The sequence below is a fragment of the Bacteroidota bacterium genome, assembly GCA_017303905.1.
In the GTDB taxonomy this organism is placed as follows: domain Bacteria; phylum Bacteroidota; class Bacteroidia; order B-17B0; family Aurantibacillaceae; genus JAHEYG01.
Genome location: JAFLBH010000004.1, coordinates 115343 through 171338, shown reverse-complemented (window position 1 = coordinate 171338; position 55996 = coordinate 115343). Strand labels below are relative to the sequence as shown.

Sequence of the window (55996 nt, the reverse complement as noted above, 5' to 3'; positions counted from 1 at the left end):
GGGTTTGTCCAGTTACCGTTGGTAATACTTGTAGCGGTTTGCGATTTAAAAGATGCTGATAAAAAAATCAGAACGAAGGATAGAGAAAAGTAAAGCTGTTTCATGTTTTGAATTTTGTTAAACAAATATAAGATAATAAGTGTTAATCCCAAATGTGATATAAATCAAATGATTAGTATTCATATTTAATCCACTGTTAAGAAAGATATAATCCATAAATTTGTCCTATGATTAATATAGAACCACCAAAGGAGATCATTCATCATTCGTCGGTATCGCCTGCTTTAAAAAGCATTGCCGATAAAGTATTTAATGGCGAGCGCATTACTTTTGATGAAGGCGTTACATTGTACAAAGAAGGCAGCTTAAGTTTTTTAGGAACTCTAGCCAATTTTGTGAGGGAGAAAAAAAGCGGCGATAAGGTTTTTTTTAATCGCAACTTTCACGTAGAGCCAACCAATATTTGTGTGTATTCCTGTGCGTTTTGTTCTTACTCACGTTTAATTAAGCAGCGCGAGCAAGGTTGGGAACTAAGCGTTGATCAAATTTTGGATATCATAAAAAAATACGACGGACAACCGGTAACCGAAGTGCATATTACTGGAGGTGTTGTTCCTAAGCAGGATTTCGCTTATTACACTGAGTTATTCAGAAGAATAAAACAACATCGTCCGGATTTACACATTAAAGCTTTAACACCGGTAGAGTATCATTACATTTTCAAAAAGGCGAAAATGACGTATGAAGAGGGAATGAAAGCTATGATGGAAGCAGGGTTAGATAGTATGCCGGGTGGTGGTGCCGAAATATTTGATAAAGACATTCGCGATAAAATTGCCGGAGGAAAATGTAGCGCCGAAGAATGGTTAGAAATTCATGAAGTGTGGCATAAATTAGGAAGACATTCTAATGCAACGATGTTGTATGGTCATATCGAAACTTTTGAGCACAGAATTGATCATATGGAACGTTTACGTCAATTACAGGATAAAACCAATGGCTTTAATGCATTTATTCCGCTTAAATTTCGTAATAAGGAAAATCAAATGAGCGATGTTCCTGAAGTTTCTGTTATAGAAGATTTGCGTAATTACGCGGTAGCAAGAATTTATTTGGATAATTTTCCGCATATCAAAGCTTATTGGGCCATGATTGGAAGAAATACAGCGCAACTCGCATTAAACTTTGGTGCGGATGATTTGGATGGTACAATTGATGACACCACTAAAATTTATAGCATGGCCGGTGCTGAGGAGCAATCTCCAAAACTTACGACACAACAATTAGTAGAATTAATCAAAGGAGTGGGGAAGCGTCCGGTTGAACGTGATACTCTTTACGGAATTGTTAAAGATTATTCTGAAACAACTTTCACAAACAATTAAATATTACTTTTGTCGACTTTATAAATTACTATGAAAAAATTAGCCGTATTATTTTTATTTGTGAGCTTTGGAATGCAAGCTCAAACAGAAGCAAAAAAGGATACTTCGTATTGGAAGAAAAGCGGATTCTTTGGATTGAATTTGGCGCAAACATCAGTGAGTAACTGGACCGGTGGCGGAGAAAACAATATTGCATTTTCAGGTTTGTTGAACTTAGAAGCTAATTATAAAAAGGATAAGCACGAATGGGTAAACCGATTCGATGGTCAGTATGGTATTGTAAAAATGGGTAATGCAAAAATTTGGCAGAAGAACGTTGACCAAATGTTCGCGATGAGCAAGTATAGCTTGTATGCGTTTAAAAAATATTGGTTTTATACTTTAATGGCCGATTTCCGTTCACAATTTTCGGATGGGTATAAATATTTTGATGATACGTTAAAAGTAGCTGTATCGCGTTTTGCATCGCCTGCATATATTCAGTTAGCATTAGGTTTAGACTTTAAACCGGCTGATTACTTTGTAGCAACGATTTCACCGGTAGCGGGTAAGGTTACAATGGTAACTGACCAGAATTTAGCAAATGCAGGTGAATTTGGTGTAGAGAAGGCTAAATACGATACTGCAGGCGTATTAGTAACACCGGGCCATAAATTCCGCTATGAGTTTGGGGGAAGACTTACTTTAAAGTTTAAGAAGGATCTTACTAAGCAATTGAGCTTAGATACTTACGCCGATTTTTTCTCTAATTACATGAAAGATCCACAAAACATAGATGTGGTATGGAATACTTTAGTAACATTGAAAATTACCAAGTTTTTTACAGCGACATTATCAACCAAGTTTTTATATGATCACGACGTAACCATTAAATACGATTGGAATAACGACGGAAAATTCGATCACAAAAACGATATTTTTGGTCCGCGTGCGCAAGTAATGAGTGTATACGGAATCGGATTTGGATACAAGTTTTAATTAAGTATAAAAAATTAAGTAAACGGATTTTCAGCAATGGAAATCCGTTTTTTTTTTAATCAATACCCTCCAGCCATCGGCTCAAGAAGCAATCTTGCACCTGATAATAACGGCCTTTTTCATCACGGGAAGCGATTACCATTTCTTTTTGTATAAGTGCATCAAGCGCGCGTTGAACGTTAGCAGGTGTTCCAATTTTATGTTCGCTTAGAAACTGTTTGGCTGTGGGGTGATAGACTTTTTCTTCTTTTGCGATAGCCTTCAATAAAATCCATTGCACCGGCGACAGAAGATTACGGTAGATATAGAAGGAGCTTTCATTTTCTGAAAGAATTTGTCCGCATTCATCGTGTACGTTTTCCAATTCAATTTCTTTATGTGCATTAAAAAAAATGCGTTTGCATAAAAATTGTGTATAATGCGTGTGGCAACGTGTCCAATCCAAAATAAAATCAATAGCCTCTTCGCTGATGGATTGTCCGTTGTTGTTAAACAACCAACCAATAAACATATTGTAATTCGTAGGTTTGATTGGGTTAAGCTGGATAAGGTCGGAGTTCGCGAAAAAAGTTTGGGTTTCGTTACCGGCAAGTTCGTTGAGAGCAAACTCATTGCTGCAGCAAAAAATGAAATTGATGCGTTTGAGTTTCTGAATGCTGTTTTGAAATAGTTGTAAAAAATCTTTATCGGGGTAATTAATGATTTGTTGAAAATCATCAATCACAATAAGTATTTTTTTATTGAGTTTATCGAGTGATTCGAGAACGGTGAGGAGTAATTGAGGACTTGAGCGATTAATGAGTAAATCAATGTTGTTGGATTTAATTTCTCTGAATTCTTTAACGATTTCCTGTAAAAGCAATTCGCTAAACTCGTCTATAGTAGAAGAAGCGTTTATATTAGCATATATACAATGGCGGTTGTTTTCGTTTTCGATGTGGCGTATAAACTGTTTAACCAAAGTGGTTTTACCAATTTGCCGCATGCCCAGTAAAATTGTATTCAGGTCCATTTGGGTGTTATTAAGGAGTTGTTTAAACTCTTCATCCCTCGGACAGAATTCGGCAGCGGGATTAAAATCGCCGGTATGGAAAGGATTTGGCATTACGTTGTGTTAAGAACCGCAAATATAAACATATTATATTATACATGATGTATAAATATATCGCTAAAACGTTTTAATTAAAAGTTCTTATTTCAAGCAATTACAAATCCTGCTTGCATTTTTTATAACTGTAAATCAAGTACATATAAAATAAAAGCCGATTTCTAAAATTATTTCAGATTTTTAGGTAAAATATTCTTGAAATTCTATTGTCACATTCAATTAATTATCTATCTTTGCCGTCCCTAATTTTAGGGAGGGGTATTTTCCCCAATGAAATTAAGAAGTAATTAAAGGTTTTAAAATGCCAACAATACAACAATTAGTAAGAAAAGGTCGCCATAAGGCACCTAACAAGAGCAAGTCGGCTGCATTGGATTCTTGTCCGCAGCGTCGTGGAGTTTGTACTCGTGTGTACACAACTACTCCTAAGAAGCCAAACTCAGCTATGCGTAAGGTAGCTAAGGTTCGTTTAACCAATAAGCAAGAGGTAATTGCTTACATTCCGGGAGAAGGTCACAATTTACAAGAGCACAGTATCGTATTAGTACGTGGTGGTCGTGTGAAGGATTTACCGGGTGTACGTTACCATATTGTACGTGGTACTTTAGATACTGCAGGTGTAGAAGGTCGTAAACAACAACGTTCTAAATACGGAACTAAGCGTCCTAAAGCGGGTGCTGCTGCTCCGGCTGCAAAAGGAAAAAAATAATATTTAAGTAAAAGACTATAATAAAATGAGAAAGTCAAAAGCTAAAAAAAGAGTATTGTTACCGGATCCAATTTTTAATGATGTAATGGTAACCCGCTTTTTAAATAACTTAATGTACGATGGTAAAAAGAATACCGCTTCTAAAATTTTCCACGAAGCTATAGGTATCGTTGCTAAACGTACAAGCGAAGATGGTTTAGAGGTTTGGAAAAAGGCAATCGCTAACGTAACGCCTCAAGTTGAAGTTCGTTCACGTCGTGTGGGTGGTGCAACTTTCCAGATTCCTTCTGAAATCCGTCCTGACCGCAAAATTTCTATGGCTATGAAATGGTTAATCTCTTACTCTCGTAAGCGTAACGAAAAATCAATGGCTCAGAAATTAGCTGGTGAAATCGTTGCAGCTTCTAAAGAAGAAGGTGCAGCTTTCAAAAAGAAAGAAGATACTCACAAAATGGCGGAAGCCAATAAAGCATTCTCACACTTCAGATTCTAATATAAAATGAGCGATTTAAAATATACAAGAAATATTGGTATTGCAGCCCACATTGATGCGGGTAAAACTACAACTACCGAGCGTATCCTTTACTATACTGGTGTAAACCATAAAATAGGTGAGGTACACGATGGTGCTGCTACTATGGACTGGATGGTTCAGGAGCAAGAGCGCGGTATTACTATTACTTCTGCTGCTACAACTTGTTTCTGGAATTACAGAGACAATAAATACAAAATTAACATTATCGATACTCCGGGTCACGTTGACTTTACCGTTGAGGTGAACCGTTCTTTACGTATCCTAGACGGATTAGTTTTCTTATTCTCTGCTGTTGATGGTGTAGAACCTCAATCAGAAACTAACTGGCGTTTAGCTGACGGTTACAATGTAACTCGTATCGGTTTCGTAAATAAAATGGACCGCCAGGGTGCTGACTTCTTAAACGTTGTTAAGCAAACAAAAGAAATTTTAGGTGGTAACGCAGTTCCTTTACAATTACCAATCGGTTCTGAAGATAACTTCAAAGGTGTAGTTGACTTAATCAACAACCGTGGAATGGTGTGGAATGAGCATGATAAAGGTATGACTTATGAAGTTGTTCCAATTCCTGCTGACATGGTGGATGAAGTAAATCATTGGAGAGAGAAAATGCTTGAAGCAGTTTCTGAATTCGATGATAAAATCATGGAGAAGTTTTTCGATGCTCCGGATACTATCACTGAGCGTGAAGTACTAGATGCATTACGTAAAGCTTGCGTAGCTAACAAAATCGTTCCAATGGTTTGTGGTTCATCTTTCAAAAACAAAGGTGTTCAAACCATGTTAGACTTAGTAATGGAATTAATGCCTTCTCCATTAGATAAGGAAAATATTAAAGGTACAAATCCTGATACAGGTGAAGAGGTAGTACGTAAACCAGACGCAAAAGATCCTTTCACTGCTTTAGCATTTAAAATTGCAACTGACCCATTCGTAGGTCGTCTTTGTTTCTTCCGTGCTTATTCCGGACGCTTAGATGCAGGTTCTTATGTGTTAAATACTCGTTCAGGTAATAAAGAGCGTATTTCTCGTATCTTCCAAATGCATGCTAACAAACAAAACCCAATCGAGTTTATCGAGGCTGGTGATATTGGTGCAGCAGTTGGTTTCAAGGATATTAAAACAGGTGATACTTTATGCGATGAGAAGAATCCAATCGTGTTAGAAGCGATGAACTTCCCAGAGCCGGTAATCGGTGTTGCTATTGAGCCAAAAACTCAAGGTGACTTAGACCGTTTAGGTGTTGCATTAAATAAATTAGCTGAAGAGGATCCAACTTTCCGTGTTAAAACGGATGAAGATTCAGGACAAACTATCATCAGCGGTATGGGTGAGCTTCACTTAGAAATTATCGTTGACCGTTTACGTCGTGAGTTTAAAGTGGAAGTTAACCAAGGTGCTCCTCAGGTAGCATACAAAGAGGCAGTAACAGGTACAGTTGAACACCGTGAGGTTTATAAGAAACAAACCGGTGGTCGTGGTAAATTCGCTGATATTAAAGTTGAATTAGGTCCTGTTGATGCAGACTTCGATAACTCTAAATCTGATTTACAATTCGTAAATGAAATTACAGGTGGTAACATTCCTCGCGAATTTATTCCTGCAGTTGAAAAAGGATTTAAAGCTTCATTAAACAATGGTGTATTAGCAGGATATCCGTTAGTAGGATTGAAAGTTGTGTTAACTGACGGTTCTTACCACGCGGTTGACTCTGATGCATTATCGTTTGAGATTTGTGCTCGTAACGCTTTCCGTGAAGCGTTAGGAAAATGTAAGCCGGTGTTATTAGAGCCAATCATGAAGATTGAAGTAATTACTCCTGAGCAAAACATGGGTGATGTGGTAGGTGACTTAAACCGTCGTCGTGGCCAAATCGAAGGTATGGATAGCAAAGGAACTTCACAGGTAGTAAAAGCAAAAGTTCCATTATCTGAAATGTTTGGTTACGTTACTCAATTACGTACGTTAACTTCAGGTCGTGCATCTTCAACAATGGAGTTTTCTCACTACTCAGAAACACCAAACAATATCGCAGCTGATGTAATTGCAAAAGCTAAAGGAAAAGCAGAAAAAGTTTAATAATTAGGATTTTGATATAAAATGAGCCAAAGAATCAGAATAAAACTAAAATCATACGATTTCAACTTAGTTGATAAGTCAGCAGAGAAAATCGTTAAGACTGTAAAATCTACAGGTGCTGTAGTAAATGGTCCAATTCCATTGCCTACTCACAAGCGTATTTTCACAGTATTAAAATCGCCACACGTTAACAAGAAAGCACGTGATCAGTTCGAATTATGCTCTTACAAGCGTTTATTAGACATCTACAGCTCTTCTTCTAAAACTGTTGATGCGTTAATGAAACTTGAATTACCTAGCGGTGTTGAGGTTGAAATTAAGGTTTAACAGAGGTAGGCGAATAAAGATTATATAATAATTAAGAATAATAAATAAAAACAAAATAAAATGTCTGGAATAATTGGTAAAAAAATCGGAATGACCAGTTTCTTCGATGCCAATGGTAAGTATGTACCATGCACAGTAATTGAAGCGGGTCCTTGCGTTGTGACGCAAGTAAAAACCAATGAGAAAGACGGATATTCAGCTTTACAACTATCATTCGACGAGAAGAAAGAAAAAAACACATCGTCAGCAATGAAGGGGCACTTTGCATTAGCAAAAACAACTCCAAAGCGTAAAGTAGTTGAGTTCCGTTCTTTTGAGGAAGCAAAAAATTTAGGTGATGTTATCACTGTTGACTTATTCGTAGAAGGCGATTTCGTTGATGTGGTTGGTACATCAAAAGGTAAAGGTTTTCAAGGTGTAGTAAAGCGTCATGGCTTTAGCGGTGTTGGTGGAAGTTCACACGGTCAGCACGATCGTCAAAGAGCTCCTGGTTCATTAGGTGCATCATCAGATCCTTCACGCGTATTACCTGGTAAACGCATGGGTGGTAGAACAGGTGGTAACCGTAAGAAAGTTCAAAACCTTGAAGTAGTAAAAATAATGGCAGACAAGAATGTAATCCTGATAAAAGGTTCTGTTCCTGGTGCTAAGGGGTCTTACGTTTTAATTGAGAAGTAATCATGCAAGTAGAAGTATTAAACATAAGCGGCAAAAAGACAGCTAAGAAAGTTGAATTAACTGATTCAATCTTCGGTGCTGAGCCAAATGATCATAGTATTTATCTTGATGTTAAGCATTATTTAGCTAACCAACGTCAGGGTACACATAAATCAAAAGAACGTGCTGAAATCGCTCGTACAACTAAAAAGTTGAAGCGTCAAAAAGGTACCGGTGGTGCTCGTGCAGGTTCTATGAAATCGCCATTATTTATTGGTGGTGGCCGCGCATTTGGTCCACGTCCTCGCGATTACTCTTTCAAATTAAATAAAAAGGTAAAAGCTTTAGCACGTATCTCTGCTTTAACTTATAAAGCAAAAGATAATGCTATCACAGTGTTAGAAGATTTCTCTTTCGAGGCTCCAAAAACTAAGAGCTACATCGATTTGATGAAAAACTTAAACATGACTGATAAGAAGACTTTATTAGTATTAGGTACTGCAAATAGTAACGTGTATTTATCATCTCGTAATCTTCCAAAGGCGAAGGTTGTTAACGCAGCTGATTTGAACACTTACGATATTTTAAATGCCGAGAACGTAATCTTATCTGAGAGCTCAGTAAAAGTTATTGAAACAATTTTAAATAAGTAAAATGGGAATTTTAGTTAAGCCTATCATCACTGAAAAAATGACTGCACAAGCCGAAAAATTAAATCGCTATGGCTTTGTTGTGGATAAAACGGCTAATAAATTAGAGATTAAAGATGCGGTAGAAAAAATGTACAATGTTAAAGTTGCTTCAGTAAACACTCAGCAATACATTGGAAAAGTGAAGGTGCGTAACACAACACGCGGTATGGCTGTTGGTCGCGTAAGCCGTCACAAAAAAGCTATCGTTACTTTAAAACAAGGCGAGGTAATTGATTTTTACGCTAGTATTTAATTAAGAAAAACGAATTACAATGGGATTAAAAAAATTCAGACCGCTAACTCCTAGCTTACGCTTCAAAATAGCGTCAGACAACTCTGATATTACTACTGATAAACCTGAAAAGAGTTTAGTTACCAGTACAAAATCGAGTGGAGGCCGTAACAATACAGGTAAAATGACAATGCGCTATATTGGCGGTGGTCATAAAAAACAATACCGTATTATAGATTTCAAACGTGAAAAAGACGGAATCGAAGGAACAGTTAAAACTGTTGAGTACGATCCAAACCGTACTGCACGTATTGCATTAGTTGTTTACAAAGATGGTGAGAAGCGTTATATCATCGCTCCACAAGGCTTAAAAGTTGGACAAAAAGTTATGTCCGGTTCAAAAGCTACTCCTGAAGTTGGAAACACTTTGTTTTTATCAGATGTTCCATTAGGTACAATCATTCATAACATTGAGTTACGTCCGGGTCAAGGTGCAGCATTAGCTCGCAGCGCCGGTTCTTATGCTCAGTTAACTGCTCGTGAAGGAAAATACGCAGTGTTGCGTATGCCTTCAGGTGAATTACGTATGATTTTGATTACATGTAAAGCTACCATCGGTGCTGTATCTAATCCTGATCATAACTTAGAAGTTCACGGTAAAGCAGGTCGTAAACGTTGGTTAGGTGTACGTCCGCGTACAAGGCCAGTGGCAATGAACCCGGTTGATCATCCAATGGGTGGTGGTGAAGGTCGTGCTTCAGGTGGTCACCCACGTTCACGTAAGGGCTTACCAGCAAAAGGCTTTAAGACTCGTTACAAGTCAAAAGCTTCTAACAAACACATTATTGAAAGAAGAAAAAAATAATTAATTAACGTTTAATGGTGGCGAGCTAGCCTCGACATTCAAAACCAAAAAAAAATAACAATGGCAAGATCATTAAAAAAAGGACCCTTTATCGACCACAATTTGGCTGGTAAAGTTGACAAAATGAACGCTGGCGGAAAGAAGTCGGTTATTAAAACCTGGGCTCGTCGCTCAACTATTCCACCAGAATTTGTAGGACATACATTTGCAGTACATAACGGTGCAAAATTTATTCCGGTTTATGTAACTGAAAACATGGTAGGACATAAATTAGGAGAATTTGCTCCAACGCGTGTGTTTAAAGGACATGCCGGTCACAATAAAGGAGCTGCAGCTGCAAAAAAATAATTATTAAGTATTAAGATAAATTTCCATGGGAAAAAGAAAAAGATTAGTAGCGGACAAGCGTAAAGAGGCGAACAAAACAACTTATTTCGCCAAATTAAACAATTGTCCAACATCACCTCGTAAAATGCGCCAAGTGGCCGATTTAGTAAGAGGTATGGATGTATACAAAGCTTTAAGCGTATTAAAATTCAATACCCGCGAAGCATCAGGTCGTTTAGAAAAATTATTGAAGTCTGCCATTGCTAATTATGAAGCAAAAACAGGTCAGCGTCCTGACGATGATACATTGTTTGTAAAAGAAATTATGGTTGACAGCGCTATGGCTGTGAAACGTTTACGCACAGCGCCTCAAGGCCGCGGATATCGTATCAGAAAGCGTTCTAATCACGTAACTTTAGTAATTGACACAAAAAATTAAAAAATAAGAAATGGGACAAAAAGTTAATCCGATAGGTATTCGTTTAGGCATCGTTAAGGGCTGGGATTCTAACTGGTTTGGAGGTAAAGATTACTCTGACAAATTAGTTGAAGACGAAAAAATCAGAACCTATTTAAAAGCTCGTTTAGCAAAAGGAAGTATTTCTAAAATTGTTATCGAGAGAACATTAAAGTTAGTTACTGTAACTATCAATACAGCTCGTCCGGGTATCATCATCGGTAAGGGAGGTAAAGAAGTTGATAAGTTGAAAGAAGAGTTAAAGAAATTAACTAAGAAAGAAGTTCAAATCAACATCTTCGAAATTAAGCGTCCTGAATTAGATGCACGCTTAGTTGCTGATAGCATTGCTCGCCAGATTGAAGGACGTATCTCTTTCCGTCGTGCCGCTAAAATGGCAATGGCTTCTACAATGCGTATGGGCGCCGAAGGTATCAAGATAAAAGTTTCCGGCCGTTTGGGCGGTGCCGAGATGGCTCGTACAGAAGGTTACAAAGAAGGGCGTACTCCGTTACATACGCTTCGTGCCGATATCGACTATGCAGTTGCTGAAGCACACACTTCTTATGGCCGTATTGGTGTAAAAGTTTGGATTTGCAATGGTGAGGTTTATGGTAAGCGCGATTTATCGCCTAACATTGGTCTTGCAAAAGAGAAAAAAGGTCCGGCTACGCCAAAATTCGGTGGTGGAAAGAAAAAGGGTAAGAGAGAAGACAAGTAATAGAGCAAAGCTTTATTAAAAAATTAAAAAAGGTTTAATAAATAAAGAGTTTATAAAATGTTACAACCAAAAAGAACGAAGTTCAGGAAATCGCAAAAAATGAAAATGAAAGGCAACGCCAAGCGTGGCGATCAATTAGCCTTTGGTTCATTTGGTATTAAAGCTCAAGAAGGCTGCTGGGTAACAGCTCGTCAAATTGAAGCTGCTCGTATCGCCATCACACGTTTTATGAAACGTGAAGGTCAGGTATGGATTCGCGTGTTCCCTGATAAACCAATCACTCGCAAACCGGCTGAGGTACGTATGGGTAAAGGTAAAGGTGCTCCAGAATATTGGGTAGCTCCTGTTAAACCAGGCCGTATTTTATTTGAGGCAGAAGGTGTACCAATGGATGTTGCTAAGGAAGCATTACGTTTGGCAGCACAAAAGTTACCGGTAGTTACCAAATTTGTAGTAAGAAGAGATTACACTGCTAACGAAGCATAAAACGAAGCAAAATGAAAAACAAAGACATTATGGCTTTATCCGATGCAGAATTATTGGATAAAATTAAAGAAGAAAAAGCCGCATTAGGCAAATTAAAAGTGAATCACAATGTTTCTCCAATCGAGAATCCAATTACGATTCGTAATGCGCGCAAAACAATTGCCCGTTTGGCAACTGAAGCAACAAAACGTAAAAAAGCATCAAAATAATTAAGCTTTACCTAAAATGGAAAGAAATTTAAGAAAAGAAAAAACCGGTGTTGTTACCAGCAATAAAATGAATAAATCTATTGTTGTGGCAGTAATGCGTAAAGTAAAACACCCGAAGTACGGTAAATTCGTAAACAAAACTTCTAAGTTCGTTGCACACGACGAGAAAAACGAATGCAGTATTGGCGATACCGTTCGTATTATGGAAACACGTCCGTTAAGCAAAACCAAAAACTGGCGCTTAGTTGAAATAATTGAAAAAGTAAAATAATTTATTGGTTATATCTTAAAAATTAAATTAAAATGATACAAAACGAATCAAGATTAACCGTAGCCGATAACAGCGGTGCTAAAGAGGTACTGGTTATTCGTGTATTAGGTGGTACTCGTAAGCGTTACGCTTCAATTGGCGATAAAGTGGTAGTTACCGTTAAGCATGCTTTACCTTCAGGAAACGTAAAAAAAGGTACAGTTAGTAAAGCTGTAATCGTTAGAACAAGAAAAGAAATCCGTCGTAATGATGGTTCTTATATCCGTTTCGATGATAACGCAGTTGTGTTGTTAAACAACACCGATGAAATTCGCGGTACCCGTATTTTCGGTCCGGTAGCTCGTGAATTACGCGATAAACAATTTATGAAAATTATATCATTAGCACCAGAAGTGCTTTAAACAATAGTTGAGGTCATGTCAAAATTAAAATTAAAAAAAGGTGATACTGTAAGAGTGATTTCCGGAGAGGCGAGAGGCCAGGAAGGTAAAATCATTTCTATCGACACGAAAAAATCACGTGTATTGGTAGAAGGTGTTAATATGATTAGCAAGCACAGTAAACCAAACGCTAAAAATCCTAATGGTGGTATCACTAAGCAGGAAGGTTCAATCCACATTTCAAACGTAATGTTTGTTGAAGGTGGCAAAACAACCCGTATTGGTCGTCAGGTTGACGAAAAAACAAAGAAAATAGTACGTATCTCTAAAAAAACTAAGGAGGTAATTAAATAATGGCAACAAAAACGTATCAACCAAGATTAAAGAGCAAATACAGCTCTGAAATTGTAAATAATTTAAAAAATCAATTTCAGTATAAAACTGTAATGCAAGTTCCGAAATTGGAAAAAATCTGTATTAACCAAGGTATTGGTGATGCAGTATCGGATAAAAAAATGATTGAAGCGGCATTGAAAGAAATGACCACAATTACCGGTCAAAAAGCAGTGCCTACTCACTCTACAAAAGATATCTCAAACTTTAAATTACGTAAGGGTGTTGCCATTGGTGTACGCGTTACATTACGTGGCGATAAAATGTATGAGTTCCTAGATAGATTAGTAGCTTCAGCATTACCTCGTATCCGTGATTTTAAAGGTATCAACAATAAAGGTTTTGATGGTCGTGGTAACTATACATTAGGTATCACCGAGCAAATTATCTTCCCTGAAATTGATATCGATAAAGTAACAAAAATCAATGGTATGGATATTACTTTCGTTACATCAGCTCCAACTGATAAGGAAGCTATGGCATTGTTAACTGAATTTGGATTACCATTTAAAAAATAATATAAGCTAAAAGATGGCAAAAGAATCAATGAAGGCCCGTGAGGCCAAACGTAAAAAGTTAGCGGAAAAATACGCAGCTAAACGTGAAGAACTAAAAAAGGCTGGAAACTACGATGCTTTACAAAAGCTTCCTAAAAATTCATGTCCGGTTAGAGGTCGTAACCGTTGTAAATTAACGGGCCGTCCGCGCGGTTATATGCGTCAATTCGGTGTAAGCCGTGTTACATTCCGCGAAATGGTTTTATTTGGTTTAATCCCTGGTTTAACCAAATCTAGCTGGTAATAAAAAGAGTATTAATATAATTATCCTGCGTGCGGGATAACATATAAAACAAATAAAAATGACAGATTCAATATCAGATTACCTAACACGCGTAAGAAACGCGATTAAGGCCAACCACAGAATTGTAGAAGTTCCTGCTTCTAATTTGAAAAAAGAAATTACAAAAATTCTTTTCGAAAAAGGTTATATCCTAAACTATAAGTTTGAGGAAAACGATAAAAAACAGGGTACAATTAAAATCGCATTAAAATACCATCCGGTAACTAAGATTTCAGCGATCCGATCATTAGATCGTATCTCTTCTCCGGGTTTACGTAAGTATACAGGTGCTGCATCAATGCCACGTGTATTAAACGGAATGGGTATCGCTATCATTTCTACTTCTAAAGGTGTAATGACTGATAAAGAAGCTAAGAATCAAAATGTGGGCGGCGAAGTTTTATGTTATGTTTCTTAATCTAAAATAAGGAGGAAATTAGTCATGTCACGTATAGGAAAAGCACCGATAACAATACCACAAGGAGTGGAAGTAAGTGTTGCCAATGGATTGGTAACCGTTAAAGGTAAAAAAGGAACATTAACTCAAAAGGTTGATTCGGATATTGATGTTAAAGTTGACAATGGTACAATCACTGTATCTCGTCCAACTGATCACAAACGTCACCGTTCATTACATGGTTTATACCGCGCATTAATCGCTAATATGATTAAAGGTGTAAACGAAGGATATAAAACAGAGCAGGAATTAGTAGGTGTAGGTTACCGTGCATCAAACAAGGGTCAATTATTAGAATTGTCTTTAGGTTATTCACATAACATCACTTTCGATTTACCGGTAGAGGTAAAGGTTACCACTACAGCTGAAAAAGGTGCAAACCCAAAAATTATTTTGGAATCTGCAGACAAACAGTTAATCGGATTAGTAGCTGCAAAAATTCGTTCGTTACGTAAACCTGAACCATACAAAGGAAAAGGTATCAAGTTTACTGGTGAGATTTTACGTCGTAAGGCAGGTAAATCAGCAGCTAAAAAATAATTAAATTAATGTTAATCATCTTAAAAAAATTGAAAAGATGGCACTGAATAAAGAACAAAGAAGACAAAGAATTAAATACAGAATTCGTAAAACCGTAAAAGGTTCAAACGAGTCTCCACGCTTGTGTGTATTTCGTAGTAACGCTGAAATTTATGCTCAGTTAATCGACGATAAAGCCGGCAAAACTTTAATTTCTGCAGGTACCAATGATAAATCAATTAAGTCGGCTAAAGTAAGCAAGTCTGAACAAGCTAAATTAGTTGGTAAGTTAATCGCCGAGAAAGCAATTTCTGGCGGAATCAGCGAAGTGAAATTTGACCGTAATGGTTTCTTATACCATGGCCGTGTTAAATCATTAGCAGAAGGCGCACGCGAAGGCGGACTTAAATTTTAATTAGTAATAAAAACTTTAAACGAATAAAATGTCAACAGAAGTTGTTAAAAGAGTAAAATCAAGCGACATCGAACTAAAAGATAAATTAGTTGCTGTACAGCGTGTAACCAAGGTTACCAAAGGTGGTCGCCACTTTAGTTTTGCTGCTATCGTTGTAGTAGGAAACGAAAAAGGTGTAGTAGGCCAGGGCTTAGGTAAAGCTAACGAGGTAACTGATGCTATCACTAAAGGTATCGAAGATGCTAAAAAGAGCTTGGTAAAAGTACCGGTATTAAACGGAACTGTGCCTCATGCACAGGAAGGTAAATTTGGCGGTGCTCGCGTGTTCTTAAAGCCTGCTGCTCACGGTACCGGAGTAATTGCCGGTGGTGCGATGCGTGCTGTATTAGAAAGCGTTGGTATTACCGATGTATTAGCAAAATCTAAAGGTTCATCTAACCCTCACAACGTGGTTAAAGCAACTTTAGATGCGTTAGTGAAAATGCGTGATCCAATTACAGTGGCTCACCAAAGAGGTATTTCTTTAGATAAAGTGTTTAACGGATAATAGTATTGTTATGGCTAAAGTAAAAATTACATTGGTAAAAGGTACATCTAAGCGTTCACCTGCTCAAAGAGCAACGTTGGTGGCTTTAGGTTTTAAAAAATCGTACCAGACCCTTGAAAAGGAATTAAATCCTGCGGTTCAAGGTCAGATTAATGCTGTGAAGCACATGTTAAAAATTGAAACTATTTAATATATTTTAAAATGAAATTAAGCGGATTAAAACCAGCAAATGGTTCTGTAAAAAATAACTACCGTCGCGGTCGCGGACAAGGTTCTGGTGGTGGTGGAACTGCAACTCGCGGTCATAAAGGTGCTCAGTCACGTTCAGGTTACTCTTCAAAGCGTGGTTTTGAAGGTGGTCAGATGCCTTTACAACGTCGTATTCCAAAATTCGGTTTCAAAAACATTAACCGTATTGATTACAACGGAATTAATTTAGATAGCATCCAAAAATTAGTTGACAAAACTAAAGTAAGTGAAATTAATTTGGATGTTTTAATTAAAAACGGAATGGCTTCTAAGAATGATTTAGTTAAAATCTTAGGCCGTGGCGAATTAAAATCTAAAGTAACTATTTCAGCTCATGCTTTTACTGCAACTGCAAAAAAAGCAATTGAAGAAAAAGGTGGTTCAGTAACAACTTTAAAATAATTTATGAAGCGTTTTATAGATACACTTCAAAACATCTGGAAAATAGAGGAGCTAAGAGCTAGAATTCTTACCACCCTGGGGTTGGTATTAATTTATCGCCTTGGTTCTTATGTTGTGCTTCCTGGTGTAAACTCAGCTGTTCTTAACGAGGCTCAAGAGTCGGGGTCGCAAGACGGAATTATTGGTTTAATCAATATTTTCGCGGGCGGTGCTTTCTCACGTGCTTCTGTATTCGGTTTGGGTATTATGCCTTATATCACAGCATCCATTATTATCCAGTTGTTAGGTATGGCTGTGCCATATTTTCAAAAATTACAACGTGATGGCGAAAGCGGTCGTAAAAAAATCAATCAGTATACACGTTTCTTAACCATCGCTGTAACTGCGGTTCAATGTCCGGGTTATTTAGCTACTCAGGTTTACAACATTCCTGGAGCGGTTGTATTAGACGGAACTTGGTTCATGATTCAGTCTACTATGATTCTCGTAACCGGTACCATGTTTGTAATGTGGTTAGGAGAGCGTATTACTGATAAAGGTATCGGAAACGGTATTTCTTTAATCATTATGATTGGTATTATCTCCCGCTTACCATTCGCTATCACTTCTGAATTTGGTTCTCGTTTACAAAGTTCAGGTGGTGGATTGATCATGTTCTTATTAGAAATCGTTTTCTTATTATTCATCATCATAGGAAGTATTATGTTGGTTCAGGGTACTCGTCGTATTCCGGTTCAGTTTGCTAAGAAGATTGTTGGAAATAAGCAATACGGCGGTGTTCGTCAGTACATTCCTTTAAAGGTGAATGCTGCAGGTGTAATGCCAATCATCTTTGCTCAAGCTATTATGTTCATTCCTGCGGCTATTACAGGTTTTGCCGGTAATGCAGGAGGCGTATTCACTGAGCGTTATGGTTTCTGGTATAACCTTGTATTCGCGGTATTAATTATTCTCTTTACCTATTTCTACACAGCAATTATGGTTAACCCTAATCAATTGGCTGATGATATGAAGAAAAACGGCGGTTTTATTCCTGGGGTTAAACCTGGTAAGAAAACAGCTGAGTTCATTGATCAGGTAATGAGCCGTATTACACTTCCTGGGTCAATTTTCCTTGCGGCGGTGGCTATTTTACCTGCTATTGCTATGCAATTAGGTATTAACAGTGCTTTTGCTGATTTCTACGGAGGAACTTCATTATTGATCTTAGTAGGGGTAGTATTAGATACATTACAACAAATTGAGACCTATTTATTGAACCGTCATTATGATGGATTAATGAAGTCTGGTCGAATTAAAGGACGTGGCGCTAATGCCATGATGGTACAACAAGGCTAAGATATGGCGAAACAGGCAAACATAGAGGTTGACGGAACCATTATCGAATCTTTGAGTAACGCCATGTTCAGGGTAGAGTTAGAGAACGGGCACGTAGTAATTGCGCATATTTCCGGTAAAATGCGTATGCACTATATTAAAATTTTAACCGGGGATAAGGTAAGATTGGAAATGAGTCCATACGACCTTACAAAAGCAAGAATTACATTCAGATATAAATAATTAAACTAATAACTGATGAAAGTTAGAGCATCCATAAAGAAAAGAAGCAGCGAATGCAAAATTGTTCGCCGTAAAGGAAAATTGTACGTAATCAACAAGAAAAACCCAAAATTCAAACAAAGACAAAGATAATTTTTGTACCTTTGCAAACCTTTTTAAAAAATTAAGATAAAAATGGCACGTATTTCAGGTATTGACTTACCAAAAAACAAAAGAGGAGTGATAGGATTAACCTACATTTTCGGTATTGGCCCAAGCACCGCAAAAAAAATATTGGACAATGCAGGTATCTCGCATGACAAAAAAGTGAGCGAATGGACTGACGATGAGCAAAATGCGATTCGTAACTTCATTAACTCTAACTTTAAAGTAGAGGGTGCTTTGCGCTCTGAAGTTCAGTTAAACATTAAGCGTTTAGTGGATATCGGAACTTTCCGTGGAATCCGTCACCGTAACGGTTTACCGGTTCGTGGTCAGCGTACTAAAACAAACGCTCGTACCCGTAAAGGTCGTCGTAAGACAATTGCCAACAAGAAAATGGCTACTAAATAATAATTAAAATTTAAGAAAAAGATATAAAATGGCAAAACAACAAGCTACCGCCGCCACAGGAAAAGCAGCCGCACGTAAACGTGTTGTAAAAGTTGACGCTGCAGGCGAAGCACATATCAATGCTACATTCAATAACATTATCATCTCTTTAACTAATATTGCAGGTCAAGTTATTTCTTGGTCATCTGCAGGTAAAATGGGTTTCAGAGGTTCTAAGAAAAACACACCTTATGCTGCGCAAATGGCAGCACAAGATTGTTCTAAAGTTGCTTTTGATGCAGGTTTACGTAAAGTAAAAGTGTATGTAAAAGGTCCGGGTGCAGGACGTGAGTCAGCAATCCGTTCTATTGCAGCTGCAGGAATCGAAGTATCTGAAATTGTAGATATCACTCCAATTCCTCACAATGGTTGTCGCCCTCCAAAGCGTCGCCGCGTTTAATAGTAAATAACAGCCAGCCGCGAGTGAGCAAAGTAAACCTCACGGTTTGGAGCTGGTAATCTACAGGGTTATCAGCTTAAATAATAAACAACAAAAAACAATTATTTAAAATGGCAAGGTACACAGGTCCCAAATCCAAAATCGCCCGTAAATTCAAGGAGCCAATCTTCGGTCCTGATAAGGCGTTAGAAAAAAAGAATTACCCTCCGGGGCAACATGGTTTAGCAAAAAAACGTGCTAAACAATCAGAGTATGCTATCCAGTTAATGGAGAAGCAAAAAGCAAAATACACTTACGGTATTTTAGAGCGTCAGTTTGCGAAAATTTTCGATAAGGCTGCACGTTCACATGGTATTACCGGTGAGGTATTATTGCAATTAATCGAATCTCGTATTGATAACGTTGTTTACCGTTTAGGAATTGCTCCTAGCCGTCGTGCAGCGCGTCAATTAGTTTCTCATGCTCATATCACTGTAAACGGAAGCGTTGTAAACGTTCCTTCTTACACTTTAAAGCCAGGTGATGTAGTAGGTGTTCGCGAGAAATCTCAATCATTAGAAGCTATCGTAAATTCATTAGCCGGCCAGGTTAACAAATACCCATGGTTGGATTTTGATAAGAATACAATGAGCGGCAAATTCATTAGCCGTCCTGAGCGTTCACAGATTCCTGAAAACATTAAGGAACAGTTGATCGTCGAATTGTACTCTAAATAATCTTTTTGAACTTATTTAATAACCTTAAATATATTGTATAAATGGCAATTTTAAATTTCGTAAAGCCCGATAAAGTAATAATGATTAACTCTACTGAGACAGAAGGTCAGTTTGAATTCCGTCCGTTAGAGCCAGGTTTCGGTATTACCATCGGTAACGCGTTACGCCGTATCTTATTATCATCACTCGAAGGTTATGCTATTACTAGCATTCGCGTAGAAGGTGTTGATCATGAATTTTCAACCATTAAAGGTGTGGCTGAAGATGTAACTGAAATCATCCTGAACTTAAAACAAGTTCGCTTCAAAAAACAATTAGACAACCACGATAACGAAAAGATTGTTGTACATTTTGCAGGTGCCGATAAATTTACTGCCGGTGATATCGCAAAATATGTAAACGGTTTCCAAATTTTAAATCCTGATTTAGTAATTTTCAATTGCGATCCTTCAGTACGTTTAAAAATTGAATTAACTGTTGAAAAAGGCCGTGGTTATGTTCCTGCTGAAGAAAACAGAACTAACAGCGCACCTAACGGAACTATCTTCATCGATTCTATTTACACTCCAATTAAGAATGTAAAATATACCATCGAGAACTATCGTGTGGAGCAAAAAACTGACTACGAGCGTTTAATTTTAGACATCGTATCTGACGGTTCAATTCACCCGAAAGAAGCATTAAAAGAAGCAGCTAAAATCTTAATCTTCCACTTCATGTTATTCTCTGACGAGAAAATTACATTAGATACTGAAGATAAGAAGAGCGAAGAAGAATTTGATGAAACATCATTACACATGCGTCAGTTATTAAAAACTAAGCTTGTTGATATGGATTTATCAGTTCGTGCTTTGAACTGCTTAAAGGCTGCTGATGTTGAAACATTAGGTGAACTAGTAGCATTCAACAAAAACGACCTTTTAAAGTTCCGCAACTTCGGTAAGAAATCATTAACAGAATTAGAAGACTTAGTATCTGCTAAAGGCTTACAATTCGGAATGAATGTTGCAAAATATAAATTGGATAAAGACTAATAATTTGATTAAAGAATTCTTTAATCGTAAATAGAATTTAAAATGAGACACGGAGATAAAATAAATAACTTAGGCCGCACCAGCTCTCACCGTAAGGCGTTATTAAGCAATTTAGCTTGCGCATTAATTGAGAACAAGCGTATTTTTACAACATTAGCGAAAGCAAAAGCTTTACGTTTATTTGTTGAGCCTATCATTACAAAAAGTAAGAGCGACACGACTCACAGTCGTCGTATGGCTTTCGCAAGCTTAAAAAATAAGGAAGCTGTTTCTGCATTGTTTAAGGATATCGCAGGAAAAGTAGCAGACCGTAAAGGTGGTTACACACGTATCATCAAAACCGGAAACCGTCAGGGTGATGCTGCTGAAATGGCAATGATTGAATTAGTAGACTTCAACGAACTTTACACTAGTGGTAAAGGATCAGCAGTTAAAGCTGAGAAGAAAACAACACGTCGTAGCCGCAGCACTTCTAAAAAGAAAGCAGAAGGCGGAGCTGAAGAAACAAAATCAGAAGAATAATAATTCTTTTAAGCAATATAAAAAGCCGTGGGTATTTACTCACGGCTTTTTTGTTTTTATGCGTAATTGTTATATATTAGTCTAAAGCAAACAGAATGAAAAAAAACAACTGCATAATCTATATACTCCTATTTGCATTAGTGTTTACTTTCTGCAAAAAGAAAGATAAAGATCCTGTTGCAACTTCAAGTACACCCGGTACACCTTCATTGTTTGACTCAAGATCTATTTTACAAACAACATATTATACCAGTGAGTATTTCGGAACTACATATAGTGATAGTTCAGCACTTGCTATTTTTTTCGATCAGCCCATGAGTGTTTCAACTAAAACACAAGTTTCAGCCGGAGCGGTGGTTTTTAATGATTCAACACTTTATTTTTCTTTTGGATCATACTCCTCATACTTTCCTGTTAACCTAACGGTTCCTCAGCGATGGAGTGTAAGCGGTTCAAGTTTTATCCCTGGATTTTCTTACACCGTTACGCCATCATTCCCGGAGTATTCCGGACAAAGCTCATTGCCGGATTCGTGTTATAAATCGAGTGGATTAACTATTAATATTAATGGTGTGACTAATTTTTCAGGTAGTGCGATTACTCTTTTTCTTAATAATACCTCGGGTAGTGCCGTTAAATCTCTCAATGGAAATGGCGTAGTTGTTTTTACCCCTTCCGATTTAAGCAGTTTTACTGTAGGAACAGCAATGACATTGCAAATAATGATAACTAATTATCATACAACAACCTTAGGCGGACTCGTTCATAGTTTCGCTTTTACACGAAGCCATCAAAAAGGAATTTGGTTAAAATAAGTATCCAAATTGTACTTAGTTTTGGCGAAAACTAAATTTTTTTAGTACACAATTTTTTTTATTTTAGCTCTCTTTTTTCGAGCTATGCGGATTGCACTTTACATATGTGTTCTCTTCACTGTTTTAATTGGGAATTCCTTTTCCCAAAATCTGGATAAGCTCGGAAGTAAGGATATGGTAAAAGTAGGAGGTGGATTAAATTACTCTTCTGTATTTTATAACGCTGATGGCATACCTAACCGTCGACAGCCCTTCACCTGGTTCTTAAATGGCAATTTAAATGTAAGTATACTCGATTTTAGTTTGCCTTTTACGTTTAATTACAGCAATAATCAAATCGCTTACACGCAGCCCTTCAATATACAAAGCTTTAATCCTACTTATAAATGGATTAAAGGCTATGCAGGAATCACTGCCATGAACTTCTCTCAATATACTTTAGCCGGACATATATTCGCCGGTGGAGGGGTTGAGTTAAGTCCGAAGAATTTCAAATTCGCTGCTATGTATGGTCGACTAAAAAAGGCAGTTGAGTTTGATGCAGTAGCGAACTCCGATATTAATATGAGTTATAAACGGATGGGATGGGGTGCAAGTGCGGGTTATGAGAAGAACGGACATGGAATCAAATTAATTTATTTCGCAGCGAAAGATGACCCTAATTCTCTACAGTTCGTGCCCATTAATACCAACGTTACACCAATGGAAAATACTGTAATCAGTATTGCAGGTAAAACGTCTTTGTATAAAAATATAAAACTGGAAGCCGAATATGCTTTATCAGGTTTAACACGAAACGTTACATCGCCGCAGGATTTAAACACACCGCCTAAAAATCAAATTCCTTTATTGTTCCAACCCAATGCAACCTCTCAGTTTTTTTCTGCTTTTAAATCAAGTATTGGCTATGGAATTAAAACCTTTGCTATTAACTTGAATTACGAACGAATCGAACCCGATTATAAAACGTTGGGTGCTTACTTCTTTAATAATGATTTAGAAAACATAACCCTTGCACCATCTATAAGTGTTTTAAAAGGTAAGTTGAATTTATCCTTCAATACAGGTCTTCAGCGCGACAATCTTGACAATAGCAAACTCAACACCACAAAGCGATGGGTGGGCTCATTTAATGCCAATTATGCACCTAATCAGCATTGGAACGTTATGGGTTCCTACAGTAACTTCAGCACCTTTACAAAACAACGTCCTCAAGAAGATCCTTTTTATAAAAACACCTTAGATACCTTAAACTTTTATCAATTATCCCAAAATGCCATGTTCAGTGCCGGTTATAATTTTGGTAAAACGAAGACACGTCAAAATATTTTAGTTACTGCCAATTATCTGGTAACCGGACAAAACCAAGGTGCGATTCAGGACCCCGGACTTTTTGGAACAACTTCGCAAATTAAATTGCCTTCACGTGTTGTTAACGGAAACATCTCTCACAATATATCTGTAGTAAAAACAAAAACAGCGTTCAGCATTGCTTTAAACTGTAATTACAGTGAGATGATAAATACATTCACGATGTATTACGGGCCAAACTTAAACATTAGTCAGGCTTTCTATAATAATACATTGCGTGCAACAATCGGCACATCTTATAATCAGGTTTTGAGTAATGATATTAAAACAAACGAATTATTTAACCATCGTTTAACACTAAGTTACTCGCCTAAATTTAAAAATCAGAAGTTTGGAAAAGTTGGAGTTAATGCCAGTGCCATTTACTTACAAAAATTAAAAACGGCTGTTGGCGCAGGAGAGTTTACAGAGTTCACAGGTAACGTTGGGTTAAATTATAGTTTTTAGTGAGATGAAAATTGAAAAGGGAATAATGAAAAAAATAGTTTTTGTACTAACTATATTGCTATTCGGTTTCTCTGTGTCGAATGCGCAAGAAGATTCTATTACCGATCCCGCCATCAATCGCGTTATATCTTTAGTAAATACCGTTGAGGAAGGAAGCAATTTCATTGAAGAACTCTCTCCCGACAGTATTGCTTCGCTTCCGTTTGGAATGATTAAGCAAATTGGACAGGCGCGTTACATTATTGCTGTGGATTCAATTAAGTTCCGACCAACCGGCGCGTTTTTTAGTGCCTATGCTGCCATTGATTTTCCTGGTTCAGAAAAAAAACTTGCTTTTGAAGCTGTAAACATTAAGTTTAATCCGAAAGGCGTAGTTGGTGGAAATCAAGCACGCTTAATGCTTGTAAGTGAACATACAATTAGAATAAATAACAATGTCAAACTCAAATTAAAACCGGATGGAAATAACTTTGTTGAATGGGATTGCACCGGCTTTAAAGGAATCAGTTTAAAAGGATATTTTATTTTCTCAAAAGGAAAACTAAGACCGGATTCAACACAAACGCCGGATAGTGTCGTTACAGCATCCTTTCAAATATATACTACCGATATTCACAATTTTATTGCGCAGGTTAATATTACTCCATTCACCATGGAAGGCCTTAAAGGATGGTCGTTTCGTGTAGATAATGCTACCGTTGATATGAGTGAATTGGTAAATGCCCCAGGAATGATTTTTCCGGCAGGATACACCAATCCGAATATGGTGACTTCACAAATGTGGACAGGGTTTTACTTACAAGCATTAAAAGTAAAATTACCAACCGAAATTTCTAAAACAGGAGAACGCACGGAGATTCAAGTAAACAATCTGCTCATCGATAACATGGGCGTAACCGGATTATTCCAAGTGAATAATGTATTAAGTACTGGCGAAGGAAGTATGAGCGGTTGGGGATTTTCAATTGATGAATTGGGAGCAGGATTTATTTGTAATCAATTAAGCAGCGGACATGTAAAGGGAAAAGTCAACATTCCAATTATGGATAGTGCGCAGTCACTTCTATTCACTGCCAATGTTAATTACAACCCAACCTATAAGGAAGTCGATTATAATTTTGTAATCAGTCCGGCCAATAATTTAAAATTCAATGTGGTTTCCGCGGAAGTTAATTTGCTCAATACATCCGCTATCAGTATTGCAAAACAAAATGGTTTGTTCAAACCGAGTGCTGTGTTAAATGGTTATATCAGTTTCAATAATTCAAAGTTTAATACTAATGGCGGACAATTGCTGTTTCAGAATTTAACGATTACAACAGTTTCGCCATACTTAACTAACGGTGTGTTCACACTGCACAATATAGGAAGTCAAACCAAAGCAGCTAAGTATCCGGTGAGTATTGGTGATATTACTTTTGGACTGGATATGGGTTCGCCTATAATGGGATTCAGTATTACATTAAATGTAGCGGATAATCCCAACTCAGGATTTAGTATTGGAACGAAACTTAGAGTAAAAGGTAAATTAGAAGAATATCAGCAAAGTTATTCGGGAGAGGCTCCTGTTACTTTAACAAAAACAAAATACAAATTCGATAAAGTCGTTATTGATGGCGTTTCTTTAGGAATTAAAACAAGTGCATTTGAATTGAACGGTTTAATTATTTTCAGGAATGATGATCCTGTTTATGGAGATGGATTCTTTGGTGAAATTTCTTTCTCCATTCCGAGTGTATTGCCTTCACCTGCCGGAGTGTCTGTTTGTTTTGGTTCTAAAGATAATTATCGTTATTTTTACTACAGTGCAACCATACCTACGAGTATACCTTTAGGGAATATTCCAATCACACTTAATAAACTAGTTGGTGGTGTTTATTATCACATGACACCTATGCTTAATTCGCAAAGTCAATTTATTAATGCATCTAAAACTCTTCCGGTAACAGGAAGTAATAACGCTCTTGCATATACACCCGATCCTAATATGGGACTTGGCTTTAAAGGTGGAGTTGGATTTCATTATTCACCAAGTGAAAAAACCGTGAATGGTGACGTAATGTTAGAAATTGCGTTTACAAGTTCCGGTGGATTAAGTTTTGTAAAATTAACTGGCGATGTTTATTGTATGGCAACAGTTGCTGAACGACCAACTGCACCCGTTAAAGGAAATGTGACCATTCAGTTTGATGCAGAAAATAAAGTGTTTGACGCAAATGCAACTATTTGGATTAATGCCTACAACGCAGTTACCGGAACAGGCTCAACAAAATTCCATATTGAACCCGGCATATGGTATGTTTCGGTAGGAAAACCAAGTAGCCCGAACAATATAAATATTGTAAACTTAGTTAACGCAACTTCTTACTTCATGGTAGGAAATAGCATTGAGCCTGCACAAGCTCCGCCACCTGAAGTTTCAAATATTATTAGTCAAAGTGGTTTACAAGCTAATCGTAATCAAAGTCAGTTGCAAAGCGGACAAGGATTCTGTACGGGTGCGAAGATTTACTCACATATCAATAAAACATTTGGTATGAGTTTCTTTCAGGTATACAGTGCATTTAATTTCGGATTGGGCTTTGATATGATGATGATGAATTATGGACAGACTGCACATTGCTCAGGTTCCGGACAAAAAGTGGGATTGAATGGTTGGTTAGCAAGTGGAAATATGTATTTCTATATGCAAGGAAATGTGGGAATAAAAGGTGATTTAAAATGGCAACCCGGATGCGATTGTTCAAAAGCAGCATGTTTCTGTAAAGATTTTGACTTTAATGTTTTTAATGGGGGCGTAGCGGCTATTGTAAGTGGTAAGATGCCAAAACCTTTGTATCTGTCGGGAACTTTTGGATGTTACTATGAAATATTAGGAAAAGTATCGGGCAGCTTTAATTATGATTATACTTACGGAGAGGATTGCAACATTATAAACTAGTGAAATTACGCGGCACATATTTGTTGTTTTTTGTTTTCATTGGATTTCTGGTGAAATCGCAAACACAATCCGTATACGCGAAAGTTTGGATAAAAGAAAAAGAAATTTTATTGCGTTGGGCTCCATCTTCAAAAGCTTTATTTGATGCCGGCGTTAAAAACGGTTATAAAATCACACGAACAGATAACACAGGAAACACGGTTATTGTAGCAGAAGCGATTAAACCCTATGAGAAAAATAATGAAGCCTGGAATTCATTATTAAAAAATAAAGATGGAGCTGTATTGGCCGTGAGCGTGCTTTATGATATGGTTAGTCTTGCATCTGATCCAAAGAAGAAACAAGAACAACAAATGATGGTTTATAATATGATGTTGTTGAGCTGCAATTTTGATGCGGAGATTGCTAAAGCTTGTGGTTTATTCTTTTCAGATAAGAATATTGATAATTCTAAAACCTACACCTATAAAATTTCGATTAATTCAATGCCTCAAAGTACTTCTTCTATGCAGGTAAATGCAAATGTTTTATCCAAACATCCGAACATAAATAATTTGCAAGCATGGTTTAGAAATAAGAATGTTAAACTTCGGTGGAAAGCATCAATCTATAAGCAAGATTTCACAGCGTATAATATTGAAAGGAGTGAAGACAGTATTAATTATACTGTTATTAATAAATCACCAATTATTTTAATGGCTTCGGAGTTTGAAAAGAAGAAGGAGGACATTTATTACCTCGATACTTTTCCTAAAACCAAACAAAAATATTACTATCGAATAAAAGGTTTAAATCATTTTGGGGAATTATCCGAACCGTCGAATGTTGTAGCAGGCATTGGCTATGAGCCACTCAAATCCTTTCCTGTATTCGATACCATTCACACAGTAAAAAACCTAACGGTGTACATGCGTTGGCGCATGGCAGATAAAACAGAGAATGCTTATCCAAAGAGTTATTTTATCAGTCGGGCAATTAAAGATGCAGGTCCCTATGAAATCATTTACCAATCCAATTCTTCATTTGAATTTACCGATGTGAATCCTAAACCCGTTAATTTTTATAAAGTAGGAGTGATATCGTATGGTGGTGATACATTGCAATCCTATTCTTATATGGCATTAATAAATGACACCATTCCTCCTTTACCGCCTACCGGATTAAAAGCTAAAGTGGATGCCAAAGGTAATGTCACGTTAACTTGGGATAAAAATGCGGAGCCGGATGTACAGGGCTACAAAATTTTCAGGTCAAATGCCTTGCACGAGGAGTTTGTGCAAATCAATAATGAATTTGCACGCGAGCCTAAATATCAGGATAAATTGAATTTAAAAACACTGAGTAAAAAAGTGTATTACTGTGTCAACGCTACCGACAAACGATTTAATAACTCCGAACTTTCAAAACCGATTGAAGTGAAACGTCAGGATACTATTGCGCCGGAGAAACCCATTATTAATAATTTGCAACTCAAACCAAATGGCATTTTAATTGAATGGATTAACAGCAACAGTGAAGATGTAAAATATTACGTGTTGTACCGTCAGCCTGAGAATTCGCAAACAGAGGTAAAGCTTAAAGAATGGCAAGCAAAGGACACACTTAAATCTTATCTCGATACCAATTTAATGATGGGAACCGGTTACCGTTATAAATTGGTTGTAGGAGATGAAGATGACAATATCAGTATTTCCAATAATCCCTATATGCGTTATGAAACCGGATATAGAAAAAAATTAACTACTGTAAAATATAGTGTCGATCGTACAGCAAAGACGGTAACTTTAAATTGGGAGTATAATTATCCCAAATCAGAAATCGATAAGTATATTATTTACCGTTGCAAGAAAGGCGGCGCTTTAACTATCATTAAAACTTTACCTGGCAGTGCCAATTCATTTGTAGACAAAACCCTATTTATGGGAAATATTTACGAATACCGCATTAAACCCATCTTCACCAACGGCGCCGAGGGTATTATTAGTGATAGGGTGGAAGTGGAGTATTAGATATCTGTTATTTGCTCTTAAGCGGCGGTTCTAACGTGTTGTTTGATGGAGTTAAGGTCTTTTTGCTTGTGTCTTTTTTCTTCTTCAATATCAAAGTCGTCTTGAAGTCCGAGCCAAAACTTAGCGGAGTTACTAAAAAATTTGGAAAGTCTTAAGGCGGTATCTGCGGTAATGCGTCTTTTACCTTTAATGATTTCGGAAATGCGAGTTTGTGGAATGGAAATTTCTTTAGAAAGTCGGTAAGCGCTTACTTCAAGTGGAATTAAAAATTCTTCTAACAGAATTTCACCCGGATGAATATTTTTGAGTTTTTTCATTTTAATGATAATCTATTAATTCAACGGTATAAGCGTTTCCATTTTCCCAACGAAAAATGATTCGCCCCTGGTCATTAACACGAATAGAGTAAAATTCCAGTAAGCAATTTCAAAAGCAAAAGAGAAATGCCTTTTTTTACCACCAAAATTATAATGCAACATGGGTTCTACAGTCCACACAGATTGACTGATGGATTTAAAATGAGAAATTAAAACAACTAGAATTATTAATAGTTTTATTCGCTTCATTACTGTTTATAAAAGATGGTTTTTTTATTATGACTGAAGGTTTCCTGTAAAAATTTACATGCGCCTGTAGTATAAGTGGATAGACAGATATATTTAATGTTGAATAATGATTTTTTTAAGCGCAATATTATTGCCCGTTTGTATTTGAATAAAGTATATTCCATCAGAAAGATAAGATAAGTCCAGTTGATTTTCGTTAAAATTTTCCTTTATAATTAGAGTTTGTCCGAACCTGTCAATTAATTTGATATTAGCAGTTTGAGTCAAATTAATTCTGATATTTCCTGTGGTTGGATTTGGATAAAATAATTCAGCTGATTTTTTCGAAAGATCATGAATATAAGTTAAGTTGCCAAGCGTGGAATCAGTTGAAACGCAAATACCATCAATATAATAATAGGAGAAACTAGAAATACATGAAAGCCCTGCCGATAACGTGTCGGTATTAGCATCATTTTTGAAATTACCTATTGTAATATACTCTTCAATTCCTGTTGCAATAAATGATCCTGATATTTTTGTCCAATTAATATTGTCGGTTAAAAATATACCAGAGGGATTTGAAATTTGTGGAACGACATTAATAGGGTTGTATCCACTCTGCGGTATTGGATTCTGGGAAAAGTATATACCTAAATCATCTGTCGCGCATAGCGAACTATCAGCTAACGAAACATACATCGTTACAAAGTATTTTTGTCCTGCAGTTAAGGTTGTTGTTAATTTTGTTTGTATGTATTCTCTGTAAGTTGTCATTACATTTGCCCAAGCTTGAAGGCCGGAATAACCAGCAGAGTTTTGAATTCCCATTTGGTAGCCAGCTGTATTAGCCGGGACATCCATGTTTACTATTGATGTCGTAGTTAATGTAAAGCAAGAATTAAAATAGTCAGAAGTTCCACCTCCAGGCATGTACCAATTGCCAGTTCGATTTATCTGACCTTGAGAAGTAGGGCAGTTAGTGTAAGTTTCAAAACTTGGATTAGGAACAAGATTAATTTGTCCGAAAGCTATTTTAGAAAGGAGATATAATATCAAAAATACTTTTTTCATTATTTTATTTATTCCACCAACTTACTTATTATTTGATTATTTGCTCGATAAGCAAAATCTAGCCCTCACAAATAACATTTGTGTTAGCTTAACTAAATATACAAATTTTAGTAATTAAAAAAGCCATCTCTTTCGAAATGGCTTTTTGGTTTTTTGTTTTTTGAGATTGCCCCTCGACATGGTTCGATAAACTCACCACAAGTGCTCGGGGACCAAGAGATTATTTTTTAGCATCCGCTAAAAATTGTGCTAAACCTTTATCAGTTAAAGGGTGGTTTAATAAGGCTGTAATTGCGCTTAACGGACAAGTAGCAACATCAGCACCCACTTTAGCACATTGTATAATGTGAATAGGGTGACGTACAGAAGCCGCTAAAATTTCTGTGTCAAATCCGTAATTATCATAAATAATGCGGATGTCTTCAATTAATTGCATACCATCAGTGCTCACGTCATCTAAACGTCCGATAAACGGTGATACATAACTTGCTCCGGCTTTCGCTGCCAATAAAGCTTGTCCCGCACTGAATACCAATGTGCAATTAGTGCGGATTCCTTTTTCTGTAAAATATTTAATGGCTTTAACACCGTCTTTAATCATTGGAACTTTTACCACAATTTGAGGATGTAATTTGGCCAATGCTTCGCCTTCTTTTACCATACCTTCAAAATCTGTAGAGATCACTTCAGCGCTGACATCACCGGTAACGATGTTACAGATGTCAACATAATGCTTTAAGATATTTTCTTGTCCTTTGATGCCTTCTTTTGCCATCAATGACGGATTTGTAGTTACCCCGTCCAAAACACCAAGGTCTTGTGCTTCTTTAATCTGAGCCAGATTGGCTGTATCAATAAAAAATTTCATTTTATTTTTTTAATCTTATTTGTTTAATGTTTAACGACAAAATTGTTGGTGAGCTTGTCGAACCACAAATGTAAAATAACCAAGCATTGCTGTTACAAATGTTTAAAGAATGTTGATGAAATTCAATTTCGTTTATTTTGTTCAAACTGATTTGGTGTTTAAGGTTTATCTCGTCTTCGAAGACTCTTCGTTTGAGAATTGTCTGAATTTTTTAATGCATAGTTTAATAGAATCACGACTGATTTCTCCCCTGCTAAGGGGAGATGTCCGAAGGACAGAGGGGTTTAATGTTGTAAAAGTTTAAGAATGAAAATATTTTTCGAGAAATAGCCTCTTCGCCAAACCCCCTCCCGCTACGCGGACTCCCCCTTAGCAGGGGGAGAAGCTGTCCGTTGCTAAAATTGCATATTATCACCACGACTGATTTCTCCTCTGCTAAGGGGAGGTGTCCGCAGGACAGAGGGGTTTAATTTCTAAAAAGAATCACTTCTTTGCAGAAGTATTAATAACCTTGCCGTTAGTGGCATTCACATACACACTGTGCGTTGTGTACATTTCAGCTTCGCAGTTTTTGCAGGCTTCGAGATAGTAGAAATACCATACAAAGTAATATTCATTCTTGGTATTATCGTATTCGGTAGAGATTTCACCGTACAATTTATCACTGAATTTTTTTAAAGTTGTATCGGCATTCAGGGCAACTTTTTTTGCTTCATCATAACTCACCACTTTGGCACCGTTTTTTTTGATGCTTGCAGGTAAACGGGTGTAATTTTTAAACGCGATGTCTTTTACAACACCTTTGCCAAATTTATATTCTAAGGTGAAAATAACATGGCTCTCCTTTACGTTCGGGAAATTGAAAGAATAGAAGAGGGTGAAACCATTCAAAACTTTTTCCTTCGTATGGCCGTCACTTTTAATGAACTTCACGTTATTGTTATAAGCGTTTTGTCCGATTTCGTTGATGATAACTGCCTCGCATTTTTTGCGAATGCTATCGGGAGCCATAGCGCCGTAAATGGTTTGCGCAATGCTTATTCCGCTTAATCCGACTAATACCGCTACTATGAAATGTTTTAAATGCATTTTTGTAAAAAAAGATGGGTAAGCTACTTCCATCGCACCGCTACAACCGTCTACCCTTGCTCCGTTCCCGGCCTGGGGGATTTGACAGGAGCTGGTCGTGAAAGACTTACCCACCGCTGCAAAATTAACATTTATTTTAATTTCCCGAATAAAATCGTAAAATTTGTATTCTATAAATGCGTTACTTGCACTAAGCCCGAATATGCAGATTTCCATAGTTATACCTTTAAAAGACGAGGCCGAGTCGCTGCCCGAATTGCACGAGTGGATAGTGAAAGTGATGAAAGCGAATAACTTCAGCTATGAAATCCTTTTCATCGACGATGGCAGTAAAGACAATTCATGGAAAATTATTGAGGGTTTAAAACAAGGCGATAGTAATGTCCGCGCTATAAAATTCCGTCGTAATTATGGTAAATCGCCTGCTCTTCATGTAGGTTTTGAGGCTGTAAAGGGAGATGTGGTCATTACCATGGATGCCGATTTACAGGATAGTCCGGATGAAATTCCTGAACTCTATAAAATGATTACCGAAGGCGGTTTCGATTTAGTGAGCGGATGGAAACAAAAGCGTTATGATAACGCACTAACAAAAAATTTACCTTCCAAATTATATAACTGGACCAATAGAAAAATATCAGGTATTAAGTTGCATGATATGAATTGCGGGTTGAAAGCTTACCGCAAAGAAGTAGTGAAAAGCATTGAAATTTACGGTGAGATGCATCGATTTATTCCGGTGTTGGCAAAAAACGCGGGCTTCAGTAAAATAGGCGAGAAGGTTGTTCAGCATCAAGCCAGAAAATACGGCGTGAGTAAATTCGGTTGGGATCGTTTCATTAATGGTTTCCTCGATTTAATGACCATTACGTTTTTAAGCAAGTTTGGAAAACGTCCGATGCATTTCTTTGGATTGGTTGGTACAATCATGTTTTTCTTAGGATTTATGGCAGCCTTATACATTGGTGCAGATAAATTATACCATGTTTTTACACATGTAGCAGCCCGTAAAGTAACAGATCGCCCTTCATTCTATATTGCCCTCACTACAATGATTTTGGGAAGTATGATGTTTTTGGCAGGGTTCCTTGGCGAATTGATCTTACGTAACTCACCTGTACGTAACAATTACCTTATCGAAAAAGAAATTGATTAATGCCGGCAGAGAGCAATAAGCGGCCGCCGCGCCAACCTTTGTCACCTGAAGAGGTGCAGGAAATCATTAAAATCAAAAAGCTTAAACAACAGATTAAAATCGAAAAGTTTAAGCAAACCCGTTCCTATAAATATTTAAATGTGTTTAATGTTATTTGTATCACTATTTATACAGAGATAATCTTCGCGTTTTTATATTCTTGCGCATTTCAAACATATACAATTGATAGTATTGCTACTTATTACGGCGAATCAATTATTGGTAATAAGCGTGAATTAAGCAGTATTGTGTTTAAAACAACAACAGGTAAAGAATATGATGTAGGTGTTCGCGATACAGTTGTTTTACCAAAGGTAAATGAAAAATTGAGTGTGGGTCGTGATTGGATTTTGCAAAAGGAAATTAAGGTGAAATGGCAGGGCAGTGGTAAGGCGTATTACATCAAGCGCTCGTTTCCGCTATTATTTATTTCTATTCTATTGGGAATAGTGAGCTTTGTTTTGTTTGGTTATAATCTTAATCAGAATTCTTATTCGTTGAATGTAATTTCATTTATCAATACGCTGAGTATTTTGTCTTTCTTTTTACTCTAGTAATTCAGAGGCGTACATATCACCGGGTGAAATCATTTTTTCTTCGTAGGGAATCTTTTTACCGTAACGCTCTTCCATAATTTCTTTTACGGCAGGGTGTGATAAATCAAAATCTTTTAAGGGACGAAGTTTTCCGACTTCAATATTTAGAGCTTTGTTGTACAATTTCCAAACGTATTCTGAACAATACAATTCCTCATCACTCCAATTAAATCCAATATCGTAATGAATGCCCAATTGTTTTTTGGCTTGTTGCAACATCTTATCAATTACAATTGGAGTAAGTAACGTTTGATCTTTTAATCGCTTCACAACGTATTGTTTGTTTGTACTCATAGCAATAAAATCATCAAACGAGTCTTTCGAAACCGGTTCAATGGCATGATATACCATCGGTTTTCCGTTTTCAATAAAAACAATACCTACATGTGTGAATTTGGATTTAGTCGCAAGTTGCACCGCTTTGCCTTGTCCGCCCGCATTTACTATAAAAACTATATCTCCATTCTTTAATCCTGTATTGGAGCGGTGTAAAATAAAGCCGCTTAATAATACAAAGAACAAAAGTCCGCTATAAATAACAATGAGTTTGCGCATAACACGTTTTTCTAATTAAAACGTAAGTAGCGCGGAGATGTTACAGCTTTAACAAAATTTTGGAACACTTCTTCATGGCGGCATTCATAGAGGGTGATTGCGGAAATGTTCTGAACTCTGAAATGATAAGTTCAACTTCTGATTTTAATTCGGGATATTTTTTACAAATATTCGTTAAAACGTAGAGAGAAAAAACACGAACTGCATGTGGAAGTGTCGTGTTTTTCAAGAACCCTAAACACAAATCAAATATTGGTCCGCAATATTTTTCAGGGATATCAATTTCCTGAAAAATGCGAATTACATTTCGAATGGCACCGGTATGCTGATTCGTTCCACTTAAAAATTTGATGAGTTGTGGAATAACAGGTTTAATCATTTCCGGTTTCTCAAAACTTAAATGCTGAAGTGTCCACGAAGCGCGCATGCTGATTAAAGGATCACTGCTTAAGGTTAGCTTGGTGAGTTCTTTCGCAACTTTCGAATTGTTTTCGTTTTCCTTTAAAAACTTATTGAGTTTTTTCAGACTGAAATATTTTATGTCGTTAATGTCTTCCATTAAAATTTATTGCGCCAGATTAATATCAATACTCCAAATATAGCAGTGATACAGGCAAAAACCGATTGAATGGTGATTTTTTCTTTATAAACAAACAAATTAACCGGTAAAACAAAAATGGGAAGTAAAGCAAAAATAGTTTGCGCCACGGCTACTTCCAGTTTTTGTATCGCATAAAGTGAACACGTAACACCGGCAATAGGACCAAGTAATGTTCCTACAAGCATAAATGGTAATACATTATTTTGATTGGATAAAATGGGTTTTGAATTAGAGATGAAGCGTTTTAGAAAGAAGGAAACAATAAATGCGATGCTAAAAGCGAAAAGCAAACGAATCCACACGGCATGCATGGTAGGAATTTTATCGCTGTAATAATCCATTCCGTACTTCGACAAAACTAATCCTGTACCTTGGCATAAAGCGCCTAATATTCCGAATGCAATTCCCTTTTTGTCGCGTTGAAATCCCGCCGATTCAGCAGCGGCTTTATCTTTTTTAGATAGCGTTAACCAAATAACACCACCCACTGTAATGAGAATACCAATGATACCGATCCAGTTTACTTTTTCTCCTAATACCAAAAAACCAATACTTAAAGCGGCCCCGGGCGCAAAGGTGGTATATAAACTACCGAGTTTTGGACCAAGTAATTTAAAAGAAGTAAAACTGAAATAATCACCAATGGTAAATCCAATCACACCGGAGAGTCCCAGGAATAAATAATGCATGGGTTGGGGATTGGAAAATAAATGGATAAATGAAATGCCTGATGATAGCATTAATATCAACGACATAATTATCCATGCTAAGAGGAGGCGGTATTGATTGATGGGAGCAGCGCCAACGCGTTTCGTGGCTTCTGTAAACGGAAATATTCCCAAACTCCAGCAGAGCGTTGTGATTAATGCGATTAGTTCTCCGCTCATGTTAGTTAATAGTTGAGAGTTGGTAGTTTGGAGACAGGTGTTCGGAGAAGGAAAGCATAAATATTATTTTACATTTTAAGTACTTTGTTTTTTATCACGTTATCATCTCCTCACAACGAACACCCAACTACGAACTTTCATAATTTCTTTCTCCGAAAATACTGCTGCCTATTCTCACCATGGTGCTTCCTTCCTCAATGGCAATTTTATAATCGCTGCTCATGCCAAAGGAAAGAATAGGTAATTCTAGGTTAATGTTTTTTTGAATTTGAGTTTGAAATTCTTTGAGTGATTTGAATTCCTTTCTGATTTGAGTTTCATCGTTTGTATTCGTAGCCATCGCCATGAATCCGCAAATTTTCACGTTTTCTAATTTTGTGAGCAGCTCTGAAGTAAGAATGGATTCACATTCATCAAAGGATAAACCGAATTTAGTTTCTTCATTGGCAATGTAAACCTGAAGTAAACAATGAATGACACGGTTGTGTTTTTTTCCTTGTTTATTTATTTCTTCCAATAACTTTAAACTGTCTACGCCATGAATCAAATACACAAAGGGTGCAATGTACTTGACTTTGTTGCTTTGTAGATGTCCGATAAAATGCCAGCGAATATCATCAGGAAGTTGTGCGTGCTTATCTGCTAATTCCTGAACATAATTCTCACCGAAATCACGATGTCCGGTCGAGTAGGCTTCTTTAATGAGTTCGTTGGGTTTGGTTTTAGATACGGCAATGAGTGTTACATGCGCTGGCAGTTCAGATTTAATCTTATGTAAATTCTCTTGTACCGACATTTATTAATCTTCAAAGCTATAAATCACTAATCCGCTTCTCATTTTAGGTTCTACCCAGGTTGATTTTGGGGGCATGATGTTGTTAGTGTCTGCAATCCATTTTAAATGTTCCATGGTTACAGGGTACAATCCAAATGAAACAGCCGCTTTTCCTTCGTCCACCATTTTTTTCAACTCTTTACTTCCTTTAATACCCGGTACAAATCCAATGCGTTTATCGGTTTTCAAATCGTGTATATCAAAAATAGGAGAGAGGATATGTTCAGTTAATATAGCAGCATCCAGACTTCCAACAGGATCTTTAGGATTGTAAGTGTTTTCCTTGGCTTGTAATGAATACCATTTGTTATCGAGATACATGGATAACTCATGTTTTTTCTGCGGCGCGAAATCGGAAGCTTTTACTTCATTGACTTCAAATTTTTCTTTAATCTTTTTTATTAAGTCGTTCGGTGAAAGATTATTCAGGTCCTTCACCACACGGTTATAATCATAAATTCTTAATTGCGACTCCGGGAAGAATACACCTAGGTAAAAATTAAAAGCTTCTTCACCGGTATATGATTTTTTCGCGTTTCGTTTTATTTTACCTAATAAAGCAGAAGAAGCAGAACGATGATGCCCGTCGGCAATGTAAATAGATTGAATTGAATCAAATTGCTTGACAAGTGTTTTTACATTGTTTTCCTCACTCAACACCCATAGCGTGTGTCTGACTTTATCTGTAGTTGTAAAATCATAATCCGGATTTTTCTGTGTTGTTTCCTCTACGGTTTTATCAATAATGGCATCGTTAGGGTAACAAAAAAGAACAGGCTCGGCATTAAACTCACACACTTCAAGGTAATCCTTTAGTTTTTCCTCACGGGAAGTAATGGTTTGTTCGTGGATTTTAATCACGCCGTTTAAATAATCATCAATACCAGTGCAGGCAATTATTCCGGTGTACGTATTATTTTCTTTTATCTGACGATAAATATAATAGCAAGGAATTTCATCACGCTTGAAAACATTTTCATCCACAAATTTTTTAAATCTGTTCTTGACTTTTATTAAACGTTCCGGTGATCCGGGTTTTGTTTTAATGTTATCATCAAAATCAGGATTAATAACATGAAGAAACGTATACGGATTACCAATGAGTTTTTCGCGTAGTTCAGAAAGATTGTAAGCGTCAACCGTTCGAGAAGCGACGAGATGTACTTTGTCGTTAACCGGACGGATTGCTTTAAAGGGGATGACTTTAGCCATGTTAATTAGTTAGTAGTTCGGAGTTGGTAGTTCGGAGATAGTCTTCGAATGGTTCCGAAAGATTATTTTTGGCCTGACTACTTTCAAGGTAACTAATTAGCCCACTAATCATCTTGGAAATCTCTATTAGTTTATTTCTTAATTGTAATTCAGTTTTTTGATCAATATATTTTTGTCTTGATATAATAGTAGTACAAACAACGCATTCGCGTACGGAGCGTAGCGAAATAGTTAAAAATTGAATAAATTCTTTTCTTGAGCCGGCAGATCCTTCGCCAATGTTCAATGAAATTGAACACGCGGCTCTTCTGAATTGGGAGGTAATTCCATATTGTTCAGATGAAGGGAATGATTTTGTTAATTCATAAACATTATCAACAAAATCTAATGATTTCTCGTAAACTTTTAGTTTTTCAAAATCAAATAATTCTTTTTTTTCTTCTGACATGTTAATTCTATAGATTATTTTCAAATAATTTTCTCTCCAGTCTACGAACTCCGAACTCTCAACTATTAACTCAATGCGGCTATAATTTTCTCTGCCAACTCCACCCCAATTCTCTCTTGCGCTTCGTTAGTAGCTGCACCAATATGAGGAGTTAAAGAAATTTTCGGATGATTTAAAATGGCAACAGAAGGTTTTGGTTCGTTTTCGAAAACATCTAAACAAGCATGTGAAACTTTTCCGCTGTTTAAGGCTTCTAATAAATCGTCTTCATTAATTACTCCGCCACGTGCCGCATTAACAAGCACCACTCCGTTTTTCATGGAAGCTAATTCGTGTTTGGTAATTAGTTTTCCTCCTGGTACATGGAATGTGATGAAATCACTGTTTTGAATGACTTTATCCAATCCAACCGGTGTTATTTTTACCTTAACATGTGAAGCTCCGTCGATTTCAATTTCAATGGTTGCTTCTGTTACATACGGATCGAAGGCTAAAACTTTCATGCCTAGTCCAAGCGCCATTTTTGCAACGTATTGCCCAATTCTACCGAATCCGACAATACCAATGGTTTTTCCTCTTAATTCTACACCCTTGGCATATTTCTTTTTAAGATCATCAAATTTTGTATCTCCATTACTTGGCATTTGACGGTTACTGTCGTATAAAAAACGTACCGCATTAAATAAGTGTGCAAAAACCAATTCGGCCACCGAGTTAGAAGAAGCAGCGGGCGTGTTAATGACGTTTATGTTTTTGCTTTTCGCGTAATCTACATCAATGTTATCCATTCCAACACCGCCGCGTGCAATAACTTTTAAATTCGGACAAGCGTCGATTACATCTTTACGAACTTTGGTAGCGCTGCGGACCGTTAGAGCCACATAGCCTTTATCGTTTAATTCCTGAATCAGATTTTCTTGTGCAACTTTATCTGTTACAACCGTAAAACCTGCTTTTTCCAATAATTCTTTTCCTATTGCATCGATGCCATCGTTGGCCAGAATTTTTTTACTCATATAAGGGGTTATTTTAGTAGGAACAAATATAAAAGAAAAACCATCAATCGCTTGATGGTTTTTCAAAAAACAGCCATTAAAACCCCTTGCTGTTTAGCTGCTTTTTATTCTTTTATTTGTAACGATTTGGAATCGGCGTAAGCTTCGCCTGAATAATCGATGTTTTTCCAGTTTTTTGATACGTTGGCTAATTTGTTTTGTGCCATTTGCTCTTTCTTATTTCGAGCATTAAAGTATTCCGTGCTCGCTTTTATGCGTTTGGCTTTATTGTCCATGTAACTAATAAAAAATGGCGAGCAAAGTTCTACACCAAACATTCCTACGATGATTATTTGAATTAAGGTTTTCATAAAATTGGTGTTTTAAAAGGTTAAACAATGTGTGAATTGTATTTACTGATTATTACGAAGGCCTTTGAATTGAGGTTGGGATAAAAGCAGACCTTTTAGTAAGTGGTATGTTTTAGCGAATAAGTGGACGGTTTTATCCAATAAAAAAACCGCCGGGTTTAGCGACGGTTTTTCTAAAATTTACATTCTTAAAAACAAGAATGAGTGAGTTAATTGTTTGCCTGAGTGAATGAAGGATTAGCCTTTTTTGCTTTCAAATTGTTTCATAACATCTACTAATATTTGCACACTTTCTAATGGAAGTGCATTGTATAAAGAAGCTCTGTATCCACCCACATCACGGTGACCACGAATACCACTGATGTTTGCTTCTTTCCATAATTTATCAAACTCCGGTTCTAAAGAAGCGTCTTTTAATAAGAAACACGCATTCATATTACTACGGTCTTCCACCGCGGTAGTACCAATGAATAATGGATTACGATCAATTTCGTTATATAATAAATCAGCTTTTTGCTGATTGATTTTTTCGATCCAGCTGATACCCCCGTTTTTCTTTAACCATTGTAAGGTTAAAAGCGTCACATAAATAGGGAATACAGGAGGTGTGTTGTACATGCTTCCGCCTTTAATGTGTACCTGATAATCCAGCATGCTTAACATTTTACGTCCGGTTTTTCCTAAAGCATCTTTTTTAACCATGACCATCGTGCTACCTGCAGGACCCATGTTTTTTTGTGCACCGGCATAAATTAAAGTGAAGTCTTTTGCGTTTACTTTACGACTGAAAATATCAGAGCTCATGTCGCACACCAATGGAATATTACATTTAGGAAAACTCTTCATTTGTGTTCCGTAAATGGTGTTGTTGCTGGTGATGTGCAAATAATCGGCATCGCCAGGAATTTCATAGCCTTTTGGGATGTAATTAAAGTTTTTGTCTTCAGACGAAGCAATCACTTTGGTGTTTCCAATTAGTTTAGCTTCTTTAATGGCTTTACTCGCCCAAACGCCGGTATTTACATAAGCAGCAGTACCGTTTTCTCTTAATAAATTATAAGGAACCATTGCAAACTGTAAGCTTGCACCGCCACCTAAATAAAGTACTTCGTATTCGTCACCCACTTCAAATAATTCTTTCACAATCGAACAGGCTTCATCCATCACCTTTTCGTAGTTCTTACTGCGGTGAGAAATTTCTAATAAAGAAAGGTTAAGGTTATCAAAATTAATGCAGGCTTCAGAAGCTTGTTTTAATACTTCCTGTGGTAATATACCCGGACCTGCGCTGAAATTGTGAACTTTTGACATATACGAAGGGTTTTAAATTTGACTTCGAATTTAGGAAGAAAATTGAAAGGCGCTTCAGAGTTTGATGATTTTCTTTGATTTATTTTCTAACTCAATCATAAGGTAAGTGGCAGCGTTATCGTTTTGTTGTAGATTAACCATGGAGTAACCGGATGCGTTCTCAATAAGTACTTTTCCTTTATTATCAATCAATAAGTTTTGTTCCTCTTCTTCAACCCAGAAATAATGCGCAAAAATCCGCGTTAAGGAACCTTTAGTTTTAAAAACTTCAGTGCCGGCAGTACTAATCAAAACAGTTTCGGATTTGGTTTTTACGATGCTGATGCTGTCTTTAAAATCAGTTGCCTCCAGGTATTTGCACGGAATGACAATATTTAATTTTCTATCGGTAAATCCGTATTTGTTTTTCTTTTTTATGCGAATAAGATTGTTCTGCGCGAAATAAACTTCGTCAAACGTACCAAACTCAACGCTCACTTTTCCGTTAGCATCCATAATGGCTTGCTTTTTGTTTTTAATCAATTTAAAAGCAAGTCCATTAGTATAATAAGAAACCGGTAATTCTTTTTTAAACTCATTATCTACATCCGTAATAAAACAATTTTTACTGCTGTAGAAGCCGTATTTATTATTTCGTACTAATATAAAATTGGAATGTTCTGCTTTCAAGATGAGCTCGTACCGGGCATTTAAAAATAAACTATCGCTATCATTAATTAAACCATACAGTCCGTTCATTTTTACAATGGCAATATTGTTATCGTCAAAATCAGAAATCCATTGGTAACGGGCACTGAATGTTTTTCCGCTTTTGGTAATGAAACCGTATAGTCCATTGTCCATGTAATAAGCTTTTCCGTTTTTGAAATCGCCCAATTTATCAAAACGCGGTTGCAGAATGTAATTCCCGTAAATATCCAGCGCGCCATATTTGTTATTTACTTTTACGGTGTAAACCATCTCACTTTGTTCCGATAAATCATCAAACGGTCCTGCTGTTTCTTGGCCTTGACGATTAATTAAAAACCATTGTCCGTTTTTATTTACGGGAGCAATACCGCTGATAAAAGGAAACGCTTCGGTATAAAAAGAGTTAAAAACATTTTTGTTTTCTTTGTTTACAAACCAGGCACTGTCATTACGTGTCACCACTGCCACACCTTCTTTAAAAGGCGTTGCCGCATCGTAGGTTGCAGGAATCACAAATGCACCCGATGTATCGATGAAACCAACATAATCGCTGTCGTTAAGCGGAATCAGGATTTTATTATTGAGTTCAATTTCTTTATTAATAGATTCTTTAAACGGAAACTCCGGATAAGCATTCATGAAACCGGTGAGTTCATCGTTATTATAAGATTTAACTGTTAAGGCATAAAGCATTTTCCAGGCTTCATTGTAAAAACGACTTTTGGGATAATTATGTACATAAAACTCGAGACCTTGCACATCATTGTTTTTACGATAGAGCTGAAACAAATCATCCTGAGCTTTGCCAATGAATTTATTGATTGGGTACTGACGAATAAAATCAATGTACACCTGCGCCGATTTAAGTACCGTGTATTCTTCAAACAATTGTTTGTCGTATAAAGTTTGAAGTTCCCGGTAAAGGTGACTTTGCGGAAAACGAAGAAGAACGGAGTAGGTACTATCGCTGTTGTTGTAATACTGATTTTGTGAAAAAATGAGTTGATCACGTTTTAGAAGTGCCTGTTGTTTTAAGTTTTGCGGGGCAAAGGGATTTTTAACCAAAAAAACCTCCAGATCGGAGGTGTTATTAGCTAATAAAGCCTTTTTAAGCAGTTTTTGAGCGATACTGTCGGCCAAAATGGAGATATGAACGCTATCGATAATAAAACCATTATAGGATTCCTTAAGCGGTGACTTTTTAAAGAAATTTCCGGCACGGGTGATGTATTTAGCGGCGCTGTCGGCATTGCTAAAAGGGTTATCCGACCGGTAAAACAGGGTGGAAAGTCCGTAGGCTGCCGGTGCATTGGGCTGCTTTTTCAGTACCTCATAAAACAACTTTTTAGCCTTAAAATAATCGTAAATCGAGAGCGCCTCATAAGCCTGATTTATCTTAGCTCCACGGAGGGAAAAAGCTGTTAATATTAAGTAGAAAAAAAGCGGTTTAATTAGCCTCATCAGGACCTAAAATTATACTTTTGCAGGGTTAACTTATTAAAATGTTTACAACAGGACGAATTATCTTTGCTTTGAGCTTTTTGGTTGTTTTTGTGATTGTCATGTTTATGTCATTCCGCAAGGATAAAAAGGTCAATACCACCCATTACCCTAACTCATCTAAAATCCTTTTAGGTGTATTGTTAATATTATTGTTACTTTATTTGATCGTTAAGGCCCGTAAATTTTTGTAATCGGCTTTTTTTTGCTATATATTTGTAGTCGAATTAAGGATTTTAACAGATTAATTCAAAAAAACTGTAGCTCAATTTTAATTCAAATTGAAACAAAAGAAATGAAGAAATTAATTGCATCAATTACATTTTTAATGGCAGCGCAAATAGGTTTTGCGGCTAAGCTTGTTGTAGAAGGCAAGTATCAAAACAAAAATGTGTTTGTACAAAATTTTTATGGTGGAGCAGGCGTAGGTTTCTGTGCTCTTGAAGTAAAAGTAAACGGTAATATTACTACTGACGAAGTTAACTCAAGTGCATTTGAGATTGATTTAGCTTCTATGAAATTAAAATACGGTCAAGATGTAACCATCGAGATTACGCATAAGAATGATTGCACGCCACGTGTTTTAAACATGGATGATTTACGTCCACGTCCAAGTTTTGAAGTATTAACTATGGGAATTTCTTCAGCAGGAATTTTAAAATGGTCTACCAAAAACGAAAGCGGTGCATTACCATACATTATTGAGCAATTCAAATGGAACAAATGGGTTCCAATCGGAGAAGTAAATGGTGTAGGTACTCCTGAATCTCACGAATATTCTTTTAAAGTAACTGCTCATAGCGGCGCTAACAAATACCGTGTGAAACAAGTTGGTTTTAACTCAGAACCAAAATATTCTAATCATGTTGTTTACAACTCAGCTTCTGAAAAACCAAGCTTCGCTATCAATAAAGAAAATACTTCCATTCAATTTACAGCCGAAACTGCTTATGAAGTGTATGATAATTTCGGTATAATCGTAAAAAGAGGTTTTGGAAAAGATTTAGGAATCGAAAATCTTTCTAAAGGAAAATATTACTTGTGTTACGATAATCAGGTAGCTGAAATCGAGAAAAAGAAATCAAAATAATTACAGCAGTTTTTTAAATTCGTTTAAAATCATTGCTGTTGCTCCCCAAACAATTTTGCCCCGTACATCAAAGTACGGGGTTTTTAATTTATAACCCGGCGCCGGTTCAACAACAGTTTGTTTAATTAGTTCCGGATTTTTTAAATCACTTAAATTAAGCTCCAGCAAAGATTTTACTTCGTTTTCATTCAGCGCATACCGCAAATCGTTTCCTGTGTATACGCCCACATACGGATTTACCAAAAAGCCACTCACCGGAATATAAAGCGGTGTAAGTTCGCCAATCACCTCAATGTGCGAATGAATTCCAATCTCTTCACCACATTCCCGCAAGGCCGTATGCATTAAACTTTCATCCTGGTCTTCTTTTTTTCCTCCCGGAAAACTGACTTGTCCGCTATGTGCGCCATTATATGTATGTCGTTCCGTGAGCGGAATAAAAAATTCTCCTTCTCTTTGAGCCAATAACACTAAAACTGCGCTGCTTCTATAATTACCTTTTTTTAAATCCTCGTACTTAATTTTTTCGCGGCTGATATGCGCCATTTCAAACTGCGCTGCTTCGCCGGGCAAAGTGCCTTGTAATTGTTCTTTTAAGCTAATTATAAATGGATGGTTTAACACGTCTACAAAAGTAGATAAAACGCCGAAATAACACTTGTAAAGCCGTAAAATGCGTAACTTTGCGCCATGAGTGAGTTTAAGCTGAATACTATTGAAGAGGCCTTGTCTGATCTTAAAAACGGTAAGGTAATTATTGTGGTGGATGATGAAGACCGTGAGAACGAAGGCGATTTTATTACCGCTGCCAAAAATGTAACGCCTGAAGTAATAAATTTCATGGCCACGCACGGACGTGGATTAATTTGTACCGCGGTTACCGAACAACGTGCAGCCGAGCTGGATTTACAGTTGATGGTAAGTAAAAACACAGCTTCTCATGAAACGGCATTTACAGTTTCCATTGATTTACTCGGACATGGTTGCACCACTGGTATTTCGGCGCAAGATCGCGCTAAAACCGTTCAAGCTTTAATTGATCCAACTATTAAGCCAACAGATTTTGGCCGACCAGGACATATATTTCCCTTGATTGCAAAAAATGGCGGTGTGTTACGTCGTACCGGTCATACCGAAGCTACCGTTGATTTGGCCATGCTTGCCGGTTTTGAACCTTGTGGTGCCTTGGTTGAAATTATGAATGAAGACGGAACCATGGCGCGTTTACCTGACTTGGTAAAAATTGCAGCTAAGTTCGATTTGAAAATCATTACCATCAAAGATTTGATTTCATACCGTTTGGCAAAAGAAAGTATTGTAGAGCGACAAGTAGAAGTAGAGATGCCGACCGAGTGGGGAACTTTTAAATTGGTAGATTATAAAGTAAATACTAACGGTCAGGAACACCTGGCATTAGTAAAAGGGGAGTGGAAGGAAAATGAACCGGTATTGGTGCGCGTACACTCTTCTTGCGTTACCGGCGATATTTTTGGAAGTTGCCGTTGCGATTGCGGTCCGCAATTACACGAAGCCATGCGCATGATTGAGAAAGAAGGTAAAGGCGTTATTGTGTATATGAATCAGGAAGGAAGGGGTATTGGTTTATTGAATAAATTAAAAGCGTACAAACTTCAGGAAAACGGACGCGACACCGTGGAAGCTAATTTGGAGTTAGGATTTAAAATGGATGAACGTGATTATGGAATAGGCGCGCAGATATTACGCGATTTAGGTGTGCATAAAATAAAATTAATGACAAACAATCCGAAGAAGAGAGCAGGTTTGATTGGTTATGGATTAGAAATTGTGGAAAATGTATCCATCGTCATCCCACCTAATCCGCATAATGCAAAATACCTTCAAACGAAGAAAGAAAAAATGGGGCACCATTTTTAATTTAGAACTAAGATTTATTTAAGGCGTTCCAGGACGCCTTTTCTTTTGACTATGTTTTTGTAATCCCACTGAATCTCTTTCGATTTTTTAAGCCAGCGTTTTAAATTTTTGCTGTTAATCTCATCGGCTGAAGTGTAGATAATAGAAGCATCTTTAAATTTGCCGCTTTTTCCCGGGATTAATTCTTCTTCTTCAAAACTAACACCACTCCAAAACATCAATTGTATGCCGGCTTTTAATTTGCTGTAACCAACAATGGGATTACCATCCAAAAACCAAACCGGATGCGCGTGCCAAACTTTATTTTCTGCTTCCGGAAGATGCTCCTGAATGATTTCGTACAAGGCATTGCAAATCTCCTTATCGGATTTGGTTTGTTTGCTGTGATAGGCTTTTACATCTTTATTCATAAAATAAAGATACAAATAACAATGATAAATCAACATACACAAGTAAAGGCGGCCATAGTTTATTTTCCCGAATTCAGTGACCGTTTTATTAGAATGCAGCAGAAAATGATTTTAAATGGTATGAGTATGAAAACATTTCAAAGTTACATTCGGAATATAGCCCGATTAAGTTTAGAGTTAAAAAAATTACCGGAGTGTGCAACGGAAGAAGAGATAAATGCCGTATTAACAATTTTAAATAAACAAAACAAACTCGAATCGCGCAGTGGGTATAAGCACATGATTTATGGTTTAAGGTATTATTTAAAAATGTTAAACAGTAAGTATGAATATTTACGACTTCCCAGTATTAAACAAGATAAAAGTTTACCATTGATATTAAGTAAGGCAGAGATACAGCGGTTATTTTTATCCTGTAAGGAAGGCCGACAAAAATTAATGTTGATGTTAATTTATTCAGCCGGATTGCGGGCACAGGAAGCTGCCGGTTTAAAATTGCAGGATATTGATTGGGACCGGAAATTAATACATATAAAAAATGGGAAGGGGGGTAAAGACCGTTATGTTCCTTTGTCGCTATATCTTATAAATGAATTAAAAGAATATTTGTTTAACTATAAACCCGTTTATTATTTATTCAATAACAAAGCGGGCCGCGTAATTGGAACATCAACCTTAAGACATAACATGCATGAAGTGGTAAAAAGAGCAGGGTTGTTAAAAAAGGGAATTTGTTTGCATACATTACGTCACAGTTACGCTACGCATTTACTTGAAGACGGATTAAACATAGTATCGATTAAAGAATTGTTAGGACATGCCAACATTGAAGCTACTTTAGTTTATTTGCATGTTGCCAATTACGAGAGTCCTAAAAAATGTTCGCCATTGGATAATTTGTATGATGAGAAAAATATAAACGAAGAAGAAGCAAAAGAAAAAATAAAATGGATTGTTGATTTTACCTTAAAAAACGGTTTGGATAAACCCAGAAAAGATAATCAACTTCGTTTATTTGAAATAGGCTCAGACACCTAGCCTGTGTTTACACCAAAATCATCAGCGGGTTGTATGGTCCAGACAATGTTTTGGAGCCGGGTATTTAGTTTATTATTTACATAAGTCAAACAGTCTACGCCATTAACCGTATAAGAAGAAATGAAGTAATTACTTATAAATCCCTTTCTTATGCCGGGCTTATACCAAGGGTTTTCTTTATACTTTTTACAACTAATTAGTGCAAGTGAAAAAACAAAAGTGAGCGCACAAATAGTAATATGTTGGAATTTAAAGTTCATCTTAAAGACTCTAACGGGAATAATCAAGAAATAGTATAATTGAAATGACGTTTGACGGTATTAGCAATAACTTTCGGCGAATAAACGTTTTCGGATATTATTACTATAACTCCCGGCGACCTTTTTTATCAAGAGAACGAAGGTTGAGGTGAGCGAAAAGAATTTCTCTGCAAGGTTTAATGTCTTCACACCAACGATGACTCTATATTCTTCATAGATTTAAACCTCTTGGTATTTAGATAATTACATTAAAAACTAAGAATTTAGTTGTATAACTAAAAACTTAGTTATATATTTGTGCTGTCATGGAACTTAAGGAATTAACCAAAGCGGAAGAAGAAGTAATGCAGATACTTTGGAAGAATGGAAAGGGATTTATAAAGGATTTTCTGGAAGAATTTCCTAAACCCAAACCGGCTTACAATACTGTATCAACCATTATTCGCATATTAGAAACTAAAGGATTTGTTGATCACAAATCTTACGGAAAAACATTTGAGTACTTTCCGCTCGTGAGTAAGAAGCAGTATTCTGATTTTATCATGAAATCCATGATGAAAAATTATTTTGGAAACTCATTTAAACAAATGGTTTCTTTTTTTGCGGAAAACAACAAATTGTCTATAAAAGATTTGGATGAATTAATGAAAGAAGTAAAAAGGAGTAAACATGATAAATGATTTTGTGCTTTATAGTCTTAAATCAGTTGTGATTTTCTCGCTTCTGTTCATCCCTTATTTTTTGTTTCGGGGAGATACATTTTTTGTACGCAATCGTTTGTACCTGCTATTAGCTTTGATTCTTTCATTGGTTTTACCTCTGCTCAGTTTTAATATGGATCAGAATGAAAGCCGTCTTAATTTTGTGCTTTCAACAATTTCAATTAACGAAAAAATAGAAGAAGCGCCTGTCAACAGTTCTGAGTTGTTGCCTTGGCTCGTAAAAGTTTTTTTAATAATCAGTGGTCTCTTTTTACTTCGGTTTTTTGTTTCCATTTCCAATATTATCCTAATGATTCTACGTAACCCAAAAGAGAAGCGGGAGAAGGAAACAATAGTATGGATGAAGGGACCGACCGATTTTTCATTTTTCCGATACATCTTTTTATCACGTGATAAGTATCATCCAAGCATTCACCAACATGAGCGCATACATGTACAGCGTTTCCATAGTGTTGATATCATCTTATTCGAGTTGTTTCGCTGTTTTCAATGGTATAACCCATTAGTATGGGTGGCACTATCTGAGATAAGGACACAACACGAATATGAGGCGGATGAATTAACCGTAGGTAAGAATAAAACCGAGTATCAGGCATTGCTTCTCTCTTTAGTTTTGGAGAAAGACCTGGTTCACATGACAAACTCGTTTTATTATTTAACCATTAAAAAAAGATTCACCATGATGAACAAAAAAAGAAGCCCTAAAAGGGCATTAACCAAAACACTCGCAGTACTACCTTTTGTACTGCTATCGGCAGGATTATTCTCTAATATTCACCGGCCTGAGGACAACAATGATCAAACAGTGCTCCATTATTCCACAGGTGCGAAGTCCGATACACTCGCTCCGGAATTTAAAGGCGGCAATGAAGCATTTGTAAAATACCTTAGCAGTAGCATTAAGTATCCTGAGAAAGCAAAAAAGGATAAAAAAGCGGGAATTGTTGTGGTTTCGTTTGTGATTGATAAAAGCGGTAAAGTAAAAAACACCCTTGTGAAAGAAGGTGTAAGTCCTGAGTTGGATAAAGAAGCGCTACGTGTTATCAACTCTATGCCAGCTTGGAAAGCGGGGAGCGTGGGCGGAAAAGCAATAGAAACCGAACTTTGTGTCCCAATCAGTTTTAAACTGGATTAATACATCTTTACAAAAGAAACCGCCTCGGAAAAATCGAGGCGGTTTTATTTTACGATGCAAGTGTTTTTTTCGAGAGCGCTAAAATAATTTCAAAATTTTTTGTGAAGACGGACAAGATGTATTTGTGCATGTATCCGGATTAATAGATAATATTAACGATAATGATGAAGTAACCTATGATCGGGAAAGAGGCAAAAAAGGCTTTAACGCGATAAACGTAACACGAGTGTAAAAAAGCAAAAAAAGCAAACCAAAAGGTTTGCTTTTTTTGATTCAATAAGTTGTGTTTGATACAATGAATTAAATTAGACGTAATCACTCTCTCAAAATCTTCTCCAAGGCTTTGCCTTTTGCCAATTCGTCTATTAATTTATCTAAATAACGAATTTGCTGCATTAATGGCTCTTTAATTTCTTCTACACGGTAACCGCATATAACTCCGGTAATTTTGTTGACGTTTTTATTCAGTTTGGCCTGTGCAAAGAAGGTTTCGAAATCAGTTTTATTATCTAAATGTTCTTTTAGTTTTTTTGCATCATAACCCGTAAGCCAGAATATTATTTCATCTACTTCTGCTTTAGTTCTGCCTTTTTTTTCTGCCTTTGCAATATAGTGGGGGTACACACTCGCAAAAGCCATGGCATATACTTTGTGATTCTGATTCATAATTTATCCTTAATCCTAGTAAAGATATTTATTTTTTCAGAATTCATAGGAGGCATTCGGGACTTAATTTTCTATTTATAACTTACGCTTCCGTTGTTAAGTAAGGCTTTTGCAGATTCAATCCAGTCTTGCTGAACACTTAGTAAATACATAGGTTCAATTCCAATAAACTCATATTTACTTTTATCATAATATTTGGTGGTTGTGCTGTTTATGGTAAAGTCCCCATCCGGAATTTTATGTTCCATCACATCGCCATAACCTATATAGCCACCCGAATTTTGTCCAAGCGTAATAACCTTTTTGCTTTGCATTAAATAATAAATAAACCCTTCGGCTGCGCTGGCTGTTCCCTGATTAAATAATACCGCTATCTTTTTAGGAAATAGTGTCGCACTATCTAGTATCCAGTAATTATTAGTTGATTCATTTTGTGGAATAAAACTATAAGGACTGGATGATTTCATTCGTTGTATAAGTGCACTATCTTTATGATTTTTTTCGTAAATGCTAATGTTTTGCGGTGATACCCACACATCTACAGAATCTGTTTTTAGCGGGTTGGTATAAGCTAAGGGTAAAAGTTTTAAGTAGGAAGCCTCACTTCCTCCACCGTTATCTCTTAAGTCAATAATTAAATTGGCTTTGCTTTTGATGGCCGGTATTATACTATCGTAAAAGTTGTCAAGTTCCTTTGTGTGTTGCGCCGAAAATGACTTTAAACGCAGGTAATTTGTATTGGCATCAATAGCGTAGAAGGAATAAATCTTATCATCTTCTTTAGTGCCGTTAATCTTCTGAAATCCCAATCCGGGTATAAGGCCATTTTCTATCTTTTGAGTTTTGTAGATTTTATCGAAGTTAAAGCCATATATTCCTATGTTATAAGTGATATAGTAATTGTTGTCTCCTAGTGCTTTTAACTCGAGTAGTACATGGCCTTTTTCCGCTAGTTTATTTTGCTTTAAGATTATTCCTAGATAATTTCCGGGTTTATGTTCATCGGCAACAATTCCAAAGAAAGTATTTCTGCCATCACTGTATAATCCTTCAATGTCATTTACATTATTTGCTTGAAGTTTAGAAATAAGTGCGGCCGTATCAATATTTAATTTACGGAATGATTTATAAGTTTCTGAATTTTTAAAATTAACGATTTGTTCAGTACTACCAAGTGGTTTTCTTATGAGATGATAACCAATTGAACTATGGTGGTCCTTTAATAGAGATACATATTTCTCGAGGTATATAATGCAATTGTCTTTAGTTTTATCTCTAATTAATTCCGACTTTATCTTCTTTACATCTGCTAAATAAATTTTATGTAATTGTTTATCGGATTTGATTTTTTGAAAAGCAGGATTGTTCTGCTCAAAGTATTGAATTGTATAATCTAGCTGACTTTCACAAGTACAGTTTTGTGAAAAAAGCGATAAGCCGAAAGCAAGTATAATCAGTGTAATACAATAGCGCGTCATAGGTGTGTTTTTATTCTATAACGTACGAGAGTGATTAAAAGTTACAAGTACAGTAGTAGATTTGTGAAATGAATAACTATTTGACTCTCAACTTAGGGGAGTGCAACTGATTATGTAAAATAGTTATTTACTCACACAGCCATCTTGTTCCCAATGAAAATGTTTCGTAATGGTATTTCACTTTCCCGCTGCTTTCGTTATAGGAACATCCTATTAATCCGAGCGAGCCGCTATTGAGTAAGTTATTTATCAAAGGATTTGATTTTAGAATTCGCTCGGCCTGTTGATACATTTTATCCGACCCAAGCAATACCAGTAACTTTATGTCTTGTTTGCTGCAAAAGTGTTCCGCTAACGTCATATGACTCGATTCAAAATGTTCCCACATAACAGGCACATGCGTCAGTTCTCTTTCTGACTGATCAAAAATAATGTCGGGATGATGTTTAATGTCACAGCTGCTAAATACAAGAATTGAAGGGCTTACCTCTGATTCAAGATTTGTTATTCTCACAAACATATTTCGATTATCCTTTAACCGATTTTGGAATCTTTCATTTCCTTTTTTTATCATTTCAAAGGCCATCCAGGGTGTAAGTCCCATTTGGGTTGCTTGATGCAGTGTTTTCATACTTCAGTTTTTTTAGTTAACAATAACTAGGCTTCGGTTTTTGCCCCTCGTTTTTTAAAAACCACTTTTACAACAAAATAGATGATTAAGGCAGATAATACGCCGGTTAAAAAGTCAGTCAACGGAACCATTACAGCAGTATACACCATCATTGAAAATTCGAATTTACCTTGGTGTTTTATTTCCTTAATCTCTTTTACTTTAATCATGTTACTGGCCACCCAAACTAAGATACCGCCAATACAAGCCATGGGAATTAATTCAAGATATTGCGCTAAATAGAAAGCCATGGTAAGTTTAAGCGCGGCTTTAAAGTATCCGGCTAACGGTGTTTGAGCACCGGCTTTGATGCTTGTTGCAGTTCGTGCTAATGCTCCTGTGCATGGAAATCCTTGTACCAAAGGTGTAATTATCTGCACCATGCCTTGTCCGAAAAATTCTTTATCAGGATTGAACGGTGTTTTTTGATTATTGGCTAGTTTATCTGCCATGGAGGAGCATAAAATGCTTTCTACACCCGATACAAATACAATAGCGCATACAAAATATACGATGTCAAGTATCACTGATCCGTTTAATGCAGGTAAGTAAGGTGCCGTGAACACAAAAAAGTTATTTGGAATAGAACCATAAAGATCCTTTACTAATATTATATTCTTGTCGCTTAATAAAGTGGCTGATAAAATGGTGGCCGTTGCCATGGCAATTACCGGCCCCGGAATAAAAATGGAAACGCGTAGTAAAAGTTTAGTTAATCCGAAGGTTAATACACCTAATAGCACAGACCAAATATTTATTTTATCCAGATTGCCAAGTGCTGTCGTGAAATTGTGTATTAATCCTCCTTTAATGTCTTCGTCTTGTCCTAAAAAATCAGAGAAGGATTCAATTCCTAATATATCTTCAAGATTGGTGAGAGCGATTGCAACCGCGATTCCGATAGTAAAGCCAACTATTATGGAGTTAGGCACTAACTTTGCAAATCGTCCGAAACCAAATAATCCCATTATTATTAAAATAATTCCGGAGATAATGGAAACTAAAATTAAGAAACCATGAGCCTCCGCAAAGTCGCCCCCGTTAGCCGGACCATATTTCGAAATTAAACCTGCAATCACGGGAATGAAAGCGGCTGTTGGTCCGTACACTTGGTATTTCGAACCGCCAAATGTTCTTCCAACTACACAGGCTAAAGCGCCGGCAATGATACCGTGTTCCGGTCTCATACCCATCGCCATAGCAAATCCCATGGCCATAGGAATAGCAGTCATGGCAACAATTAGCCCTGCACTAAAATCGCGATAAACTGTTTTGGCCCAGCTTTGTTTGGTTAAGTCTTCCCATCTCGAATCAAAAAGTGTAAAAAACAGTTTTAGTCTAGCGATTGGTGTGGTTGGAAATTGAGTTTTGTTCATGTTAGTTAAATAAAGAGGTTAATTGTTCTTGTTCATTGGAGTTGGTGTTTAAATTCCAGCTGGCCTTATGCAAATAAATATTAAGCGATTGCAAAAGCGGTATCGGATTAAAAGCGTGTTTGAGTGTTTTTAATTTGTATTCGCTTGGAATATAAACAGCGGTAATGTTGTTTGATTGTAAAATGAAATTGAGTTGTGATGAATTGTTATGATGCAAGAGCTCAATAATAAAATCGGAAGGCTTTAATCCATAACGATTGCGAAGAATTTCGAGCGCTTCTTTAAATTCAGGACTTTGTTTCGACTTAATGATTTTTTGAGGTGAGTAGAATAATAAATCGGTGATAGAATCATTTAAGAATTCAGCATATAATAGAACTATTCTAACCGGTTGATCCTTGTTTTCCTCCAAGGCAATCTTAACCGTGTTTAATGAAGTAACACAAAAGTCTATAGGAATTAATATGTTTTTGGGCATACGGACATTAATTAATGACCGCAAGTTGAAGGTGCCAAATTAGCACGGATTAAAAATTACATTAAAATCAGATTAGAATTCTTAAGATTGTAAGAAGAGGGGCAGTTTTACCTGAACAGTTGTACCCGCATTTAAGGCAGATTGAACAATAAGCTGTCCTTGGTGTAGCTTAATAACATTTCTGGTGAGTGGTAAGCCAATGCCATACCCTTCATACATTTTAGTATTGGAAGCTCTGAAGAAGGGGTCATAAATAAACGCTACTTCCGATTCAGGAATACCAATACCTTGATCTTTAATGGTAACAATAATCTGACTGTCGGAGGAAGCTATGAAAACCGTAACTTGTTTGTTGTTCGAGTATTTACACGCATTATTCAATAAATTGGCAAATGCAAGTTGAAGTAACTGTTTGTTGCCTTTTACTTTTAGTTTTTTAGGGTCTTCAGGTAACAAGCTTAAATCAACAGTAATTTTATTGTCGGGATTTAATTTATCAATAATATTTTTTGTTTCCCAAATCACTTCATCAATCCTGATTCGCTCTAATACAATGGCATTGCCTTTATAACCTGTTTGTGCCAAAAAGAGCAAGGATTTAGTGATATTATCTAATCTCTCAGCCTGAAAGGAAATGTTTTTTAAAGACTGTATATATTCTTCCTGGGTTCTGGGTTTTAAAAGTGCTACATCCGCTTCTCCGATGATAGAGGTTAATGGTGTACCTAATTCATGCGAAGCGTTACTGATGAAATTTTTATGTGTTTCAAAAGCAGTTTCGATGCGGTTTAATAAATCATTAAATGTTAGTATCAGTTCTTTGATTTCGTTATTTGTATTTGTATCATCAAGTCGGAGATGAATATTTTCGGTGCTAATTTGTTTTACATTACCGATGATACGTTTAATGGGCAAAAAGATGTGTCGTGAGAAATAAAACGATAGTGAGATGACCAGAATAATTACAAAGGATATTCCGCCAATGAGAAGGTTTCTTAAAAATATCAAATGATGAGAAACGTAATAATTTTCAGCCGAAACAATGATGAAATAATCTTTATTGTTAATTGAGCGTTTGGAGCCCGCAAAAAAACGATTCCCACTCTTAGAAGTGGCTTTACCTTTCGAATATAAAGCCTCAATAAAGTCGGAAGGAAAATTATAGTCTTGCACTAATGTGGCCGCAGTAACGTTGGTTTTTAGTTCAATCAAATATTCTTTTTCTTTTTCCAGCATTTCGAGGTGTTGCGTTTTTAAAACCTTTACATTTTCTGCATTGGTAGAATCAGATTCCAGGTAATATTGTGTTGCAATACGTACTCTGGTTTCAAGTCGTTTATAAAAATCGACGTAAGAATA

The 55996-nt window shown here is 36.6% G+C and carries 71 protein-coding genes and 1 other RNA gene (2 of these 72 cut by a window edge); 46 read left to right on the top strand and 26 right to left on the bottom strand.

The features are described from left to right. On the bottom strand, positions 1–104 hold the 5' end (the start) of the coding sequence (locus J0L69_14145) for a T9SS type A sorting domain-containing protein (protein MBN8694331.1). It extends 1093 nt beyond the left edge of the window; only the first 104 of its 1197 coding nucleotides appear in the window; its start codon is at positions 102–104; its stop codon lies off the left edge, out of view. 123 nt (positions 105–227) lie between these two features. On the opposite strand from J0L69_14145, the gene mqnE reads away from it, so the two are divergent. Together mqnE and J0L69_14135 are read left to right on the top strand one after the other, a co-directional pair. Next, positions 228–1385, top strand: coding sequence for an aminofutalosine synthase MqnE (gene mqnE, locus J0L69_14140; GenBank protein MBN8694330.1), 1158 nt, complete (start codon positions 228–230; stop codon positions 1383–1385). A gap of 30 nt (positions 1386–1415) precedes the next feature. After that, the gene (locus tag J0L69_14135) at positions 1416–2363 is read left to right on the top strand and encodes a DUF3078 domain-containing protein (protein ID MBN8694329.1); all 948 of its coding nucleotides are present in this window, start codon (positions 1416–1418) and stop codon (positions 2361–2363) included. A 55-nt stretch (positions 2364–2418) separates the two neighbouring features. On the opposite strand, the gene J0L69_14130 is transcribed toward J0L69_14135, so the two are convergent. Continuing rightward, positions 2419–3468, bottom strand: coding sequence for an AAA family ATPase (locus tag J0L69_14130; protein MBN8694328.1), 1050 nt, complete (start codon positions 3466–3468; stop codon positions 2419–2421). Positions 3469–3772: 304 nt separating this feature from the next. Here J0L69_14130 and J0L69_14125 point away from each other — a divergent pair, with 304 nt between their 5' ends. The 36 genes from J0L69_14125 to J0L69_13950 all read left to right on the top strand — a co-directional run bounded on the left by J0L69_14125 (position 3773) and on the right by J0L69_13950 (position 28646). Beyond that, a complete protein-coding gene (locus tag J0L69_14125; GenBank protein MBN8694327.1) occupies positions 3773–4180 on the top strand; it encodes a 30S ribosomal protein S12 in 408 nt (135 codons plus the stop codon). A 25-nt stretch (positions 4181–4205) separates the two neighbouring features. Beyond that, the gene (gene rpsG / locus J0L69_14120; GenBank protein ID MBN8694326.1) at positions 4206–4673 is read left to right on the top strand and encodes a 30S ribosomal protein S7; all 468 of its coding nucleotides are present in this window, start codon (positions 4206–4208) and stop codon (positions 4671–4673) included. A gap of 6 nt (positions 4674–4679) precedes the next feature. Then, entirely contained in the window at positions 4680–6794 is a 2115-nt protein-coding gene (fusA, locus tag J0L69_14115) for an elongation factor G (protein MBN8694325.1), read from the top strand. A 21-nt stretch (positions 6795–6815) separates the two neighbouring features. Continuing rightward, positions 6816–7121: a 30S ribosomal protein S10 gene (rpsJ, locus tag J0L69_14110; protein ID MBN8694324.1), complete on the top strand. Its 306-nt coding sequence runs from the start codon at positions 6816–6818 to the stop codon at positions 7119–7121. Between the two features lie 60 nt (positions 7122–7181). Next, on the top strand, positions 7182–7799 hold the full coding sequence (gene rplC / locus J0L69_14105; protein MBN8694323.1) for a 50S ribosomal protein L3: 618 nt from the start codon (positions 7182–7184) through the stop codon (positions 7797–7799). Positions 7800–7801: 2 nt separating this feature from the next. Beyond that, positions 7802–8431, top strand: coding sequence for a 50S ribosomal protein L4 (gene rplD / locus J0L69_14100; GenBank protein MBN8694322.1), 630 nt, complete (start codon positions 7802–7804; stop codon positions 8429–8431). A 1-nt stretch (position 8432) separates the two neighbouring features. After that, positions 8433–8723 carry a 50S ribosomal protein L23 gene (rplW, locus tag J0L69_14095; GenBank protein MBN8694321.1) on the top strand — a complete coding sequence of 97 codons (291 nt, stop codon included), beginning with the start codon at positions 8433–8435 and terminating at the stop codon, positions 8721–8723. A gap of 19 nt (positions 8724–8742) precedes the next feature. Next, the gene (gene rplB, locus J0L69_14090) at positions 8743–9567 is read left to right on the top strand and encodes a 50S ribosomal protein L2 (protein MBN8694320.1); all 825 of its coding nucleotides are present in this window, start codon (positions 8743–8745) and stop codon (positions 9565–9567) included. Between the two features lie 60 nt (positions 9568–9627). Continuing rightward, the gene (gene rpsS, locus J0L69_14085) at positions 9628–9915 is read left to right on the top strand and encodes a 30S ribosomal protein S19 (protein MBN8694319.1); all 288 of its coding nucleotides are present in this window, start codon (positions 9628–9630) and stop codon (positions 9913–9915) included. Positions 9916–9940: 25 nt separating this feature from the next. Beyond that, positions 9941–10333: a 50S ribosomal protein L22 gene (gene rplV, locus J0L69_14080; protein ID MBN8694318.1), complete on the top strand. Its 393-nt coding sequence runs from the start codon at positions 9941–9943 to the stop codon at positions 10331–10333. Between the two features lie 10 nt (positions 10334–10343). Further along, a complete protein-coding gene (gene rpsC, locus J0L69_14075; GenBank protein MBN8694317.1) occupies positions 10344–11072 on the top strand; it encodes a 30S ribosomal protein S3 in 729 nt (242 codons plus the stop codon). A 57-nt stretch (positions 11073–11129) separates the two neighbouring features. After that, on the top strand, positions 11130–11558 hold the full coding sequence (rplP, locus tag J0L69_14070; GenBank protein MBN8694316.1) for a 50S ribosomal protein L16: 429 nt from the start codon (positions 11130–11132) through the stop codon (positions 11556–11558). An 11-nt stretch (positions 11559–11569) separates the two neighbouring features. After that, positions 11570–11767 carry a 50S ribosomal protein L29 gene (gene rpmC / locus J0L69_14065; protein MBN8694315.1) on the top strand — a complete coding sequence of 66 codons (198 nt, stop codon included), beginning with the start codon at positions 11570–11572 and terminating at the stop codon, positions 11765–11767. A gap of 16 nt (positions 11768–11783) precedes the next feature. After that, the gene (gene rpsQ, locus J0L69_14060) at positions 11784–12038 is read left to right on the top strand and encodes a 30S ribosomal protein S17 (GenBank protein MBN8694314.1); all 255 of its coding nucleotides are present in this window, start codon (positions 11784–11786) and stop codon (positions 12036–12038) included. 32 nt (positions 12039–12070) lie between these two features. Further along, on the top strand, positions 12071–12439 hold the full coding sequence (rplN, locus tag J0L69_14055; GenBank protein ID MBN8694313.1) for a 50S ribosomal protein L14: 369 nt from the start codon (positions 12071–12073) through the stop codon (positions 12437–12439). A 15-nt stretch (positions 12440–12454) separates the two neighbouring features. Further along, the gene (gene rplX / locus J0L69_14050; protein MBN8694312.1) at positions 12455–12772 is read left to right on the top strand and encodes a 50S ribosomal protein L24; all 318 of its coding nucleotides are present in this window, start codon (positions 12455–12457) and stop codon (positions 12770–12772) included. Then, positions 12772–13329, top strand: a complete 558-nt coding sequence (gene rplE, locus J0L69_14045) for a 50S ribosomal protein L5 (GenBank protein MBN8694311.1) — start codon at positions 12772–12774, stop codon at positions 13327–13329. The genes rplX and rplE overlap by 1 nt, the downstream gene beginning before the upstream one ends. A gap of 13 nt (positions 13330–13342) precedes the next feature. Beyond that, entirely contained in the window at positions 13343–13612 is a 270-nt protein-coding gene (gene rpsN, locus J0L69_14040; protein ID MBN8694310.1) for a 30S ribosomal protein S14, read from the top strand. Positions 13613–13670: 58 nt separating this feature from the next. After that, on the top strand, positions 13671–14069 hold the full coding sequence (rpsH, locus tag J0L69_14035; GenBank protein ID MBN8694309.1) for a 30S ribosomal protein S8: 399 nt from the start codon (positions 13671–13673) through the stop codon (positions 14067–14069). A gap of 24 nt (positions 14070–14093) precedes the next feature. Further along, entirely contained in the window at positions 14094–14648 is a 555-nt protein-coding gene (rplF, locus tag J0L69_14030; protein MBN8694308.1) for a 50S ribosomal protein L6, read from the top strand. Positions 14649–14685: 37 nt separating this feature from the next. Continuing rightward, a complete protein-coding gene (locus J0L69_14025; GenBank protein ID MBN8694307.1) occupies positions 14686–15042 on the top strand; it encodes a 50S ribosomal protein L18 in 357 nt (118 codons plus the stop codon). A gap of 28 nt (positions 15043–15070) precedes the next feature. Continuing rightward, a complete protein-coding gene (gene rpsE / locus J0L69_14020; protein ID MBN8694306.1) occupies positions 15071–15589 on the top strand; it encodes a 30S ribosomal protein S5 in 519 nt (172 codons plus the stop codon). A gap of 10 nt (positions 15590–15599) precedes the next feature. Next, positions 15600–15779 carry a 50S ribosomal protein L30 gene (gene rpmD, locus J0L69_14015; GenBank protein ID MBN8694305.1) on the top strand — a complete coding sequence of 60 codons (180 nt, stop codon included), beginning with the start codon at positions 15600–15602 and terminating at the stop codon, positions 15777–15779. An 11-nt stretch (positions 15780–15790) separates the two neighbouring features. Next, positions 15791–16240, top strand: coding sequence for a 50S ribosomal protein L15 (gene rplO, locus J0L69_14010; protein MBN8694304.1), 450 nt, complete (start codon positions 15791–15793; stop codon positions 16238–16240). Positions 16241–16243: 3 nt separating this feature from the next. Next, positions 16244–17578, top strand: a complete 1335-nt coding sequence (gene secY, locus J0L69_14005) for a preprotein translocase subunit SecY (protein ID MBN8694303.1) — start codon at positions 16244–16246, stop codon at positions 17576–17578. A 3-nt stretch (positions 17579–17581) separates the two neighbouring features. Further along, entirely contained in the window at positions 17582–17800 is a 219-nt protein-coding gene (gene infA / locus J0L69_14000; protein MBN8694302.1) for a translation initiation factor IF-1, read from the top strand. 15 nt (positions 17801–17815) lie between these two features. Further along, a complete protein-coding gene (gene rpmJ, locus J0L69_13995; GenBank protein MBN8694301.1) occupies positions 17816–17932 on the top strand; it encodes a 50S ribosomal protein L36 in 117 nt (38 codons plus the stop codon). A gap of 42 nt (positions 17933–17974) precedes the next feature. Continuing rightward, a complete protein-coding gene (gene rpsM / locus J0L69_13990; GenBank protein ID MBN8694300.1) occupies positions 17975–18352 on the top strand; it encodes a 30S ribosomal protein S13 in 378 nt (125 codons plus the stop codon). Between the two features lie 28 nt (positions 18353–18380). Further along, a complete protein-coding gene (rpsK, locus tag J0L69_13985) occupies positions 18381–18791 on the top strand; it encodes a 30S ribosomal protein S11 (GenBank protein MBN8694299.1) in 411 nt (136 codons plus the stop codon). Positions 18792–18901: 110 nt separating this feature from the next. Beyond that, positions 18902–19507 carry a 30S ribosomal protein S4 gene (gene rpsD, locus J0L69_13980; protein MBN8694298.1) on the top strand — a complete coding sequence of 202 codons (606 nt, stop codon included), beginning with the start codon at positions 18902–18904 and terminating at the stop codon, positions 19505–19507. 41 nt (positions 19508–19548) lie between these two features. Next, positions 19549–20541 (top strand): DNA-directed RNA polymerase subunit alpha, encoded by a 993-nt coding sequence (locus J0L69_13975; protein MBN8694297.1) that lies wholly within the window; start codon positions 19549–19551, stop codon positions 20539–20541. 42 nt (positions 20542–20583) lie between these two features. Then, on the top strand, positions 20584–21063 hold the full coding sequence (gene rplQ / locus J0L69_13970) for a 50S ribosomal protein L17 (GenBank protein MBN8694296.1): 480 nt from the start codon (positions 20584–20586) through the stop codon (positions 21061–21063). Positions 21064–21158: 95 nt separating this feature from the next. Beyond that, positions 21159–21878: a hypothetical protein gene (locus J0L69_13965; protein ID MBN8694295.1), complete on the top strand. Its 720-nt coding sequence runs from the start codon at positions 21159–21161 to the stop codon at positions 21876–21878. 84 nt (positions 21879–21962) lie between these two features. After that, positions 21963–23696: a hypothetical protein gene (locus tag J0L69_13960; protein MBN8694294.1), complete on the top strand. Its 1734-nt coding sequence runs from the start codon at positions 21963–21965 to the stop codon at positions 23694–23696. A gap of 25 nt (positions 23697–23721) precedes the next feature. Beyond that, positions 23722–26637, top strand: coding sequence for a hypothetical protein (locus J0L69_13955; protein MBN8694293.1), 2916 nt, complete (start codon positions 23722–23724; stop codon positions 26635–26637). Then, positions 26637–28646: a hypothetical protein gene (locus J0L69_13950; GenBank protein ID MBN8694292.1), complete on the top strand. Its 2010-nt coding sequence runs from the start codon at positions 26637–26639 to the stop codon at positions 28644–28646. Before J0L69_13955 ends, J0L69_13950 begins: the two co-directional genes overlap by 1 nt. Positions 28647–28663: 17 nt before the next feature. Here the strand turns inward: J0L69_13950 and J0L69_13945 are convergent, their stop codons facing one another. From J0L69_13945 to ffs, 6 genes are all read right to left on the bottom strand, one after another. Next, the gene (locus tag J0L69_13945) at positions 28664–28963 is read right to left on the bottom strand and encodes a HigA family addiction module antidote protein (protein ID MBN8694291.1); all 300 of its coding nucleotides are present in this window, start codon (positions 28961–28963) and stop codon (positions 28664–28666) included. Between the two features lies 1 nt (position 28964). Then, positions 28965–29063, bottom strand: coding sequence for a type II toxin-antitoxin system RelE/ParE family toxin (locus J0L69_13940; protein ID MBN8694290.1), 99 nt, complete (start codon positions 29061–29063; stop codon positions 28965–28967). 242 nt (positions 29064–29305) lie between these two features. Then, a complete protein-coding gene (locus J0L69_13935; GenBank protein MBN8694289.1) occupies positions 29306–30265 on the bottom strand; it encodes a T9SS type A sorting domain-containing protein in 960 nt (319 codons plus the stop codon). A gap of 220 nt (positions 30266–30485) precedes the next feature. Further along, complete coding sequence (gene fsa, locus J0L69_13930) at positions 30486–31133, bottom strand: fructose-6-phosphate aldolase (protein MBN8694288.1); 648 nt, start codon at positions 31131–31133, stop codon at positions 30486–30488. 483 nt (positions 31134–31616) lie between these two features. Then, positions 31617–32222 (bottom strand): hypothetical protein, encoded by a 606-nt coding sequence (locus J0L69_13925; protein ID MBN8694287.1) that lies wholly within the window; start codon positions 32220–32222, stop codon positions 31617–31619. Positions 32223–32236: 14 nt separating this feature from the next. Further along, an RNA gene (ffs, locus tag J0L69_13920) (signal recognition particle sRNA small type) lies at positions 32237–32334 on the bottom strand. Positions 32335–32424: 90 nt separating this feature from the next. Here ffs and J0L69_13915 point away from each other — a divergent pair. Next, positions 32425–33378 carry a glycosyltransferase family 2 protein gene (locus J0L69_13915; protein ID MBN8694286.1) on the top strand — a complete coding sequence of 318 codons (954 nt, stop codon included), beginning with the start codon at positions 32425–32427 and terminating at the stop codon, positions 33376–33378. After that, positions 33378–33971, top strand: coding sequence for a hypothetical protein (locus tag J0L69_13910; GenBank protein ID MBN8694285.1), 594 nt, complete (start codon positions 33378–33380; stop codon positions 33969–33971). Before J0L69_13915 ends, J0L69_13910 begins: the two co-directional genes overlap by 1 nt. On the opposite strand, the gene J0L69_13905 is transcribed toward J0L69_13910, so the two are convergent. The 10 genes from J0L69_13905 to J0L69_13860 form a co-directional block, all read right to left on the bottom strand. Further along, positions 33963–34568 carry a YiiX family permuted papain-like enzyme gene (locus tag J0L69_13905; protein ID MBN8694284.1) on the bottom strand — a complete coding sequence of 202 codons (606 nt, stop codon included), beginning with the start codon at positions 34566–34568 and terminating at the stop codon, positions 33963–33965. The genes J0L69_13910 and J0L69_13905 overlap by 9 nt on opposite strands. 40 nt (positions 34569–34608) lie before the next feature. Beyond that, positions 34609–35127, bottom strand: coding sequence for a hypothetical protein (locus tag J0L69_13900; GenBank protein ID MBN8694283.1), 519 nt, complete (start codon positions 35125–35127; stop codon positions 34609–34611). Continuing rightward, on the bottom strand, positions 35127–36056 hold the full coding sequence (locus tag J0L69_13895; GenBank protein MBN8694282.1) for a DMT family transporter: 930 nt from the start codon (positions 36054–36056) through the stop codon (positions 35127–35129). Before J0L69_13895 ends, J0L69_13900 begins: the two co-directional genes overlap by 1 nt. 127 nt (positions 36057–36183) lie before the next feature. Further along, the gene (locus J0L69_13890) at positions 36184–36852 is read right to left on the bottom strand and encodes a YggS family pyridoxal phosphate-dependent enzyme (GenBank protein MBN8694281.1); all 669 of its coding nucleotides are present in this window, start codon (positions 36850–36852) and stop codon (positions 36184–36186) included. 3 nt (positions 36853–36855) lie between these two features. Next, positions 36856–38103: a DUF1015 domain-containing protein gene (locus J0L69_13885; protein ID MBN8694280.1), complete on the bottom strand. Its 1248-nt coding sequence runs from the start codon at positions 38101–38103 to the stop codon at positions 36856–36858. 1 nt (position 38104) lies between these two features. Beyond that, a complete protein-coding gene (locus tag J0L69_13880) occupies positions 38105–38551 on the bottom strand; it encodes a four helix bundle protein (protein ID MBN8694279.1) in 447 nt (148 codons plus the stop codon). A 65-nt stretch (positions 38552–38616) separates the two neighbouring features. Further along, positions 38617–39567 carry a D-2-hydroxyacid dehydrogenase gene (locus tag J0L69_13875; protein MBN8694278.1) on the bottom strand — a complete coding sequence of 317 codons (951 nt, stop codon included), beginning with the start codon at positions 39565–39567 and terminating at the stop codon, positions 38617–38619. A gap of 104 nt (positions 39568–39671) precedes the next feature. Then, the gene (locus J0L69_13870; GenBank protein MBN8694277.1) at positions 39672–39917 is read right to left on the bottom strand and encodes a hypothetical protein; all 246 of its coding nucleotides are present in this window, start codon (positions 39915–39917) and stop codon (positions 39672–39674) included. Between the two features lie 237 nt (positions 39918–40154). Beyond that, a complete protein-coding gene (gene serC / locus J0L69_13865; protein MBN8694276.1) occupies positions 40155–41228 on the bottom strand; it encodes a 3-phosphoserine/phosphohydroxythreonine transaminase in 1074 nt (357 codons plus the stop codon). 54 nt (positions 41229–41282) lie between these two features. After that, entirely contained in the window at positions 41283–43379 is a 2097-nt protein-coding gene (locus tag J0L69_13860) for a WG repeat-containing protein (GenBank protein ID MBN8694275.1), read from the bottom strand. 334 nt (positions 43380–43713) lie between these two features. Here J0L69_13860 and J0L69_13855 point away from each other — a divergent pair, with 334 nt between their 5' ends. Continuing rightward, positions 43714–44508, top strand: coding sequence for a hypothetical protein (locus tag J0L69_13855; GenBank protein ID MBN8694274.1), 795 nt, complete (start codon positions 43714–43716; stop codon positions 44506–44508). On the opposite strand, the gene J0L69_13850 is transcribed toward J0L69_13855, so the two are convergent. Beyond that, positions 44509–45132, bottom strand: coding sequence for a CoA pyrophosphatase (locus tag J0L69_13850; GenBank protein MBN8694273.1), 624 nt, complete (start codon positions 45130–45132; stop codon positions 44509–44511). Between the two features lie 66 nt (positions 45133–45198). On the opposite strand from J0L69_13850, the gene J0L69_13845 reads away from it, so the two are divergent. After that, positions 45199–46404: a bifunctional 3,4-dihydroxy-2-butanone-4-phosphate synthase/GTP cyclohydrolase II gene (locus J0L69_13845; protein MBN8694272.1), complete on the top strand. Its 1206-nt coding sequence runs from the start codon at positions 45199–45201 to the stop codon at positions 46402–46404. Positions 46405–46418: 14 nt separating this feature from the next. On the opposite strand, the gene J0L69_13840 is transcribed toward J0L69_13845, so the two are convergent. Next, entirely contained in the window at positions 46419–46814 is a 396-nt protein-coding gene (locus tag J0L69_13840; GenBank protein MBN8694271.1) for a DUF1801 domain-containing protein, read from the bottom strand. Positions 46815–46835: 21 nt separating this feature from the next. Here J0L69_13840 and J0L69_13835 point away from each other — a divergent pair, with 21 nt between their 5' ends. From J0L69_13835 to J0L69_13820, 4 genes are all read left to right on the top strand, one after another. After that, positions 46836–47852, top strand: coding sequence for a tyrosine-type recombinase/integrase (locus J0L69_13835; protein MBN8694270.1), 1017 nt, complete (start codon positions 46836–46838; stop codon positions 47850–47852). 565 nt (positions 47853–48417) lie between these two features. Next, complete coding sequence (locus J0L69_13830) at positions 48418–48792, top strand: BlaI/MecI/CopY family transcriptional regulator (protein ID MBN8694269.1); 375 nt, start codon at positions 48418–48420, stop codon at positions 48790–48792. Between the two features lie 331 nt (positions 48793–49123). Beyond that, the gene (locus J0L69_13825; GenBank protein MBN8694268.1) at positions 49124–49969 is read left to right on the top strand and encodes a TonB family protein; all 846 of its coding nucleotides are present in this window, start codon (positions 49124–49126) and stop codon (positions 49967–49969) included. A gap of 94 nt (positions 49970–50063) precedes the next feature. Beyond that, on the top strand, positions 50064–50201 hold the full coding sequence (locus tag J0L69_13820) for a cold shock domain-containing protein (GenBank protein ID MBN8694267.1): 138 nt from the start codon (positions 50064–50066) through the stop codon (positions 50199–50201). 83 nt (positions 50202–50284) lie between these two features. Here the strand turns inward: J0L69_13820 and J0L69_13815 are convergent, their stop codons facing one another. The 6 genes from J0L69_13815 to J0L69_13790 all read right to left on the bottom strand — a co-directional run. Continuing rightward, complete coding sequence (locus J0L69_13815; GenBank protein MBN8694266.1) at positions 50285–50635, bottom strand: DUF2200 domain-containing protein; 351 nt, start codon at positions 50633–50635, stop codon at positions 50285–50287. A 71-nt stretch (positions 50636–50706) separates the two neighbouring features. Next, entirely contained in the window at positions 50707–52113 is a 1407-nt protein-coding gene (locus J0L69_13810) for a hypothetical protein (GenBank protein MBN8694265.1), read from the bottom strand. A 127-nt stretch (positions 52114–52240) separates the two neighbouring features. Then, positions 52241–52744 (bottom strand): hypothetical protein, encoded by a 504-nt coding sequence (locus J0L69_13805; GenBank protein MBN8694264.1) that lies wholly within the window; start codon positions 52742–52744, stop codon positions 52241–52243. 26 nt (positions 52745–52770) lie between these two features. Next, positions 52771–54159 (bottom strand): SulP family inorganic anion transporter, encoded by a 1389-nt coding sequence (locus J0L69_13800; protein MBN8694263.1) that lies wholly within the window; start codon positions 54157–54159, stop codon positions 52771–52773. 1 nt (position 54160) lies between these two features. After that, complete coding sequence (locus J0L69_13795) at positions 54161–54637, bottom strand: hypothetical protein (GenBank protein ID MBN8694262.1); 477 nt, start codon at positions 54635–54637, stop codon at positions 54161–54163. Positions 54638–54718: 81 nt separating this feature from the next. Next, positions 54719–55996, bottom strand: partial view of a two-component sensor histidine kinase gene (locus tag J0L69_13790; protein MBN8694261.1) — the 3' portion only. It continues 96 nt past the right edge of the window; the window shows 1278 of its 1374 coding nt (coding positions 97–1374); its start codon lies off the right edge, out of view; its stop codon occupies positions 54719–54721.

Bases quoted from the DNA above. Each gene is read 5' to 3' on its own strand.
- J0L69_14125 (MBN8694327.1), top strand. From the start codon at position 3,773: ATGCCAACAATACAACAATTAGTAAGAAAAGGTCGCCATAAGGCACCT.
- J0L69_14025 (MBN8694307.1), top strand. From the start codon at position 14,686: ATGGCACTGAATAAAGAACAAAGAAGACAAAGAATTAAATACAGAATT.
- rplW (MBN8694321.1), top strand. From the start codon at position 8,433: ATGGGAATTTTAGTTAAGCCTATCATCACTGAAAAAATGACTGCACAA.
- J0L69_13795 (MBN8694262.1), bottom strand. From the start codon at position 54,637: ATGCCCAAAAACATATTAATTCCTATAGACTTTTGTGTTACTTCATTA.
- rpsD (MBN8694298.1), top strand. From the start codon at position 18,902: ATGGCAAGGTACACAGGTCCCAAATCCAAAATCGCCCGTAAATTCAAG.
- J0L69_13835 (MBN8694270.1), top strand. From the start codon at position 46,836: ATGATAAATCAACATACACAAGTAAAGGCGGCCATAGTTTATTTTCCC.
- J0L69_13810 (MBN8694265.1), bottom strand. From the start codon at position 52,113: ATGACGCGCTATTGTATTACACTGATTATACTTGCTTTCGGCTTATCG.
- J0L69_13925 (MBN8694287.1), bottom strand. From the start codon at position 32,222: ATGCATTTAAAACATTTCATAGTAGCGGTATTAGTCGGATTAAGCGGA.
- rpsK (MBN8694299.1), top strand. From the start codon at position 18,381: ATGGCAAAACAACAAGCTACCGCCGCCACAGGAAAAGCAGCCGCACGT.
- rpsN (MBN8694310.1), top strand. From the start codon at position 13,343: ATGGCAAAAGAATCAATGAAGGCCCGTGAGGCCAAACGTAAAAAGTTA.
- J0L69_13975 (MBN8694297.1), top strand. From the start codon at position 19,549: ATGGCAATTTTAAATTTCGTAAAGCCCGATAAAGTAATAATGATTAAC.
- J0L69_14130 (MBN8694328.1), bottom strand. From the start codon at position 3,468: ATGCCAAATCCTTTCCATACCGGCGATTTTAATCCCGCTGCCGAATTC.
- rplE (MBN8694311.1), top strand. From the start codon at position 12,772: ATGGCAACAAAAACGTATCAACCAAGATTAAAGAGCAAATACAGCTCT.
- rpsH (MBN8694309.1), top strand. From the start codon at position 13,671: ATGACAGATTCAATATCAGATTACCTAACACGCGTAAGAAACGCGATT.
- rplX (MBN8694312.1), top strand. From the start codon at position 12,455: ATGTCAAAATTAAAATTAAAAAAAGGTGATACTGTAAGAGTGATTTCC.
- J0L69_14135 (MBN8694329.1), top strand. From the start codon at position 1,416: ATGAAAAAATTAGCCGTATTATTTTTATTTGTGAGCTTTGGAATGCAA.
- serC (MBN8694276.1), bottom strand. From the start codon at position 41,228: ATGTCAAAAGTTCACAATTTCAGCGCAGGTCCGGGTATATTACCACAG.
- rpmC (MBN8694315.1), top strand. From the start codon at position 11,570: ATGAAAAACAAAGACATTATGGCTTTATCCGATGCAGAATTATTGGAT.
- J0L69_13900 (MBN8694283.1), bottom strand. From the start codon at position 35,127: ATGGAAGACATTAACGACATAAAATATTTCAGTCTGAAAAAACTCAAT.
- J0L69_13890 (MBN8694281.1), bottom strand. From the start codon at position 36,852: ATGTCGGTACAAGAGAATTTACATAAGATTAAATCTGAACTGCCAGCG.
- J0L69_13855 (MBN8694274.1), top strand. From the start codon at position 43,714: ATGAAGAAATTAATTGCATCAATTACATTTTTAATGGCAGCGCAAATA.
- rplB (MBN8694320.1), top strand. From the start codon at position 8,743: ATGGGATTAAAAAAATTCAGACCGCTAACTCCTAGCTTACGCTTCAAA.
- J0L69_13910 (MBN8694285.1), top strand. From the start codon at position 33,378: ATGCCGGCAGAGAGCAATAAGCGGCCGCCGCGCCAACCTTTGTCACCT.
- rpsQ (MBN8694314.1), top strand. From the start codon at position 11,784: ATGGAAAGAAATTTAAGAAAAGAAAAAACCGGTGTTGTTACCAGCAAT.
- J0L69_13895 (MBN8694282.1), bottom strand. From the start codon at position 36,056: ATGAGCGGAGAACTAATCGCATTAATCACAACGCTCTGCTGGAGTTTG.
- J0L69_13805 (MBN8694264.1), bottom strand. From the start codon at position 52,744: ATGAAAACACTGCATCAAGCAACCCAAATGGGACTTACACCCTGGATG.
- rplC (MBN8694323.1), top strand. From the start codon at position 7,182: ATGTCTGGAATAATTGGTAAAAAAATCGGAATGACCAGTTTCTTCGAT.
- rplP (MBN8694316.1), top strand. From the start codon at position 11,130: ATGTTACAACCAAAAAGAACGAAGTTCAGGAAATCGCAAAAAATGAAA.
- rpsS (MBN8694319.1), top strand. From the start codon at position 9,628: ATGGCAAGATCATTAAAAAAAGGACCCTTTATCGACCACAATTTGGCT.
- J0L69_13860 (MBN8694275.1), bottom strand. From the start codon at position 43,379: ATGAGGCTAATTAAACCGCTTTTTTTCTACTTAATATTAACAGCTTTT.
- fusA (MBN8694325.1), top strand. From the start codon at position 4,680: ATGAGCGATTTAAAATATACAAGAAATATTGGTATTGCAGCCCACATT.
- rpsC (MBN8694317.1), top strand. From the start codon at position 10,344: ATGGGACAAAAAGTTAATCCGATAGGTATTCGTTTAGGCATCGTTAAG.
- mqnE (MBN8694330.1), top strand. From the start codon at position 228: ATGATTAATATAGAACCACCAAAGGAGATCATTCATCATTCGTCGGTA.
- J0L69_13880 (MBN8694279.1), bottom strand. From the start codon at position 38,551: ATGTCAGAAGAAAAAAAAGAATTATTTGATTTTGAAAAACTAAAAGTT.
- rplD (MBN8694322.1), top strand. From the start codon at position 7,802: ATGCAAGTAGAAGTATTAAACATAAGCGGCAAAAAGACAGCTAAGAAA.
- J0L69_13965 (MBN8694295.1), top strand. From the start codon at position 21,159: ATGAAAAAAAACAACTGCATAATCTATATACTCCTATTTGCATTAGTG.
- rpmD (MBN8694305.1), top strand. From the start codon at position 15,600: ATGGCTAAAGTAAAAATTACATTGGTAAAAGGTACATCTAAGCGTTCA.
- J0L69_13825 (MBN8694268.1), top strand. From the start codon at position 49,124: ATGATTCTACGTAACCCAAAAGAGAAGCGGGAGAAGGAAACAATAGTA.
- rpsG (MBN8694326.1), top strand. From the start codon at position 4,206: ATGAGAAAGTCAAAAGCTAAAAAAAGAGTATTGTTACCGGATCCAATT.
- J0L69_13955 (MBN8694293.1), top strand. From the start codon at position 23,722: ATGAAAAAAATAGTTTTTGTACTAACTATATTGCTATTCGGTTTCTCT.
- J0L69_13815 (MBN8694266.1), bottom strand. From the start codon at position 50,635: ATGAATCAGAATCACAAAGTATATGCCATGGCTTTTGCGAGTGTGTAC.
- J0L69_13960 (MBN8694294.1), top strand. From the start codon at position 21,963: ATGCGGATTGCACTTTACATATGTGTTCTCTTCACTGTTTTAATTGGG.
- J0L69_13830 (MBN8694269.1), top strand. From the start codon at position 48,418: ATGGAACTTAAGGAATTAACCAAAGCGGAAGAAGAAGTAATGCAGATA.
- J0L69_13915 (MBN8694286.1), top strand. From the start codon at position 32,425: ATGCAGATTTCCATAGTTATACCTTTAAAAGACGAGGCCGAGTCGCTG.
- rplQ (MBN8694296.1), top strand. From the start codon at position 20,584: ATGAGACACGGAGATAAAATAAATAACTTAGGCCGCACCAGCTCTCAC.
- rplN (MBN8694313.1), top strand. From the start codon at position 12,071: ATGATACAAAACGAATCAAGATTAACCGTAGCCGATAACAGCGGTGCT.
- rplO (MBN8694304.1), top strand. From the start codon at position 15,791: ATGAAATTAAGCGGATTAAAACCAGCAAATGGTTCTGTAAAAAATAAC.
- J0L69_13840 (MBN8694271.1), bottom strand. From the start codon at position 46,814: ATGAATAAAGATGTAAAAGCCTATCACAGCAAACAAACCAAATCCGAT.
- rplV (MBN8694318.1), top strand. From the start codon at position 9,941: ATGGGAAAAAGAAAAAGATTAGTAGCGGACAAGCGTAAAGAGGCGAAC.
- rpsJ (MBN8694324.1), top strand. From the start codon at position 6,816: ATGAGCCAAAGAATCAGAATAAAACTAAAATCATACGATTTCAACTTA.
- rpsM (MBN8694300.1), top strand. From the start codon at position 17,975: ATGGCACGTATTTCAGGTATTGACTTACCAAAAAACAAAAGAGGAGTG.
- rpmJ (MBN8694301.1), top strand. From the start codon at position 17,816: ATGAAAGTTAGAGCATCCATAAAGAAAAGAAGCAGCGAATGCAAAATT.
- rpsE (MBN8694306.1), top strand. From the start codon at position 15,071: ATGTCAACAGAAGTTGTTAAAAGAGTAAAATCAAGCGACATCGAACTA.
- J0L69_13885 (MBN8694280.1), bottom strand. From the start codon at position 38,103: ATGGCTAAAGTCATCCCCTTTAAAGCAATCCGTCCGGTTAACGACAAA.
- J0L69_13870 (MBN8694277.1), bottom strand. From the start codon at position 39,917: ATGAAAACCTTAATTCAAATAATCATCGTAGGAATGTTTGGTGTAGAA.
- J0L69_13935 (MBN8694289.1), bottom strand. From the start codon at position 30,265: ATGAAAAAAGTATTTTTGATATTATATCTCCTTTCTAAAATAGCTTTC.
- secY (MBN8694303.1), top strand. From the start codon at position 16,244: ATGAAGCGTTTTATAGATACACTTCAAAACATCTGGAAAATAGAGGAG.
- J0L69_13905 (MBN8694284.1), bottom strand. From the start codon at position 34,568: ATGCGCAAACTCATTGTTATTTATAGCGGACTTTTGTTCTTTGTATTA.
- fsa (MBN8694288.1), bottom strand. From the start codon at position 31,133: ATGAAATTTTTTATTGATACAGCCAATCTGGCTCAGATTAAAGAAGCA.
- J0L69_13800 (MBN8694263.1), bottom strand. From the start codon at position 54,159: ATGAACAAAACTCAATTTCCAACCACACCAATCGCTAGACTAAAACTG.
- J0L69_13945 (MBN8694291.1), bottom strand. From the start codon at position 28,963: ATGAAAAAACTCAAAAATATTCATCCGGGTGAAATTCTGTTAGAAGAA.
- rplF (MBN8694308.1), top strand. From the start codon at position 14,094: ATGTCACGTATAGGAAAAGCACCGATAACAATACCACAAGGAGTGGAA.
- J0L69_13845 (MBN8694272.1), top strand. From the start codon at position 45,199: ATGAGTGAGTTTAAGCTGAATACTATTGAAGAGGCCTTGTCTGATCTT.
- infA (MBN8694302.1), top strand. From the start codon at position 17,582: ATGGCGAAACAGGCAAACATAGAGGTTGACGGAACCATTATCGAATCT.
- J0L69_13875 (MBN8694278.1), bottom strand. From the start codon at position 39,567: ATGAGTAAAAAAATTCTGGCCAACGATGGCATCGATGCAATAGGAAAA.